Origin of the sequence: Chromobacterium sp. ATCC 53434, assembly GCF_002848345.1 — a bacterium.
In the GTDB taxonomy this organism is placed as follows: Bacteria; Pseudomonadota; Gammaproteobacteria; order Burkholderiales; family Chromobacteriaceae; genus Chromobacterium.
The window spans coordinates 895,879-951,312 of sequence record NZ_CP025429.1; the positions used below are offsets into that span (position 1 = coordinate 895,879).

The window sequence follows — 55,434 nt, forward strand, 5'->3', positions numbered from 1 at the left end:
TGCAGTTCCGGCGTGTATTTCCACGGCGTCACCTGACGGCGGAAAATGATGGTGTTTTCCGCCGCGCCGTCGCCCAGCTTGTCGCAGACGGTGTGCCAGCCGCGCGGCGTCTGGTAGCTGCCGCTGGTCTCGCCTACGCCGTTCTTCGCCGTCGATACCCGGTATTCCCGTTGCACCAGGCCCCAGCCGTCCAGCAGCCGCAGCGTCTGCGACTTGACGCCGACCCAGATCCACGGCCGGCCGTAGTGGCGGGCGTTGGCATGGGTCGCTTGCAGCGGCGCGTCGATTTCGGCGCGCAGCAGCATGGCGGCGGGGCCGTCGTCGGCGGCGTGGACCAGCAGCGGCAGGCAGGCCAGGAGCGCGGCGAGCAGGTTTCTCATCTCAATTCTCCCCGGCGACCAGGCGCCGCCGGCGGAAGAAGGCCGACAACTGCTCGGCGCAAAGCTCGGCCTCGACGCCGCCGAACACTGCGGCGTGGTGGTTGAGCCGGGCGTCGGCGAACAGGTCCACGGTGCTGCCGGCGGCGCCGGTCTTGGCGTCGCGCGCGCCGTAGACCACGCGGGCGATGCGGGCGTGCAGGATGGCGCCGCTGCACATCGGGCACGGTTCCAGCGTCACGTACAGATCGCAGCCGTCCAAGCGGTAGTTGCCCAGCCGCGCGGCGGCGTCGCGCAGCGCCAGCATTTCGGCGTGGGCCGACGGGTCGTGACGGCCTATCGGCTGATTGTAGCCACGGCCGACGACGACGCCGTCCTTGACCACCAGCGCCCCGACCGGCACTTCGCCCTCGTTTGCGGCCTGCTCGGCCAATTGGCGCGCCAGCTGCATGAAATGGCGGCTGCCGGCCTTGTCGGGCGGTGTCGCCACCGGCGGATGGCTGGCCAGGCGGCGCAGCAGCTCGGCCTTGTCGTCGTCCGGCAGCTGTTGCCAATGGATGCCGCGGGCGGCCGCCTCCAGCGCGAACAGCAGGCGGCGGGTCACGGTATGGCCGGCCGCCTTCAACTGCAGAAAGACGGTCGTCGCGCCGCGCGCCTGCAATTGCTGGCGGGTATGGATGTCCAGGCCGGCCAGCCAGACTATGGCGGCGGGGGGCAGCGGAGGGGAGGTGAGCGTCACGGGGTAGAAAGCGGGAAACCATGCGGCGATACGGTCATTATGACGCGTTTGGCGCGGCTGACAAAACTTCCGCCGCAGGCGCCGGCGGATTTTCCGGACCGCGCCGGGGAATATGCCGTATTTCGGCCGGAATGGCGCTGACGGGTGTAAATGGCATAAAGAAATCGGGCAGGCAGCCGATATTGTCAGAAAACACCAGAAAGCCCAATCATGTCCGTGATTTCCTCGCAGTCCGGCGCCAGCGCCTGGCGGCCCAGCCTGTTTCGACCGGCGGCATCCGGGGAGCAGAGCCAGGCGGCGTCCACCGCTGCCGACAGCGCGGCCGCCGGCGGCGCCTCCAGCGCGCAGACCGCCGCCCAGTCGTCATTGTCTGATCCGCGCGGCGCCTTGCAGCAGTCGCTGAACCAGGGGCTGCAGGACTATAAGCAGAAGCTGCGCGTCGATCTGAACCGCCCGGTCAGGCAGCAGAGCAGCGAGGTCGACTCGATGCAGAAAAAGGCGCTGAAGGAAAGGGTGGAGGCGCTGCGCCGGATGATGATGATGACGCATGACAAGTCCACGCTGCGCGCGCTGGCCTCCGAGCTGGCCCGGCTGGCGAAGGACTTGAAATCGCTGGTGAGCAGCATGACCCAGAACGCAGCGGACAGTCAGATGACGGTCAACGTCGATGGCCAGTCCGTCGATGGCGCGGCGGCATCCGGCAACGGGCAGGACGCGGCGGCATCGTCGGCGGGCGCGCAGTCGGACGGCGATGCCGGCGATGCGGCAACGGCCGATACGTCGGATGCCGCCGCGTCGGGCGGCACCCAGGCTCAGACCGATGCGGCTGCGACGCAGCAGGCGGCGAACGGCCAGAGCGATGGAAGTCAGGCGGCGGGTCAGGACGCGGCCAGCAACGGCGACGGGAAGGACAAGGCGGTCGATCCCCAGGCCGCCTTGCATTCGATGCTGTCCAGCGGCAATGGCAATCCGGTCGCCGGAGACCAGGATATCCAGGACATGCTGCGGACGCTGAAGATGATCAAGGAGTTCATCAAGCAGCAGGCCCAGCAATTACAGTCGCAGGCCAGGCGGGACGTGCAGGATCAGGTCAAGGACGCGGAAAAGGCGCTGGCCGACGTCGACAAGATCTTGAAAGGCGGCCCGGAGGCGGAGGCGGCGATGGGCGAGCAGATGAGCGTCAATGTCGTCGATGCCGCCGGCGGCGCCGACAGCGTCAATATCGGGGATGCCGCCTCCGGCGGCGGCGTCAATGTCTCGGCCTGAGCGAGGCTAGCGCGACCAGGCGCGGCGCAGCAACCGCCACACGACCCACAGGCGGGCGCCGCCCTGCATCCAGCGCCGCAGGCGGGCGTCGGCGGGCAGCAGCTTGCTTAGCGTGTCCAGCGTCGAGCCCAGCCATCCTTCCCGCCACATCGCGAAGCCGGAACCGGCCAGTCGCAGCGGTTGCAACAGCCTTTCCTGTTCCAGCCGCAGCTTGACGCGCAAGGCCTCGCCCTTCATCACCAGCAGCTGTTTCTTCAGCGCGCGGTCCTGCGGCGTCATCCGCGCTCACCGCCGGGCCCCAGCGCCGCCCAGTCCTTGCGGACTTCGTCCAGCGTGGTGGAGAACGGCGCCGGCTGTTGCCGCAGCCGCCGGCGCAGGCCCAGCAACAGCGCGAGGCCGCAGCCGCACAACAGCAGGGCCAGGCCGCTCATGACGGCGATGCGCCACGGCGGCGGCGTCAGCGCCCACAGCGCCAGCAGCGCGGCGATCAGGCCGCAGCCCAACAGCGTCACGCCCAGCATGCCTTGCAGCAGATTGCCGACGATCTCGTCCTTCAGGTCCTGGGCTTCCAGCGCCAGCAACTCCGCCCGGGTCAGCAGTAATGAAGCCAAGCCGCCCGCGAACGAGCGCAGTGTGCCGGGGCGGGGGGCTTGGGCGGGATCGGACATCGGGCTCAGCGGCGGGATACCAGCATGCCGAGCAGGAAGGCGACGCCGGCGGCGATGCCTATCGACTTCCATGGGTTGTCATGGACGTACTGGTCGGTGACCTTGGCGGCTTCCTTGGCCTTGCCGACCACGGCGTGTTCGGCGTCGCGCAGCTTGGCCTTGGCGGTGCCCAGCTTGTCGGTCAGCCGTTTGCGCAGCTCCTTGCTGTGCTGGGTGCCGTCGTCGACGGCCGAGTTGATCAATTCCTCGGTGCTGTTCAGCACCTGGCGCACATCATCCAGCAATTGCTCTTTTTCCTTGACGCTAGCGGCGGTGGGCATGGAGACCTCCTGGCGAATGTTGTAAAGGAAACCGGTTTGGCGCGGCGTCCGACCGTGCCAAACCAAGCTAGCAGGCCTGAGGGGCGGCGTCAAACTGCGGCTGCAACGGTTCGGGCGACCGGTGAATCGGGCCGCCGCAGCGCCGTCATCGGGACCGGGCGGCGGCATGACGTAGGGTCTTGCCAACCATTGCTATACCTGTTGGTAGAGTGCCTCGTCCAATGAAGGTTCCCGCGTCTGCAGCGGCGCTCGCGCGCAGGCCAGGCCCGCCAGCGCCATCAGCGCGCAGTAAAAAACGCAGACCCACGGGCTCTGGGGCATGGCGGCGATCAGCAGCAAGGGCGTGGCGCTGGCCCACAGCGAATAGGCGACGTTGTAGGTGAACGAGATGCCGGACACCCGCACATGGGCCGGGAACAGGCCGACCATGATGGACGGCACCACGCCGACGATGCCACAGCACAGGCCGGCGAAGGCGTAGGCCAGCCCCGGCCAGCCCCAGCCGACGATCAGGTCGGCGTACAGCGCGGCGATGCCGACCGGCAGCAGCAGGCTGTACAGGATCAGGCTGCGGCGCTGGCCGATGCGGTCGCAGACATGGCCGGCGATCACGCAGCCGATGTTGAGGAAGACGATGCCGACGCTGCTGAGCGCGAAGGCGCGGTCGGCGTGCATGCCGAAACGTTGTTGCAGCAGCGTCGGCGTCACCACCACCAGCACTACCACGGCCGAGGTCAGCACGCAGGTCAGCACCGTCGCCGGCAGCAGCACGCGGCGGTGCCGGCGCAGCACGTCCAGCAGCGGGTAGGGGGCCTGCTCCGACTGGCGTTGGCGCATCGCCAGGAACACCGGGGTCTCGCTGAGCCAGCGGCGCAGCCAGACGCCGAGGAGGCCGAACGGGCCGCCCAGCAGGAAGGGAATGCGCCAGCCGTAGTCCAGCATTTCCTGCGGCGTGAACACGCGCGCCAGCAGCGTGGCGGTCAGCGCGCCAAGCAGGTAGCCGAAGGTCAGTCCGGCCTGCAGCACGCCCAGCGCGTAGCCGCGGCGGCCGCGCGGCGCGTGTTCGGCGACGAAGGACCAGGCGCTGGGCACTTCGCCACCGACCGCCGCGCCCTGAAGGATGCGCAGCGACAGCAGCAACAGCGGCGCCAGGATGCCGATGTCGGCGTAGGTCGGCATCAGGCCGATCAGCAGACAGGGGCCGGCCATCATCAGTATGGTCAGGCTGAACACCCGCTTGCGGCCGAGCCGGTCGGCGAAGTGGGCCATCAGGATGCCGCCCAGCGGCCGCGCCAGATAGCCGGTGGCGAAGATGCCGAAAGTCTGCAGCAGCCGCAGCCATTCCGGCATGTCCGGCGGAAAGAACAGCTTGCTCAGCGTGGTGGCGAAGAAGGCGAAGATAATGAAATCGTAGATTTCCAGCGCGCCGCCCAGCGCGGCCAGACCCAGGGTCTGGTAGTCGGCGCGGGTCAGCGGGGTGGATCGGGAATCAGTCATGGATCAATCACGGAGTGCGTCGATGGCCGCCAGGCGGCGATCGCTTTGGTAAAGAGCGTGGCCGGTCCTGCGGCCCGCTCGCGCATGGCCGCCAGTTTAGCGCGGGAATCGCATCCTGCGGTAATAATCATATTCTGTTTGCATTTTCTGTCCGGGCGAGGTCAGCTTCATCCCGCTGGGCGGGCAGCAGGCGTTCCGCGATAAAGTCGATGAACACCCGCTGTTTGGGCGGCAGATGGCGACTGACGGGCCAGACGGCTGTGAACTTGCCCTGTTCGGTCGCGCAATCGTCCAGCACGGTCTGCAGGCGGCCATCCGCCAACTCGCGGCGGATCGCGAAGTCGGGCAGCCAGGCGATGCCCAGACCGTCGCAGGCGGCGGCGATCAGCGCTTCTATGCTGTTGCAGCTGAGAAAGGCGTTCGGCTGAGGCGGCGGCGATCCAGCGGGCGCGCGCAATATCCATGGCTGCAATTGCCCGCTGTAGGGAAAGCGGTAGCGCAGGCAGGAGTGGGCCTGCAAGTCGTCTGACCGCTGCGGCGCGCCGCGTTGGCGGAAATAGGCTGGCGAGCCGACCAGCGCGAATTGGAACGACCCCAGCAGCCGCGCCTGCAATCTGGAGTCGTTCAACTCGCCGCTGCGCACCGCCACGTCCACGCCTTCCGCCACCAGGTCCACCATGCGGTCGCTGAAGTCCAGTTCCAGCGAGATTTCCGGATAGCGGGCGTGGAATTCGGGCAGCCGCGGCGAGAGCATGCGGTGGCCGATCAGCGGCAGGCTGACTTTCAGGCGGCCGCGCGGCGCGGCGGCGCTGTGCGCCAGCTCGGCCGAGGCTTCGTCCAGTTCCGCCAGGATGCGGCGGCTGCGTTCGAACAGCAGCAACCCTTCCTGGGTCAGGTGGATGCGGCGGGTGCTGCGGTGAAACAGCCGCGCCGCGAGCTTGTCCTCCAGTCGGCTGACGCTTTTGCTGACAGCCGAGGCCGAAATGCCCAGGCGCTCGCCGGCGGCGACGAAGCTGCCCAGCTCCGCCGCGCGGACGAAAGCCAGCAAGCCGCTCAGACTGTCCATGCCGTTCATCGCAGACATCCTTTGATGATATTAAGTCATGAATGATATGACATTGTGCCTATTTTTTCAGGCAATTGCCTTGCCTATCCTCTCCGCATCGAAACCCGCGCCTGGCGAATGGCCGCGCGTGAATGAAAGGAGAGGCGAATGAACAGAACGCAGGCAGGCCGGCATGACGGGAGAGGGTCGACGCTGGCGGCGGTGTGCTTGGCCGCGCTAGCGTTGCCGTGGAGTTTTGTCGGCGGCGCAGTGGCGACGCCGGCTATTGGGCGGGCTTTGGATGGCAGTCCGCAGGCGCTGGGCTGGGTGACCAGCGCTTTCATGCTCAGCTTCGGCAGTTGCTTGATGGCCGCTGGCGCGCTAGCCGATCAATTCGGCCGCAAGCGCCTGTTCGGCATCGGCATCGGCCTGTTCGCGTCGTCGTCGCTGGCGATCAGTCTGGCTCCGGGCCTGTGGTGGCTGAACGGCCTGCGCGCGCTGCAAGGGCTGGCCGCCGCCGCCGCGATGGCTGGTGGTTCGGCGGCCTTGGCGCAGGAATATGAAGGCGCCGGGCGGGCGCGCGCTTTCAGTCTGCTGGGCACGACCTTCGGCCTGGGGCTGGCTTTCGGCCCCTTGCTGTCCGGCTGCTTGATCCAATGGCTGAGTTGGCGCGCCATCTTCGCCTGTGGCGCGGCGATCGGCGCGGCGGCGCTGTTGCTGGCGTTGCCGCGCATGCGCGAATCGCGCGATCCGGATGCGGCAGGGCTGGACTGGCCTGGCGCGGCCAGCTTCACCGCGATGCTGGCTTTGTTCACGACGGCGCTGCTGCAGGGGCCGCAGCTGGGATGGCGCAGCCTGCCGGTGCTGGCGTTGTTGGCCGGCTCGTTGGTCTTGCTGCTGGCTTTCATCCGGATTGAGCGGAGTGTGGCGCGGCCGATGCTGGATCTGTCGCTATTCCGCTATCCCGCCTTTGTCGGCGTGCAATGCCTGCCGCTGGCCACCAGCTACTGTTATGTGGCGCTGCTGGTGCTGCTGCCCTTGCGCTTCATCGGCATAGAAGGGCAAGGGGAGGCGGAGGCGGGCTTGTGGATGCTGGCGCTGTCGGCGCCGATGCTGGCGATGCCGTCTCTGGCCGTGTGGCTGACACGCTGGCGTTCCGCTGGATTCATTTCCGCAGTGGGCCTGCTGATCGCGGCGATCGGGCTGGCCTGCCTCAGCCAGGCCCCGGCCGGCTCGCCCTTCATGTTGCTGGCGCTGTTGTTGATTGGCGGCGGCAGCGGATTGCCCTGGGGGCTGATGGATGGTTTGTCGGTCAGCGTGGTGCCCAGGGAGCGCGCCGGCATGGCCAGCGGCATCTTTAGCACCACCCGGGTGGCGGGCGAGGGCATGGCGCTGGCGGTCGTCGGCGCATTGATGGCCGGTTTCGCCGGCAGAGCGCTGGCCGACGCGGGTCTGAGCGCGCCGCCGGCCGCCGCGCAGCGGCTGGCCTCCGGCAATCTGGCCCAGGCTCACGCCTTGCTGCCGACGGCGGATGTCGGCAAGCTGGCGCAAGCGTATGACTGGGCTTTCCAGCAACTGCTGTATCTATTGATCGCATTGACGCTGTTGTCGGCGTTGATGGTGTCGGTTTTGTTGAGGCGCGGGAGCGGAAAGGCGCGCTTGGCCTAGGGAGACGGGCAGCGAGGGCGGCTCTGGAGCGGGGAGCGCGACGCCCCTGCTTGCATGCGAAGCCGAGTTTTCTTCAAGCTCCGCTGACGATATCCGGGGCTTCCGAGCAGACCCTGTTGCGCCCGCTCTCCTTGGCCTGATACAAGGCTTCATCTGCCCGCTTCACCAAATCATCCGCCGTTTCTCCCTTGCGCAGAACCGCAACGCCGAAGCTGCTGGTCTTGCTGCCGATATCGGCAAAGGCATGCGCTTGCACACTGGCGCGCAAGTGTTCGGCCAGGCGCAAGGCCTGTTCCAGAGTGGTCTGAGGACAAAGAATCAGGAACTCTTCGCCACCCCAACGACCCATGATGTCGGTCGTTCGCACCGCGCGGCTCAAGATGCCGGTGAATTCTCGAAGCAGGGCGTCTCCAACCAGATGCCCGCGGCTGTCGTTGACGGACTTGAATTTGTCGATGTCGGTCAGGATCACCGCCAGCGGGCGGCTGTCAGGGTCGGCCAGCGCCATCACGCTGTTGAAAGCCTCGTCCAGGCCCCGGCGGTTGACCGCGCCGGTCAGCTTGTCGGTTACTGCCAGCTGGGCCAACTGCTGGTGCGCTTCGAGCAGCTCGGCCGTTCGCTGCGCGACCTCCTGGCTCAGGATCTCGTTGTGGCGCACCTGGAATTCGTGCGCCGTTTGGAGTCGGCCATAGGCATCGTTGAGCCTATCGACCAGCACGCTCAATTCATCGTACGGCCCCTGCGGGCCCCGGCGCAGCACAAAGGGCGTGAAACGCTTTCCCGGTTCGAAGGACTTGGCGAACTCCGCCATCTGCGTCAAATGCCGCGTGATCATCCATGAGATCAGCAAGAGGATGCTGATCGACGTCACCAGCGACTTGCCGCTTTGCGTCGCCAGCACGATGCCAATGCGATCAACGGTGCGGCTATAGAGCGTGTGCAGATTGGGCGCAATGTAGATCTTGCCAACGATCACCCCATTGCGCTGCAAGACGTACTCGAAGCGCCTTCCCGCATCAGTATCGACCTGCCCGGTTGTCAGCGTGGCCGACTGGTCGGGGCCGTAGTGGATCGTGGCGCCGGCGACCCAGGGGGAATGACCGATGCCATCGAGCTGCACCTGCATGCCGGCGACGTTGAAGTTCCAGGCCGCATCGGCAAGGCCGGGCAACTGGCTCTGCTCGATGTAGCGCATGCCCTGCTCAAGTTCGGACACATCGCGTCGATAGTCGAAGAACAACTGCACCGAGGTCGCGATCAGCGCCGCCGTCGTGCTGATGCAGAGGATCCAGACCAGCATGCGCCGCGCCAGTCCACGCGGCGCGATGAAAATCAAAAGGAGATTGCGCAATCGGGCGCTATCCCTGGCCTGGCGATTGGCATCCATGTTTACTTGGCCTGCCTGCGGAACGGCGAATAGCGGGCGTAGATGTCCTCGTAGCGTTTGGCGGCTTCCGGATCAAGCAGGCGGGCTTCCGCGTCGATCCACGGTGGACGTCTGCCCGCCTGGGCAACGATCTCATTGACCCGCGTGACGATCTTTCGTCCCCACGGCCCCTTGGTGCAAGCGGCATACCCGATCGTGTATTGAGGCTGACCGGCGATGGGCAAGTAAACGAACTTGACCGATGCCGGCAGTTTCAAATGCCTGGCGAACCAATAGACCTCGTCCGGATAGGCGATGATGTAGTCTACCCACCCGCTGGCCAGCTGGCTGAAAGGCGCCAGGTCGTCGGCGCTTGTCTGGAGGATGTTCTTTTGCCCGGCCGCCGTCGTGAAAGCCGAAAGAATGATGGGCGGGTATCCCCGCATCTCTTGGCGGACGGTGGTCAACGACAGGTCATGCATCAGCCGGGCGATGTCTATGGATCCGTCGGCATTGCGGTAGGCGCTCAGGCGGGCCGTCCTATCGGATCGCACGACGATGTAATACGGCAGCACGAATTCGACCGGCTTGCTGAATTCCATATACGCTTCGCGCTCGATCGTCTTGAGCAGGCTAGGCTGGCAAACGTGCTGGCCCTGCTTCATCAGGCCGGAGACGCGCGCCAGGCTGGCGCGTTCGATGACGCTGTTGTACTCGGGCGTGCGCTCAATGAAATATCGCAGAAACACGTCGGCGTACCCTTGGCCCTTGTCGGGGCCGTCGGAAATGGTGACCGGTGGATTGCCCGGCATTTGCCATCTGATGGTGTTGTCGTCGGCCCGAGCGTTGGCGCTCATCAGCAGATGGCACAGCGCCATCGCTGCGCCAATGAACGTCCAGGAAGAAGCGGTTCGCATCTTCCCGGCGGCGGCTTTCAACATTTCCGTATCCCTTCAAATACACTGGCGATCACGCCTATTGTCCGTGGCCGGCCGCGGCATCCGCCTGCCAACCCCGATGGGGAGCTCTTCAAGGAGCCAGCAAATTTGGGCAGTGCCCCCGCTGCGCCGGCGCATCGCTGATCGTGCCGCCGCGAGCGACGCACTGGTCGGGCGGCAGTGGCGTTTTCTGCTCGACAAAGCGGACAAGCAGGTCGAAGGCGTGCTGCGCGTGCGGCTCGATCAGCTCAAGCTGAGGGAATATGCTGGCGTAGCGCTCGACGTGATTGCCGTTCTGGATCTCATAGAGGCGATAGGCTTGGGCGTGTTCGCCCCCTTCCGCGGCGACCTGCCGCGCATAGGCTCGCGCATGGTGGTCGATGGGCAGCAGCGCATCCATCGTGCCGGCGACCGTGATCAGCGGGCGCTTGATCTTGCCGTCTGTGGCGATGGCCGCCACATTGCGGCCAACCGTCGAGGCGGACAGTCGCGCCAGGTAATTGTACCTGCCCGGCCCGGCGCCATAGGTGTCGTAGCTAGGATCCAGGCGCTTTTGCCATTGGCACTGCGTGGGTTCCCAGAACGAGTCGGCGTGGTTGCTCCATAGCGAGACCTGGCAGTTTTTCGTGCCTTTGACGAGATCGGGCGGATAGCCGGCCGCCAGGATGTTCAACGCGGCGGTGCTTGTCGGCGAGCGGTCGGAGGCGAGATAGTCGGGGTAGTTGAGGATCGCCGGGGGCAGATCGGTCAGCAGGCTCGGCCCATGGGGATCGACGAAAGTGCCCTCCCAATCCACACCGCCGTCGAAGTATTCCGGTGCGGTTTCGATCGCGCGGCGCACCTGATAGCCGCCGTTCGACGTGCCGACCGCATAGGTATAGCGTGGCTTGCGACCATACTGCGCCTCTACGCCGCGGCGCGCCAGCTCGGAGGCCATCACCATGAAGTCACGCCAGCGGGTGAAATCCTGGCCAGGGTCGTCGTCGTAGTAATGGACATAGCTAGGCTTGCCCGGCGGCCCGGTTCGGCAGGCCAGCGGATCCGCCGCCGTGCTTTCTCGCGCGCTGAGCACGCCCTTGTTCTGCGACGCATAGGCATAGCCTTTCTGCAGCACGTAGTCGCTCCAGGCGAAGTCGCCGTTGAATTCGCTGCGGGCGCCGGAAGCGCCGGCAACGACGAGGCGGCCGTTCCAGTCCTTGGGCAGCCGCAGCAGGAAACGCGCCTGTCCCAGCGGATCCTTGGCGAAGCGAGCCTGAATCTGCAGGCCGGGAACCGCCTTCTTGATCGGCGGCCTGTTGGCGGCATCCGCCACGAGTATGGCGCGGTCGGCCTGCGGCATAAACGCCAAGTGGGGCAGGCCAGGCAGCGAGTCATCGGCCGGCGTGGTGTTGGGGTTGCGGGTCGTCAGATCGGGGCTTTCGACGCAGCTGGCGTCGGCGAGTTGCGAGTCCAATTCCCGGAGCAGGCGTTCGCAGGAACGCTGCGCGCCAGCAGTGGCCGCGCCGGCGAGGATCAGCAGGGCAAGGGCGGCAGCCGTCGATTTCCACATTGCTCGTTTCCTTGGTTTGATGTTTCAGTAGCCGGCTCAGCCGTAGTCGCTCGGCAACCCAACAGGTACGCAATGCCAGCGGTGATGCAGAATAACTGAATCGTTTGTCCTTTCCTAGACATCCCAAGCGCCTCACGCCAGCTCCAGCAAGGAGGCGTCATCAGCAAGCCGCGTCTAACCAGACTCAAGCGTGTCTGGAGACGCGGGGGCGACCCGGATGTCGCCAGACGGAAAAGCAAAAAGCCCGCAATGATGCGGGCTTGCATGTGTTTTGGCGCCTGTCGGCGCCAGGCGTCAGATCATTCCCACTCGATGGTCGCCGGCGGCTTGCCGCTGACATCGTAGACCACGCGGTTGATGCCGCGCACTTCATTGATGATGCGGTTGGACGCGCGGCCCAGCAGGCTGTACGGCAGCTCGGCCCAGTGCGCGGTCATGAAGTCGCTGGTCACCACGGCGCGCAGCGCGACGACGTAGTCGTAGGTCCGGCCGTCGCCCATCACGCCGACGGACTTCACCGGCAGGAAGACGGCGAAGGCCTGGCTGGTCAGCTCGTACCAGTTCTTGCCGGTTTTCTCGTCGACGGTGTTGCGCAATTCTTCGATGAAGATGGCGTCGGCCTGGCGCAGCAGGTCGGCGTACTCCTGCTTCACTTCGCCGAGGATGCGCACGCCCAGGCCCGGGCCCGGGAACGGGTGGCGGTAAACCATGTCGTGCGGCAGGCCGAGCGCCACGCCCAGCTGGCGCACTTCGTCCTTGAACAGCTCGCGCAGCGGCTCCAGCAGCTTCAGGTTCATGTCTTCCGGCAGGCCGCCGACATTGTGGTGGCTCTTGATGGTGTGCGCCTTCTTGGTCTTGGCGCCGGCCGATTCGATCACGTCCGGGTAGATGGTGCCCTGGGCCAGCCACTTGGCGTTGGAGAGCTTGCCGGATTCGCGGTCGAAGACTTCGATGAATTCCGCGCCGATGATCTTGCGCTTCTTCTCCGGATCGCTTTCGCCGGCCAGCTTGGCCATGAAGTCGGCCTCCGCCTGCACGTGGACAACCTTGACGCCCAGGTTCTGGGCGAACATTTCCATCACCATCTTGCCTTCGTTCAGGCGCAAGAGGCCGTGATCGACGAAGACGCAGGTCAGTTGCTGGCCGATGGCGCGGTGGATCAGCGCGGCGGCCACGGAGGAGTCGACGCCGCCGGACAGGCCGAGGATCACTTCTTCGTCGCCGACTTGCTCGCGGATTTTCTTCACCGCCTCGTCGATGTAGTTGGGCATGGTCCAGCTGGGCTTGCAGCCGGCCACGTGCAGCACGAAGCGGTGGATCATCTCGGTGCCGCGCTTGGTGTGGGTCACTTCCGGGTGGAACTGCACGCCGTAGAAGCCGCGGGCCTCGTCGGCCATCGCCGCGTACGGGCAGGACGGCGTTTCGGCGATAACCTGGAAGCCGGCCGGCAGCGCGGTCACCTTGTCGCCGTGGCTCATCCACACATCGAGGAAGCCGTTGCCGGCGTCGTCGATCTGGTCCTGCAGGCCTTCCAGCAGCTTGGAGTGGTGGCGCGCCTTGATCTGGGCGTAGCCGAACTCGCGCTTGTCGCCGCTTTCCACCTTGCCGCCCAGCGTCTGGGCCATGAACTGCATGCCGTAGCAGATGCCCAGCACCGGCACGCCCAGCTCGAACAGCTTGGGATCGGCCTGGTAGTCGGACTCGTACACCGAGTTCGGACCGCCGGACAGGATGATGGCCTTCGGCGCGAAGGCCCGGATATCTTCGATGGACATGTCGAAAGAATGAAGCTCACAGTAAACGTGAGCTTCGCGTACGCGTCGGGCGATCAGTTGGGTGACCTGGGAGCCGAAGTCGAGAATGAGGATCTTGTCCATGCCTATCCTTGAAAAGTAATGCAGGCCGTTAAGGCCATTATCGTCAATGCTGAAAATTATTCTGTGGTTTCCGGACGCTCAGTCTTCGCCGGGTGGCAGTCGGCGCGGCGGCTCGGTGCGTTCCGGCACCCGGTCGCTGCGCGCGATCAGCAGCAGCACGCCCATCAGCACCATGCCCAAGGCCACGAAGTGGGTGGCGCGCAGGGCCAGCTGGTCTATCGCGTAGACGCTGGCGCCGGCGTAGGCCAGCATCGGGCTGGTGACCAGCGTCGATTTGTTGAAACCGTCCAGCGCGAATAGCAACACGCCCGCGGCGAACAGCAGCAGGGCGAGCAGGGTGGAGGTATTGGGCAACAGGGCGGTGCTTTTCAGCAGCCAGACGCAGCCGATGCAGATCAGCGCGATGGGGAGGGCGGCGCCGCGCTTCATGCCGCGCCCCGCTGGTTCTTCATCACGCGCTGTTTTTCGCGCTGCCATTCGCGATCCTTCTCGGTGTCGCGCTTGTCGTGCAGTTTCTTGCCCTTGGCCAGGCCCACTTCGACTTTGACGTTGCCCTTGCTGTAGTGCAGGTCCAGCGCCATCATCGTGTAGCCGGCGCGTTCGACCTTGCCGATGAAGCGATTGATCTGCTCCTGCGACATCAACAGCTTGCGCGGGCGCACCGGATCGGGGTTGACGTGGGTGGAGGCGGACTGCAGCGGGGTGATATGGCAGCCGATCAGCCAGAAGGCGCCGTTCTTCCAGTCGACATAGCTTTCCTTCAACTGGACGCGGCCGGCGCGGATGGCCTTGACCTCCCACCCTTCCAGCACAAGCCCGGCCTCGAGTTGTTCCTCGATGAAGTAGTCGTGGAAAGCCTTGCGGTTCTGGATGATGCTCATCTGTGGCGGGTTCCTTTGAATCCGACATTGTAGCAGAAGCCGGCGCGCAACCAAAATCGTGTCTTTTCAGTGGCTTGATGTGAAGACAGCTTGCGACGGCGGCCGGAGGCGGGCGGCCGACGGCGCTTTTTGCTAGAATTGCGGCTTGATTGTCAGTTCCGAGACCCCGGCGGCGCCGGGTTTTGCCGATGCAGCTTGTCGAAAAGAGCGTCCTGGTGGCGCATACGCCGGCGCAGATGTATGCGCTGGTGGACGATATCGAACACTACAGCCGCTTCCTGCCGTGGTGCGGCAAGGCCGAGGTGCTGTCGCGCGATGAGGCGCAGGTGGTGGCCAGCCTGCATATCGATTACCTGAAGGTGCGCCAGCACTTCACCACCCGCAATCACAATGTCGAGAACGAATCGATCCGGATGGAACTGGTGGACGGGCCGTTCGAGTCGCTGGAAGGCCTGTGGCACTTCAAGCCGCTGGGCGACTTCGGCTGCAGGATAGAATTCAGCCTGCGCTACCAGTTCTCCAGCCGCATTCTGGAGAAGCTGATCGGTCCGGTGTTCGGCCATATCTCCGGCTCGTTGGTGGACGCCTTCATCAAGGAAGCGGACAGGAAGTACGGCGATGACTGAGCGGTTGAGCGTGGAGGTGGCCTATGCCCGGCCGGAGCGGCAGTGGCTGGTGGCCTTGAGCCTGCCGTCCGGCGCCTGCGCGCTGGACGCGGTGCGCGCGTCCGGCATTCTGGCCCAGTGCCCGGAGCTGGACGAGGCGGCGCTGAAGCTGGGCGTGTTCGGCAAGGCGGTCAAGCCCGAGGCCGCGCTGCGCGAGCATGACCGGGTGGAGATCTACCGTCCGCTGCTGGCCGATCCGAAGGAAGTGCGCCGCCAGCGCGCCGAAGCCGGCAAGAGGACGAAGAAGGGCGGGTGAGTCCGGCGCTTCGATAAAAAAAGGATGGCTTGCCGCCATCCTTTTTTGATTGGCGCCCGGCGGTTCAGCTAGGCATGTCCTCGGCCGAGCAGACGCGGTTCTTGCCGTTGATCTTGGCCTGATACATCGCGTGGTCGGCGCGCTCCAGCACGTCGGATTCCTGCTCGCCCAGATGCCAGCGCGCGACGCCGGCGCTGAAGGTGATCAATAGCTTGTCGTTATTGGCCAGGAAGAAGGTCTTGGTCAGCTCGCGCTGCAGGCGCTGCACGGTCTGGATCGCCTCGGTTTCCGGCGTGTCCGGCATCAGAATCACGAACTCCTCGCCGCCGAAGCGGGCGACGATGTCGGCCGGGCGCAGGCTGTGCTTGATGGTGTCGACCAGGTATTTCAGCGCGTCGTCGCCGGCCAGGTGGCCGTAGCGGTCGTTCAGCTGCTTGAAATTGTCGACGTCGATCAGCGCCACCGACAGCGGCGCGGCGGTGCGCTCGGCGCGGCCGATCTCGCGCTGGAAATATTCGGCCAGGCCGCGGCGGTTGTAGGCGCCGGTCAGCTGGTCTTCCTTGACCTTGTTGCTGGCCGCCTCCAGCGCGCTTTCCAGCTCGCTGATGCGGTGCTCGGCCGCTTCCACCTGCTCCTTGGCCGAGACCAGTTCGTCGCGCGAGCGGGTCAGGTCCAGCTGCATCACCGAGGTGTCTTCCATCAGCGCGCCTATGATGCCGCTCAGCTCGTCGACATTCGGCGTCTGCTTCAGTTTCTCGCTGTGGGCCTGTATCTTGCTGTGGAATTCGTCGGTGCTGTCGGTCATCATCGCCAGCCGGCTGACGAAGCGGTCCAGCAGCGCGCGCAGCGAGCTGGCGGCCTCGTCCAGCGAGCTCTTCAGCATGCCCTGCTTGCGGATCACTTCCTTCAGGCTGGTTTCCAGCTGGTAGATGTGCTGCATCGACAGCGGCTCGTGGGCCAGCAGTTCCTGCAGCGAGTCGACCTGGCCCAGCAGGTATTCGTCGGAGCGGTTCAGCTCGGCGACATTGTCCAGCATCAGCCGGAGCAGGCTGGTCAGGCCGGAAGTCAGACGGCCTTCTTGCTGCGACTGCAGCTCCAGCTTGATCATGAAGGCCCTGAGCTTGGGCATGAAGGCGTTCAGCCCGGCATCGTCGGTGATGCCGTCCAGCTCCTTCAGCAGGCCTTCCAGGCCGTCGACCAAGTCCGGGTAGCTGGCGAGCCGCGGCTCCAGGCCGTGCTTCAACGCGAAGGCCAGCGTGCGTTGCCAGGATTGCCAGCTGCCGGACGTGTCGGCGGGAGTGGAGGCCGCGGGGGCCGGGGCTTCAGGCTCCGGGCTGGTCTCGCGGGCCGACGGCGCCGCGTTCCAGTTCTGCAGCAACGCGACCAGTTTCTGGTTCAGTTCTTCCGGCTGATTGCCGTAATTGATCAAAACGCGCTCGAGCGCGCTTTGCTTGTGATGTTGAGGCAGGTCGGGCTGGCGGATTTCCCAGCTCTTGATCAGGTTCTGCAGCAGCAGGCCCCAGCTCTGCGCCAGCTGCTGGGTGGCGAAAGTGCTGCGCAGGAAATCAATGATCAGCTGCGGCGCCTGCTCCCAGCGGTTCTCGTCCAGCACCTGTTTCAGCCGGGTCAGCGTGACCTTGGACTGGACGTTTTCCAGCGGCAGGGTTTCCAGGGCGCGCAGCAACAGCACGGCCAACTTGTTGTCGCGCGCCATCGGGGTCTGCGTCAACTCGTGGTAGACCCGCTCGAAGTTCTCCGGCGTCGGCAGCAGCTTGCGTAAGGACAGCTGCTTCAGGGTTTCTCTTGCCACTTCGATGGGGTTCTGTGTCGTCATTGCCCAAACCTTGGTGCTTTTAAGGCGGCCTGCCATCATAGGGTATCAGCGGGAGTGAGTGTCCGTCGGGTGCCTGTCCAGCGGCGTGTTCTTGCTGGAGTCCAGCAGCTGGAAAAACACCTCGCCGTTGCGGATCATGCCAAGTTCGTTCCTAGCTCTTTCCTCTATTGCGTCGCTGCCCTGTTTCAGGTCGCGGACTTCTGCGTCCAGGGCGGCGTTGCGGGCGACCAGCTTTTGGGTGGTCGCCCGTTGTTCCTGCAGCTGCTTGTCCAGCTGCCAGACCCTGAGCCAACTGCCCTTGCCGAACCAGAGCGGCCATTGCAAGGCGAGGATCACGGATACCAGGGTCACGGTCAGCCAGCGCATGCAATCACTTCAGATGGTAAAACGCCGCGCGGCCCGGATAGTGGGCGGCGTCGCCCAGCTCTTCCTCGATGCGCAGCAATTGGTTGTACTTGGCCATGCGGTCGGAGCGCGACAGCGAACCGGTCTTGATCTGCATGCAGTTGGTGGAGACTGCCAGATCGGCGATGGTGCTGTCCTCGGTCTCGCCCGAGCGGTGACTCATAACGCAGGTATAGCGGGAACGCTTGGCCAGATCAACTGCTTTCAGGGTTTCCGACAGCGTGCCGATCTGGTTGACCTTCACCAGCAAGGAGTTGGCGACGCCCTTGGCGATGCCTTCGGCCAGGATTTTCGGATTGGTGACGAAGACGTCGTCGCCGACGATCTGCACCTTCTGGCCCAGGCGGTCGGTCAGCAGGCTCCAGCCGGCCCAGTCCTGCTCGGCCATGCCGTCCTCGATCGAGATGATCGGGTATTTGTTGACCAGGTTTTCCAGGTAGTCGGCGAACTCTTCCGAGCTCAGCGACAGTTTCTCGGCGGTCAGGTGGTAGCGGCCTTCGCGGAAGAACTCGGAGGCGGCGCAGTCCAGCGCGATCATCACGTCCTGGCCGGCGACGTAGCCGGCGGCGTCGACCGCTTCCAGGATCAGCTTGATCGCGTCTTCGTGGCTTTCCAGGTTCGGCGCGAAGCCGCCCTCGTCGCCGACGGTGGTGGCGTAGCCGTGGCGGTCGCAGATCTTCTTCAGGTGATGGAAGATCTCGGCGCCCATGCGCAGCGCTTCGCGGAAGGTCTGCGCGCCGACCGGGATGATCATGAATTCCTGGATGTCCAGGGTGTTGTTGGCGTGTTCGCCGCCGTTGATGACATTCATCATCGGCACCGGCAGCGCCATCGGACCGGCGCCGCCCAGGTAGCGGTACAGCGGCAGACCGGCGTCTTCGGCCGCGGCGCGGGCCACGGCCATCGAAACGGCCAGCATGGCGTTGGCGCCGAGGCGGGACTTGGTCTCGGTGCCGTCGAGTTCGATCAGCGTCTTGTCGATGAAGGTCTGGTCGGAGGCGTCCAGGCCGATGATGGCCTCGCAGATTTCGGTGTTGATGTTGTCAACGGCCTTCAGCACGCCCTTGCCCAGGTAGCGGCTCTTGTCGCCGTCGCGCAGCTCCAGCGCCTCGCGGGTGCCGGTGGAGGCGCCGGACGGCACGGCGGCGCGGCCCATCACGCCGGATTCCAGCAATACGTCGGCTTCCACCGTCGGATTGCCGCGGGAGTCCAGGATTTCACGAGCGACTACGTCAACGATCGAACTCATTGTCTTTCCCTTCATAGCTTTCGGTTGAACTTGCAGAGGCGGTCCGCCGGGATGACCCGGCGGACTCTACCGGCTGTGTATTACAGCGAGTGCTCAGGCCATGGATTCTGCTTGACCAGCCCGTCCAGCGCCTTGAGCGTGGTCAGCAGCTCCTCGACGCGGCTCAACGGCCAGGCGTTGGCGCCGTCGCACGGGGCGCTGTCGGGGGCGGGGTGCGTCTCCAGGAAGATGCCCGCCACGCCGGCTGCCACGGCGGCGCGCGCCAGCACCGGCACGAATTGGCGCTGTTGGCCGCCGCTGTCGCTGCGGCCGCCGGGCAGCTCCACCGAGTGGGTGGCGTCGAACACCACCGGGCAGTCGGCTTCGCGCATGATGGCCAGCGCCCGCATATCGGATACCAGGTTGTTGTAGCCGAAGGTGACGCCGCGCTCGCAGGCGAGGAAGCTGTCCTCCTCCAGACCGGCTTCGCGGGCGGCCTGGCGCGCCTGGACGATGACCTGCCGCATTTCGCCGGGCGCCATGAACTGGCCCTTCTTGATGTTGACCGGCTTGCCGCATTGGGCGACCGCGCGGATGAAGTCGGCCTGGTGGGCCAGGAAGGCCGGCGTCTGCACGACGTCGACGACGCTGGCCACCTGCACCACCTCGTTCTCGGTGTGGACGTCGGTCAGCACCGGCACGCCGATCTGGCGCCTGACCTCGTCCAGGATGCGCAGTCCCTGGTCTATGCCGAAGCCGCGGAAGGCGCCGGCCGCCGGGCGGCTGGCCTTGTCGTAGCTCGACTTGTAGATGAAGGGAATGCCCAGTCCGGAGGCGATTTCCTGCAGCCGGCCGGCGGTGTCCAGCGCCATCTGCTCGCTTTCCACCACGCTGGGACCGGCGATCAGGAACAGGGGCCGGTCAAGGCCGACTTCAAACCCGCACAGTTTCATCGACTTCAGCTTCCCTGCTTGTCCGCCTGGTATGCCAGCGCCGCCTTGACGTAGGCGATGAACAGCGGGTGGCCATCGCGCGGGGTCGACGTGAATTCCGGATGGAACTGACAGGCGAAGAACCAGCGGTGGCCGGCCAGCTCGATGGTCTCGACCAGCTTCTCGTGGCCGGACGAACGGCCGCTGATGGTCAGGCCGGCCGCTTCCAGACGCGGGATGTAGTAGTTGTTGACTTCGTAGCGGTGGCGATGGCGCTCGACGATCTCGGCATTGCCGTAGACGCGCGCCGCCAGCGAGCCGGGAGCCAGATCGCATTGCTGGCCGCCCAGGCGCATCGTGCCGCCCAGATTGGAGTTCTCGTCGCGCTTCTCGATCTTGCCGTCGTGGTTGACCCACTCGTCGATCAGCGCCACCACCGGGAAGTTGGTGTCGAGGTCGAACTCGGTGGAGTTGGCGCCGGCCATGCCGGCCACGTCGCGCGCGTATTCGATCAGCGCGATCTGCATGCCCAGGCAGATGCCGAGGTAGGGGATGTTGTTGTCGCGGGCGAACTTGACCGCCTTGATCTTGCCCTCGACGCCGCGCTTGCCGAAGCCGCCCGGCACCAGGATGGCGTCCATGTCGCGCAGCGACTCGGCGCCGTCGCGGTCGATTTCTTCCGAGTCGACGTAGACGATGTTGACGTTGGTGCGGGTGTGGATGCCGGCGTGCTTCAGCGCCTCGGTCAGCGACTTGTACGATTCGGTCAGATCGACGTATTTGCCGACCATCGCGATATTGATGCTGTGGTCCGGATGCTGGATCGCGTCGATGATGCCGTTCCACACCGACAGGTCGGCCTTGGGCAGGTCGAGTTGCAGTTGCTCGGCGATGATCTCATCTATGCCCTGGGCATGCAGCATGCCCGGCACCTTGTAGATGGAGTCGGAATCGTAGCAGCCGATCACCGCGTTCTCTTCGACGTTGCAGAACAGCGCGATCTTGCGCTTCTCGTCTTCCGGCAGCTCGCGGTCCATCCGGCACAGCAGGATGTCCGGCTGGATGCCGATCTCGCGCAGTTCCTTGACCGAGTGCTGGGTCGGCTTGGTCTTGATCTCGCCGGCGGTGGCGATATAAGGCACGTAGGACAGGTGCACGTACAGCGTGTTCTTGCGGCCGTGGTTGGAGCGCATCTGACGGATGGCTTCCAGGAAGGGCAGCGACTCGATGTCGCCGACGGTGCCGCCGATCTCGACGATGGCGACATCGGCTTCGGCCGCGCCTTCGCTCATCTTCAGCTTGATTTCGTCGGTAATGTGCGGGATCACCTGCACGGTGCCGCCCAGGTAGTCGCCGCGACGTTCCTTGGTGATGACCGATTCGTACACCTGGCCGGTGGTGAAGTTGTTGCTCTTCTTCATCTTGGCGTGGATGAAGCGCTCGTAGTGGCCGAGGTCGAGGTCGGTCTCCGCGCCGTCTTCGGTGACGAACACTTCGCCGTGCTGGAACGGGCTCATCGTGCCCGGGTCGACGTTGATGTAGGGGTCGAGCTTCAGCATGGTGACTTTCAGCCCGCGGGATTCCAGGATTGCGGCGATCGACGCGGCGGCAATGCCCTTGCCCAGGGAGGACACCACGCCACCGGTTACGAAGATGTACTTGGTCATGAGATTACGGCTCTGTGGGAATCCGGGATTTTACCCTGAAATCGGCGGGAGTTGAATCACCTGATACCATCTTGTTGCAGGAAAGAATGCAACACTCTGCGATAAAGAGTGCCGATAGTGCTCGCGTCGTTGTGGCGAATCCGTTACAATGTTCGCCGACTGTTTCATTAGAGCGCGCCCGGCAGCTTTGGGTGCGTGTCCTGCTTGAATTTCTGGCTTTTTCTATGTTATAAAGCCAGCTTTTACCGGTTTTGGGAGTTTAACCATGGCGCGAGTTTGCAAAGTCACCGGCAAGCGTCCGATGACCGGGAACAATGTTTCCCACGCCAATAACAAGACGAAACGTCGTTTCCTGCCGAACCTGCAATACCGCAAGTTCTGGGTGGAAAGCGAAAACCGCTGGGTGCGCCTGCGCGTGTCCAACGCCGCACTGCGTACCATCGACAAGGTGGGCATCGATGTCGTGCTGGCTGATCTGCGCGCTCGCGGCGAGATCTAAGCGGTCAACCAGATAAAGCACTGAGGTATACATCATGCGCGATAAGATCAAGCTGGAATCCACTGCTGGTACCGGCCACTTCTACACCACCACCAAGAACAAGCGCACCATGCCGGAAAAAATGGAGATCAAGAAGTTCGATCCCGTTGTCCGCAAGCACGTTCTGTACAAGGAAACCAAGCTGAAATAAGCTGGTTGCCTGTGGTAGGAAGAGCCCTTCTCTGGTGCACGGAGAAGGGTTTTTTGTTTGGCCGGCGGTTTTCGCCGGCAAGTGCGCGAAGCAAAAGGCCAGTCACTCGACTGGCCTTTTGTTTTGCCGATGGCGGTTTCGTCAGTTTGCGGCCTGGCGGAACACCTTGTGCGCCAGCAGCAGGTCCTGCCAGGCCTTGGCCTTGTCCGGCTGATTGCGCAGCAGGTAGGCGGGGTGGTAGCTGACCACCAGCGGCACGCCCTGATAGCGGTGCACCTTGCCGCGCAGCCGGCCTATCGAATCCTCGGTTTCCAGCAGCGTCTGGGCGGCGAAGCGGCCCAGCGCGACGATCAGCGTCGGCTGGATATGGCGGATCTGCTGCAGCAGGTAGCCGTTGCAGGCGGCGATTTCGTCCGGGGCGGGATTGCGGTTGCCCGGCGGGCGGCATTTGAGGACGTTGGCGATATAGACGTCCTTCTCCCGGTCCAGTCCGGCGGCCTGCAACATATTGTCCAGCAACTGGCCGGCGCGGCCGACGAAGGGCAGGCCCTGCCTGTCCTCGTTCTCGCCGGGCGCTTCGCCTATCAGCATCCAGCGCGCCTGCGGATTGCCGCGGCCGAACACCGTCTGGGTGCGGGTTTCGCACAGCCGGCAATCCTGACAGCCGGCCACCTGGCTTTGCAGTTGCGGCCAGTCCAGCTGGGCGGACTCGACGCGGACCTCGGCGCGCAACGGCTCGGGCGCGAAGGCCGGTTCCGGCTGCGCCGTAGCAGCGGCCGCGATCTCGGCCGGAGGTGGGACGGCCGGCGCGGTTTCCCGTGGCATCGCCATTATCGCGTCGCCGGTGTGCGGCGGCTCGGGCTCGGCCGGCGCGGCGGCCATCGCCGCTTGTTCGGTACCGGCCTCTGGCGCGTGGCTCGGCAGCTGCGCCGGGTGTTGTTCGAACCAGCCGGCGCGCGGCCGCCAGGCCGGTCCCAGGCCCATTTCCTGTTGCAGCAGGTCGGCGCGGCTCATAGTGACGCCTCCATCAGGATCGCGTGTTCGCGGCCGTGGGCGGCCGGGTAATAGTTCTTGCGCAGGCCGCACTGGTGAAAGCCGCAGCGCTGGTACAGACGGCGCGCCGGCGTATTGCTTTCGCGCACCTCCAGGAACAGCCGGCGGCAGCAGTCGTCGCGCAGATCGCCGAGCACCGCCTGCAGCAGGGCGAGGCCATTGCCGCGGCCCTGGTATTCCTTGGCGATGACGATGTTGAGAACTTCCGCCTCGTCCAGCACGCGCATGATCAGCGCGAAGCCCAGCAGCGCGTCGGCGTCGTCGAACAGGCCGTAGCACGGATAGCCGGCGGCCAGGCTGTCGCGGTATTGTCCGACGCGCCAGCCATGCGGCGTGGCCTGCTGTTCCATGTCGGCCAGTAGTTGCGGATCGTCGGGCTGGAAGCGGCGGACGGCGCTCATCGGCTGCGGGCCTGCTGCTGCTCGACCGAGGTCAGCGCCACCTTGTTGCGCACATAGAGCAGTTCGGCCTCGCGCGGGTGGACGGCGGCGTAGCGGCCGCTTTCGGCCAGCCGGATATAGGCCGCGGCGTGCGGACGAGGGTGGGGCGACAGCGGCAGGCGTTCGCGGGCGTCGGCCAGCAGCTGCGGGTAGCTGTCGAAGCCATCGCCGGCCAGCATGGTGGCGCCTTCGGCCAGCGACAGGTCTTCCGGCGAGACGACGGCGATAGCACCCAGTCTCTGCCAGTCCGCGCCGGTGCGGTACAGCGCGCTGTAGACCTGTTTCATCCGGGCGTCGAAACAGACTTGCACCAGGCCGTCGCCGGCCTGCCAGGCCAGATTGTCCAGCGTCGGGATGGCGATGACGGGCAGGTCGGCGGAGTAGGCGAGGCCCTGGGCGACGCCGCAGGCGATGCGCAGCCCGGTGAACGAGCCCGGTCCCTGGCCGAAGGCGATGCCGTCCAGAGACGACAGCGAGACGCCGGCCTCGGCCAGCAGGCGCGACACTTCGGGCAGCGTGCGTTCCGCATGCTTCTGTTCCACGCACTGGTGGAAGACGAGCGTGTCGTCGCCGTGGCTCAGTGCCAGCGACAGATAGGTGGTGGAGGTGTCCAGGGCTAACAGTTTCATTGGGCTTGATGCAACCTTGCGAGGTTGGGAATTATAAGCCCAGTTCCTCTACCCAGGCGAGCGCCGATATGTGAGCCTGATTCAACTGTTCGCTGGACAGGCCGAGTTGCTGGCACAACTGCGGCACGCCGTCGAGCGAGCCGTCCTCGCAGGCGCGGGCCAGTTCCAGGTAATGGCTCATCTCGCCGCGCTGGTGAAGCAGCGCGTCGGTGATCGGCGCCGGCAGCTGCAGATGCTCGATGATCTTGTCCATGGTCATGTCGAACAGCACGTCCAGCAGGCTGAACAGGCCGACGATGAACAGATTGTCGTTGACGTCGTGGCGCTCTCCGAGCGCGACGCCCAGCAGCTCCATGAAGCGGCCGCGGGTGACGGCGGTCTTCTGCAGCGCCGGCGGCGCGTTGTTGTCGTCGGAGGCGGTGACCAGCAGCAGCGTCAGCCAGCGATACAGCTTCTGATAGCCCAGCACGGTGACGGCGTGGGAGAAGGAGCTGATCGTGGTGTTCAGACCGGCGGCGGCCGAGTTGACGTAGCGCAGCAGCTTGTACGACAGCGCCACGTCGCGTTTCAGCACCTGCTCGATGTCGCGGATGTCGGCATCCATGCGCAGCAGGTTCAGCAATTCCAGCGTGTTGTTGAAGGCCGGGTGTATCACCTTGGCCGCCAGCGTTTCCGGTTTGGCGAAGTAGTAGCCCTGGAAGCCGTCCATGCCCAACTCCTTGCACAGATGGAATTGGGCGTGGGTTTCCACCCGCTCGGCGATGCGGATCAGCGGATAGCTGCGCAGCCTGGCGGCCAGCATCTGGAAGCGGGTGGTGTCCTGATTCTGTATGTCCAGCTTGACGTAGTTGGCTAGCTCGAGAAAGGCGGCGGCCGGCGATTCGAAACTGAAGTCGTCCAGCGCGATGCCGAAGCCCATCGAACGCAGATGGCGGGCGCGGGACAGCAATTCGTTGCTGGGCACGATGCGGGGAGACAAGTCGAGGATGATGCGGCGCGGCGGCAACAGCTCGAGAAAGTCGCTGTTCAGCATCGTTTCGCCGACGTTGATGAAGGCGAGCTTGTTGCCGATCAGCCAGCTGGTGCCCATATTGTTCAGCGTGTTTACCAGCACGTCGGTGTCGGCTTGCAGCTCGGTGTGCTTGCCGACGCCGACGGCGTCGCTGCTGGGACGAAAAAGCAGCTCATAACCTATGAGCTGCTGATTGCGGTTCAGTACCGGCTGCCGGCCGATGAAGGCGGTGTTCGAGGTCATAACTGCACCGTAGTGATGATCAGGTGGCAATCACATCCGTTGTTCGTATCGCCGGGGCGTTGCTGTTTTCGCTGGAAGCGAGCAGATCTTCCATATCGAGCACCAGCACGACGGAGCCGTCGCCGGACAGCGTGGCGCCGGCGACGCCTTTCGGGCGGATGTTCTGCAACGGTTTGATCACCACGTCGTCGCGGCCGACGAAGGAGTCGATCGCCAGGATGAACGATTTTTCCGCCGACTGCATCAGCACGCCGAAATGCGGTTTCTGCGTCGGGGCCCAGCCCAACAGGCCGGCCAGGGTCTTCAGCGGCAGGATTTCGTCGCGCACGACGATGGTCGGCTTGCCGGAAACCTCCTGGATGGCGCTGTTGTCGATGGTGATGATCTCGCGAACCATCGCCAGCGGCACCGCGAACGGCTGGTTGCAGGCGCGAACCACCAGCACCGGAAGAATGGCGAGGGTCAGCGGCAGCGAGATGCTGATGCGGGTGCCTTCGCCGCCGACCGAATTGATGTCGATGCGGCCGTTCAGCTTCTGGATGTTGGTGCGGACCACGTCCATGCCGACGCCGCGGCCGGACACGCTGGAAATCTGGTCCTTGGTCGAGAAGCCGGGCAGGAAGATCAGCTGCAGGCACTGCTTCTCGTCCAGCGAGTTGGCGGTTTCCTGGTCGATCAGGCCCTTTTCGATGGCCTTGCGGCGCAGCGCGTCGGGATTCATGCCCTTGCCGTCGTCGGTGATCTCGATCAGGATGTGGTCGCCGACCTGTTCTGCGGTCAGCTGCACCAGCGCCTGAGGCTTCTTGCCGGCGGCGACGCGGTCTTCCGGCGACTCGATGCCGTGGTCGACGGCGTTGCGCACCAAGTGGACCAGCGGATCGTTCAGATCCTCGATCATGGTCTTGTCGAGTTCGGTTTCCTCGCCGGACAACACCAGTTCCACTTCCTTGCCCAGCTGGCGAGCCAGATCGCGCGCCAAGCGCGGATACTTCTGGAACAGGCGGCCGATAGGCTGCATGCGGGTCTTCATCACCGCGTTCTGCAGGTCGCTGACCAACAGGTCGAGCTGGCTGATCGCCTCGTCGAGCGAGCGCAGCGTGTTGGTGTCGCGGTTGCCTTGCAGGATCTCGGTACGCAGCGTGGTCAGGCGGTTCTTGGTCAGGCCGATTTCGCCGGACAGGTTCAACACCATGTCGAGACGCACGGTGTCGATGCGGATGGTGTTTTCCTGCGGGCCGCTGGCCGCCGGCGCGCCGCCGCCGGACGGTTTCGACGGCGCCGGTTTCGGCGCCGGGGGCTTGGCGGCGGGCGCCGCTACCGCGGTCGGAGCGGGGGCCGGAGCCGCTTGGGCTGCGGGGGCCGGCGCGGCGGCAGGCGCCGCTGCCGGCGCGACCGCCTGATACAGCTGGTTCCAGTCGGGGCCATTGCCTGCGGCGGCGGGGGCCGCTTCGGCCGCGGGAGCGGCAGGCGCCGCTGCCGGCGCGGCGGCGGGTTCGGCTACAAGCGGCTCGCCGGCCAGCGCGGCATCCAGCGCGGCCAGCACGCGGGCATCGGCATCGCCGGGCATCCGTCCCTGGCCCAGGGTGCCGAACATGTCGCGGACGATGCCGGTCGCGTCGAGAATGACGTCCATCACTTCCGACGTGATGTGCATTTCACCGTTGCGCAGCTTGTCGAACAGATTTTCGGTGCGGTGGCACAGATTGACCATGGGGATGACGTTGAGGAAGCCGGCGCCGCCCTTGATCGTATGGAAGCCGCGGAAGATGTCATTGAGCAGAGCCTTGTCTTCCGGGCGCTTTTCCAGCTCGACCAGCTTGTTGTCCACATCGGACAGGAGGTCGGTAGACTCCATCAGGAAGTCCCCCAGCAACTCTTCCATGCCGCCAAATTCGCTCATATCTCACCCCACGCGTTCTGCGTTGTATTGCTTGCGTTGCTTTAGAAGCCCAGGCTTTCCAGCAGGTCGTCCACTTGCTGCTGGCTGTTGACCACATCGGTCCGGCCTTCCGGATTGATGACCGGGCCGTTGAGCAGGCTGGTATTCAGCTCTCCCTTTTTCTCATCGGGGGAGAACTCGATCAGGAAACTGACCAACTCGGTTTCCAGAATCTTGACCATGCCCATCATTTTCTTGATCACTTGACCCGTCAGATCCTGGAAATCCTGGGCCATGACGATTTCAAGCAGCTGGGCATTGGTTGCCTGGGTTTGATTGGGCACGTCTTTCAAATACTGCTGGGTTTCCGCCGCCAGGTTTTTGAACTCTTCGATGCTCAGCAGATTGGCGAACAACTTTTCCCAGCGCTGGCTCAGCGCGATGGCCTGGCTTTCCAGATTGTCCTGGAACGGCTTGGCGATGTCGGTGGCGTTCAGCACCCGCTCGGCGGAGTTTTCGGTCAGCGTGGCGATATAGGCCAGCCTGTCCTTGGCGTCCGGAATGGTTTCAGCCACTTTTTCCAGCGACTTGTCGTAGCCCAGATCGCGCAGGGCGTCGTGCATCTTGCGGGTCATCTGTCCGATATGTTCATACATCGTCGAAGGACTGGTCTCGCTCGAGAACAATTTTGCGCCAGCCTCTTGGTCTGCGGAGGCGGCTGCGGCGGGCGGTTCGGGTTCGCTATTTTGCTGTTGGGCGATGCTGTTGAACAGCTCCTCCAGCTCCGGCGAGTCTCCGCTGTCCATAATATGGTCCGGCACGTTCAATCCTCCTCAATGCAAATGCGGGCAACCTTGCGCGATGCTCAGGCTGGCTTGTTCATGTTCTGGAAGATTTTGCTCATTTTCTCTTCCATGGTGGCAGCGGTGAACGGTTTCACGATGTAGCCGCTGGCACCCGCCATGGCCGCCTCGATGATGTTTTCTCTTTTGGCCTCGGCGGTGATCATCATGAACGGCAGATGCTTCAGCTGGGGATCCGCCCGCACTGCTTTGAGGAGCTCGATGCCCGTCATATTGGGCATGTTCCAGTCGGAGACGACGAAGTCGAAGCTTTGGGTTTTTAGCTTATGCAGCGCGACCTGGCCGTCTTCGGCCTCGTCGACGTTGGTAAAACCCAACTCTTTCAGCAGGTTGCGGACGATTCTGCGCATGGTGGAGAAGTCGTCCACGACCAGGAATCGCATATTCTTGTCTGACATCGAGGTATATCCTGAATTATCTATGTTCCATCAAGGCGCACATTGTAGCGACTACCTTTGCAGGAATGGAATCAAAGTTTCTGCCAGTACGCCCGGGTCGAACTTGGCAACGTAGGAATCCACCCCGACACTGGAGCCCATCGCGCGATTGGCGTTGGACGACAGCGACGAGTGCATGATCACCGGAATGCCCTTGAAGCGCTGATCGGATTTGATCAGCTTGGTCAGTACATAGCCGTCCATTTCCGGCATCTCGGCGTCGACCAAAATGATTTTCAGGTAGTCGTGCAGGCATTCTCCCTCGGCCCAATTCCGGCCGGCCAGCACCTGCAGCCTGTCCCAGGCCTCGCGGCCATTGGTCGCCTGCTGGAACTTGATGCCCATCTTTTCCAGCACGCCGGTGATTTCCTTGCGAGCCACCACCGAATCGTCGACGAAGAAAATGTACTGGTCGCTTTCCATCTGCGCGGTCGGCACGTCCGGCAGCCGCGGCTCGCCGACGACGCTGGCCAGGATCTGCTCGACGTCCAGGATGGAGACCAGTTTGCCGTTTTCCAGCTCGGTGACGGCGGTGATCAGGTTCTGGTTGGTGCCGGCCGCCGCCATGATGTTCTCGGGCGCGCGCACCTTGTCCCAGTCGACGCGGATGATGCGGTCCACCGAGTCCACCAGGAAGGCCTGGGTACTCTTGTTGAACTCGGTGACGATCATCGTGTCGAATTTGCTCTCGTTGTGATCATGGCCGATGAACTTGGCCAGCGAGATCACCGGAATGATGTTGCCGCGCAACGACAGCACGCCTTCGACGCCGAACGGCATATTGGGCGTCTTGGTGATGGCCGGCGTCTGCGAGACTTCACGCACCTTGAACACATTGATGCCGAATGTCTCACGCGTTCCCAGCGAGAACAGCAGAATCTCCATCTTGTTGGAGCCGGCAAGCTTGGTCCTGGCGTCAACACTGGCAAGCAAGGAGGCGTCGGTGCTAGGCATGTCGTAATCCCTATCCCTTGAAAATCTTGGTGAAGACCGTGGTTAGCTGCTGGGTTCCAGTTTCAGCATCTGGCGCAGTTTGCTGGCTAGCTTCTGCGGTTCGAACTTGGAGACGTAGGAGTCTACGCCGACTGATTCGCCTAGTTTCTGGTTGGACGAGCCGGACAGCGACGAGTGCATCAGCACCGGAATGCCGGCGAAGCGCGGATCGCTCTTGATCATTTTGGTCAGCATATAACCGTCCATTTCCGGCATTTCCACGTCGGTCAGCACCAGATGCAGATCGTCGGACAGTTTGCGTCCGGCCGCTTCCGCCTGCTGCGCCATCTTCTGCAAGTCTTCCCAGCCGCGCATGCCGTTGATGGCTGAGGTATAGCGGATGTTCATCACTTCCAGCGTGCGTTCGATCTGCTTGCGCGCCACCGCGCTGTCGTCGGCGAAGAAGATGCGGCGCTCCTCCTTGACCGGTTCGATATTGATGAAGCTGTGGCCGTCGTCGATGATGCTGGTTTCCGCCAGCACTTTTTCCACGTCCATCATCATCACCAGCGTGCCGTTGTCGAGCTCGGTGACGGCTGTCACCAGGCCCGCCATGCGGTTGGTGATCATGTCGGGCGGCACCCGCATCGCCGACCAGTCCAGCCGCAAAATCGTATCCACCGCTTCCACCAGGAAACCCTGGGTGTGACCGTTGTATTCGGTGACGATCATGATTTCGGGCCGGCTGCTGGTCACGATGCCGGCGTATTTGGCCAAGTCGATCACCGGTACCAGCGCGCCCCGCAGACTGACCATGCCTTCCACCGACGATGGCATTTCCGGCGCCGAGGTGATTTCCGGCGTGCGCATCACTTCACGCACTTTGAACACATTGATACCGAAAACTTCTTTACGACCGGTACGCTGATCATGCCCCAATGAGAACAGCAGGATTTCCAGCTTGTTGGTGCCCGCCAGTTTGGTTCTGGCGTCGATTTTTTTGAGAAGCTCTGACACAGAAACCTCCGCAGCATCTTTTGGAATGGCGCACTACTTCCCTTTATACGCCACGTATGAGTTTTTCCCGGTTTTTTTTGCTTGCCGCCCGGCAGGCTGCAAGTTGGCTGACCGTCAGCTGATCATTATCATACCGTTTAAGTGGTTTTTACAAATGACAGTGAAGCGGTGACGACTATGGTTTCAAGCCTGAAGGATCAGCAGCAACTGGCGGCGGCATTCGAGCAATTCAATGTCGTGTCCAGTCAACTCATTGATGCGTATAGGCAACTTGAGGTCCAGGTCAATGTCTTGAACGCCCAGCTGGACGAGGCCAACAATCAGTTGCGAAAACAGCGCGACGAGAACGCGGCGCTGGCCGAGCGCCTGGGCCTGCTGCTCAAGGTTTTGCCGGCCGGGGTCGTGGAGTTGGGGCCGGAAGGACGGGTGATCGCCGAGAATCTGGCCGCCGAATCGTTGTTAAATGGCTGTTATATAGGTGAAATGTGGTCCGATTTGCTGAGCCGGCTGCAGCGTTCCGAGCTGGACGACACCTATGAACTGGAGCATGCGGACGGCATTAGCCGGCTGACGCTGCAGTATCAGGAGCTGCCAGCCTCCGGTGGCCGCATTGTGCTTATTCACGACGTGACCCGCTTGCACCAGCTGACCGGCGAACTGGCGCAGCAGCAGAAACTGGCGTCGATGGGCAGCATGGCGGCGGCGCTGGCCCATCAGCTGCGCACGCCGCTGGCCAGCGCGATGTTGTATACGGCCAACTTGAAGCAGGACATTCCCAGGCCGGAAGACCGGGCGCGTTTCGTCGACAAGAGTCTGGCGCGGATGCGGGCGCTGGAGGGGCTGATCCAGAACATGCTGGCTTATGTGCGCGGCCAGGTGTCCTCGCTGGAGATGGTGGAGGTGGCGGCCCTGCTGGATGACGTTTGTCCTGCGCTGGCGCCGCAATGCCATGACAAAGGTGTGTTTTTTGATTGCAATCTGCCGGATATTTCTGCCATAACGGTCTTGGTGGACCGCAAGGTTTTGCAGGGCGCGTTGATCAATTTGCTGGAGAACGCGCTGCAGTTCACGCCGGCCGGCGGCCGGATCGGACTGGCGGTCGTCGAACAGGCGGACGGGGTGGTGTTCCGGGTCGACGACAGCGGGCCCGGAGTGGACGCCGCCGCCATGGACCGGATTTTCGAACCGTTCTTCACTCAGCGCCCAGGCGGAACGGGGCTGGGGTTGGCGATCGTGAAGAAGGTGGCGGAGGAGCTGGGAGGCGATGTACGTTGTTACAACAAGGTGACGGGCGGCGCCTGCTTCGAGTTGCGATTGCCGGCGTGTCCGCGTTAGCGCCGGGCGCTGCGCGTTGTCCGTTCGATTTGTCTGCGAGTCTATTGGAAAGCCGAGGATTGCGATGAGACCGATCGTGAAAGTCGAGGGGAATGTCGGGAAGATGATTCTGATTGGGCAGTTCGACTTCAACCTGCACCGGGATTTCCGCCAGGCCAGCCAGGAGCTGCTGGACAACGGGACTGTGCAGGAGATTCATGTCGACTTCGACCAGGTGCCTTTTCTGGACAGCTCGGCGCTGGGCATGCTGCTGTTGCTGAAGGAGCGCGCCGCGGGACAGAAAAAGTCGATGATTCTGGTGAACTGCCACGAGGCGGTGATGCAGGTATTCGAGATCGCCTGCTTCAACAAGATGTTCACCATCCGCTCGGCCGGCTGAGGCGCGGGCGGTCCGCTCTCCATCCGCGGCCGGAACCGGCGCGGAGTCCCTGTCACGGCGCCTGCCGGGCTGCGGTCGGCGCGGCGGCAGCCTGGGCGCGCGCCGCGTTTCCACTAGCAGACCGGTCATGGCGGCCGGCCTGCGGACGCCTGAGGGTACGCGATGAAACCGACTATCCAGTTTGACGGCGATATTGGAATCATGATGCTGATCGGCCCGTTCGATTTCAATTTGCACCGCGAGTTTCGCCAAGCCAGCCAGGAGTTGCTGGAAAACGAGGTGGTGAAGGATGTCCGCATCGATTTCGAGCAGGTGCCCTCGCTGGACAGTTCGGCGCTGGGCATGCTGCTGCTGTTCCGCGAGCGGCTGGTCGGCGCGAAGAAGACCTCGCTGACGCTGACCAACTGCAAGCCGGAGGTGAAACAGGCTTTCGAGGCCGTCGGCTTGTTCCGGGAGTTCAATTTCCAACCGATTTGATGGCCTGGGCGAGGTTTTCCGACTTTGCGCGCAGAGGATCGAATGCCGGGGCGCGCTGTGTCGATAGGCTTGTCGGCGGACCGGCACAGTAAAAAGGCAAGGGATGGGCGGGGCTTGCAGTGGCAGTGGTCGTGACAACGGGAAGCACTGATAGCGGGAATGCCATGGCTAAGAAAATCCTCACGGTGGACGATTCGGCGTCGATTCGTCAGATGGTCAGTTTTACCTTGAAGAGCGCCGGCTACGAGGTGGCCGAGGCGGTGGACGGCAATGCCGGCCTGAGCAAGGCGCAGGGGATGCAGTTCGATCTGGTGCTGACCGACCAGAACATGCCGGGCATGGACGGCCTGACGCTGATCCGTTCGCTGCGCAAGCAGCCGTCGTACAACGCCACTCCCATCCTGATGTTGACCACCGAGTCCAGCGACCAGATGAAGGCGCTGGGCCGCGCCGCCGGCGCCACCGGCTGGCTGGTCAAGCCATTCGACCCCCAGAAGCTGCTCGATGTCGTGAAGCGTCTGGTCGGCTGAGCGCCTTCACCGCTACCGGGGGACGATTGTGGCAATCGATATGTCGCAGTTCCACCAGGTGTTCTTCGACGAGGCCGACGAGCATCTGGCAAGCATGGAGTCGCTGCTGCTGGCGATGGACGTGTCCTGTCCGGAGTCCGAGGACTTGCATGCGATATTCCGCGCCGCCCACTCGATCAAGGGCGGTGCCGCCACGTTCGGCTTCTCCGACATGGCCGATCTGACCCATGTGCTGGAAAACCTGCTCGACTGGGTGCGCAAGGGCAGCATGGCGCTGACCGCGCCGATGGTGGACGTGTTCCTGCAGTCCAAGGATGTGCTGCTGGACATGCTGTCGGCGCACAAGGGCGGCGGCGAGGCCGATCCCGCCGTGGCCGAGGAGGTGAAGCGGCGGCTGATCGAGATCGAGAACGGCGCCGCTCCGGCCGGCGGCGGCGGGGACGCCGAGCCGGTCGCGGCGACAGAGGGCGAACCGGACGGCGACGGCCGGCTGTGGACGCTGTTCATCGAGTTGATGCCGGTCGACGGCGTCGACGCGCGCAAGGTGTTCGACGCGCTGGAGGTCCATGGCGATCTGACCGTGGTGCAGGATGGCGTGGCCGCCGAGGAGTTGCCGTGGGTGGCGGTGTTCACCTCGGCGCTGGTGGCGTCCGAAGTGGCCGAGTCGCTGGCCTTCATGCTGGCGCCGGGACAATACCGCATCAGCGTCGACCAGGGCGTCGAGGACAGCGGCGCCTTCGGTTTTTTCCAGCCCGGCGACAGCGCCGAGGCCGGCCGCGCGGCGCCGGTCCTGGAGGAGGACGCCGATGGCGGCTTCGGCCTGTTCGAGCCGCTGGCGCCGTCCGGCGCCGCGCCATCGGGCGGCCCGGATCAGGATATAGAGGGGGACGGCTTCGGCCTGTTCGCCCAGGCGCCGGGCCTCGCCAAGTCCGCCGAGGAGCCGGTCAAGCCGGCGGTTTCCGCCCAGCCCGCCGCCGCGGCGCGCCAGCCGGACAAGGCGGCCGCCGGCGCCGAGAACTCAATCCGCGTCAATATCGAGAAAGTCGACCTGCTGTTGAACCTGGTCGGGGAATTGGTGATCACCCAGTCGATGCTGATGCAGTCCGGCAGCCAGCTCGATCCGGTGGAGCACGAGCGCCTGTTGAACGGCATCAGCGCCTTGCAGCGCAATTCGCGCGAACTGCAGGAGGCGGTGATGTCGATCCGGATGACGCCGATCGCCTTCGTGTTCAACCGTTTTCCGCGCGTGGTGCGCGATCTGGCCGGCCGGCTCGGCAAGAAGGTCGAGCTGAAGATGGTCGGCGAGAACACCGAGCTGGACAAGGGCTTCATCGAGAAGCTGTCCGATCCGCTGACCCACTTGGTGCGCAACAGCCTGGACCATGGCATCGAATCCCCCGAGGAGCGGCAGGGCAAGGGCAAGTCGCCGACCGGCAGGCTGACGCTGCGGGCCTTCCACCAGGGCGGCAGCATCGTGATCGAGGTCAGCGACGACGGCGCCGGCCTGAACCGCGACCGCATCCTGGCCAAGGCGCGCGAGCGCGGCATGGCGGTGCCGGACGGCATTTCCGATCCTGAGGTGTGGGGACTGATCTTCGAGGCGGGCTTTTCCACCGCGGCCGAGGTCACCGACGTGTCCGGCCGCGGCGTCGGCATGGACGTGGTCAAGCGCAACATCCAGGACATGGGCGGCCGCATCGAGATCGATTCGATGCCGGACGTCGGCACCACGATGAGCATAAGGCTGCCGTTGACGCTGGCCATCATGGACGGCATGTCGGTGCGGGTCGGCGGCGAGATCTACGTGCTGCCGCTGGGTTTCATCCTGGAGTCGCTGCAGCCGGCCCGGCGCGAGATCAAGACGGTGGCCGGCCGCGGCGAGGTGGTGCACATCCGCGGCGAATACCTGCCCATCGTCACGCTGGCGCGCTATTTCGGCGTGACGGGCGCCAAGTCGGCGGCCGACGAGGGCATCCTGGTCATCGTCGAGGCCTCCGACGCCCGGGTGGCGCTGCTGGTCGACGATCTGATCGGCCAGCAGCAGTTCGTCGTCAAGAATCTGGAGACCAATTACCGCAAGGTGGACGGCTTGTCCGGCGCCACGATACTGGGAGACGGCCAGGTGGCGCTGATCCTGGACATATCAACCATCGCCCGCGCCAGTGGCGGCCAGCGGGCCGCGCAGCAGGCCGCCCAGCAGGCGGCCGGAGTAGTCGAGTGAGCCGCCCCGAAGGGAGAGGCATGCAAGGCGACAACCTGAACGACGTGCAGGCGAGGGGCGCGGCTGCGCGCGAGTTGCTGGTGTTCACGCTGGGCAGCGAAGAGTACGGCATCGACATCCTGAAGGTGCAGGAAATCCGCGGCTACGACACGGTGACCCGCATCGCCAACGCGCCGGAGTTCATCAAGGGGGTGATCAATCTGCGCGGCAGCATCGTGCCGATTGTCGATTTGCGGCTGAAGTTCGGGCTGGGCGAGCCGCAGTACAACGAATTCACCGTGGTGATCATTCTCAACGTCAGCCAGCGGACGGTCGGTATCGTGGTGGACGGCGTGTCCGACGTGATCCAGCTGGACAAGGATTCGATGCGGGCGCCGCCGGAGTTCGGCGCCAGCGTCGACACCGCTTACATCGAGGGGCTGGGTACGGTGGAGGAGCAGATGATCATCATCGTCGATATCGAGCGGCTGATGAGCAGCGACGAGATGGCTTTGACCGATGTGGCAGCCCGGGTGTGACGGCCGGTTCACGATCTTGTCGTGAACCGGCCCTGAGTCCCGGACCGGAATGGGGAGACGCAAGATGAGCGAGATGAAGTTCAGGCATCAGCTGGCCCTGGGGTTCGGGTTGCTGGCGGCGGCGATGGCGGCAGTCCTGTTCCTCGCGCAATCGCAGCAGCGCCGGATGCAGGGCGCCGCCGACGATTTTGTCGCCGGACAGGCGGTGCAGGTCGGCCAGCTGGCGCAGGCCAGCCGCGCCCAGGAAGCCGCCGGCCAGTTGCTGGGGCTGTTGGCCGCGCTGCAGAGCGGCAACGATCTGGCGCAGCAGCGGGCGAAGCAGCCGCAGATGGAGAACGCGCTGGACGCGGTGACCGGCCGCTTGAACGGCTTGTCGGCCCATGTGTCCAGCGACGGCAAGCCGCTGCTGGACGCCGCGCGCAATCACGACGCCGCGCTGCGCAATCAGCTGGCGGGCTATCGCCAGCTGCTGGCCGGCGGGCGCGTCGACGAAGTGCATGGTTTCGTCGCCGCGACGCTGCTGCCGGCGGCGTTCAAATACCAGGACGCCGTCAACCAGTACGCCCGCTTCGAGGGCGAGCAGGCATTGAAGCTGACGCAGGCCGGATTCGGCGGCGCCGGCTCGGCCGGCGGCGAGCTGTGGACGGCCGGCGGCGTGCTGCTGGCCTTGGCGTTGTCCTTGCTGTGGCTGCTGGCGCGCGCGTCCGAGCGACAGTTCGGTGGCGATCCGCAGGTGCTGGCGGCGGTGCTGCGCGAGCTGGCGGACGGCGAGGTGCGCACCGAGTTCCGCGTCCGCGAAGGCGACCGGGGCAGCCCGTTCGCGCTATTGCGCGACGTGGTGGAGCGCACGCTGGAAAATCTGAGGGTGCGCAGCGCGCTGGACGTGTGCACCACCAATGTGATGATCGCCGACGCCGAGCACCGGGTGGTGTACGCCAACCGGGCGGTGCTGGACATGTTCCAGCAGGCCGAGGCCGACATCCGCCGCGATCTGCCGCAGTTTTCCGCCAGGGGGATTCTGGGCAGCAGCATAGACGATTTCCACCGCAACCCGGCGTATCAGCGCGGCCTGTTGCAACAGGTGAGGAGCACCCACCGCAGCGCCATCCAGGTCGGCGGCCGCACGTTCAGCCTGGTGCTGACGCCCATCGTCGACCGGCAGAATCGCTCGCTGGGCGCGGTGGTCGAGTGGGTGGACGCCACCGGCGAGCTGGAGCAGAAGGCTGCCGAGGAGGCGAGGCTGGCCGAGGACAGGCGCGCGGCGGCGGAGAACGCGCGGATACGCAGCGCGCTGGACGTGTGCACCACCAATGTGATGATCGCCGACGAGGACCATCGCATCATCTACACCAACCAGGCGGTGCTGGAAATGTTCCGTCAGGCCGAGGCCGACATTCGCCGCGACATCCCGCGTTTTTCCTCGTCCAGCCTGCTGGGCGCCAGCATAGACGATTTCCATCGCAATCCGACCTACCAGCACGGCCTGCTGCGGCAGGTGCGCGGCACGCACCGCTCGGCCATCAATGTCGGCGGCCGCACCTTCGGCCTGATCCTGACGCCGATACTCGGCGCCAAGGGCGATCGGCTCGGCGACGTGGTCGAATGGCAGGACAATACCGAGATGCTGCGGCTGCAGGGCGAGGCGGAGCAGCGCGCCGAGCAGGAACGCCGGCTGGCGGCGGAGAACGCGCGGATACGCAGCGCGCTCGACGTGTGCACCACCAATGTGATGATCGCCGACGAAAGCCACCACATCATCTACGCCAACCAGTCGGTGCTGAGGATGTTCCAGCGCGCCGAGGCCGACATCCGCCGCGACATCCCGCGCTTTTCCTCGTCCAGTCTGCTGGGCAGCAAGATCGACGATTTCCACCAGAATCCGTCCTACCAGCACGGCGTGCTGCAGCAGGTCAGGGAAACCCACCGCTCGACGATAGGCGTGGGCGGCCGCACCTTCGGCCTGATCCTGTCGCCTATCATCAACGCCCAGGGCGAGCGGCTGGGGGCGGTGGTGGAGTGGCAGGACAATACCGAGGCGCTGCGGCAGCAGAGCGAAAACGAGGCCCGCGCGGCCGAGGAGCGCCGCGTCGCCGGCGAGAACGCGCGGATACGCAGCGCGCTGGACAATTGCACCACCAATGTGATGATCGCCGACAACGATCGCACCATCATTTATATGAACCACAGCGTCACCGACATGCTGCGCGGCGTGGAGCTGGACCTGCGCAAGGAACTGCCCAACTTCGACGTGCGCCGGCTGATCGGCGCAACCATAGACGACTTCCATAAGAACCCGGCGCATCAGCGCGAGCTGCTGGCGAACCTGCGCTCCACCTATCGTACCGAGATCTCGGTCGGCGGACGCATCTTCGCGCTGGTGGCCAATCCGGTGTTCGATTCCGACGGCGGCCGGCTGGGCTCGGTGGTGGAGTGGAAGGACCGCACCGGCGAGGTGCAGATCGAGCACGAGGTGGCCGAGATCGTCCGCGCCGCTTCCGCCGGCGAGTTCGGCAAGCGCATCGAGGTGGACGGCAAGCAGGGCTTCTTCAAGCTGCTCGGCGACGGCGTCAACCAGTTGCTGGGCGTGACCAGCCGGGGGCTGGGCGATATCGCCGGCGTGCTCGGCGCGCTGGCCAAGGGCGATTTGACCAAGACCATCAGCGCCGACTACGAAGGCCTGTTCGGCCAATTGAAGACCGACAGCAACGCCACGGTGGAGCGGCTGAAGGAGATCGTCGCCAATATCAAGGACTCCACCGACGCGATCAACACCGCGGCCAAGGAGATCGCCGCCGGCAACGCCAATCTGTCCGGCCGCACCGAGCAGCAGGCGGCCAGTCTGGAGGAGACGGCGTCCAGCATGGAGGAGATCACCAGCACGGTGAAGCAGAACGCCGAAAACGCCAAGAAGGCCAATTCGCTGGCCACCGGCGCGTCGGACATCGCCGCCCGCGGCGGCAAGGTGGTCGGCGATGTGGTGTCGACGATGAACGAGATCAACGAGAGCGCCAAGAAGATCGTCGACATCATCAGCGTGATCGACGGCATCGCCTTCCAGACCAATATCCTGGCGCTGAACGCCGCGGTGGAGGCGGCGCGCGCCGGTGAGCAGGGCCGGGGCTTCGCGGTGGTGGCCAGCGAGGTGCGCAATCTGGCGCAACGCTCGGCGGCGGCGGCCAAGGAGATCAAGTCGCTGATCGGCAACTCGGTGGACAAGGTGGAGTCGGGCAGCCGGCTGGTCGACGAGGCCGGCCGCACGATGAACGAGATCGTGGTGTCGATTCGCCGCGTCGCCGACATCATGAGCGATATCTCGGCGGCCTCGGCCGAGCAGAGCTCCGGCATCGAGCAGGTGAATCTGGCGGTGACCCAGATGGACGAGGGCACCCAGAAGAACGCGGCGCTGGTCGAGGAAGCCGCGGCCGCGGCCGAGTCGCTGGAGGAACAGGCCCGCTATCTGGCCGACGCGGTGGCCGTGTTCAAGCTGGACGAAAAGCTGCTGCACGGCAAGCCGCCGACGCACCGGGGCGCGCCGGCGGTCCACGCGCCGGCCGGCCATGGCGCGGCCAGCGCGCTGGCGCAGGCGTCCCGGAGCGGCGACCATGCCGGCAGCTACCAGATCAAGCCGAAGGCGATAGAGCCCATCCGTCCGCAGGGCGATTCCGGCGACGGGGCGTGGGAGGAGTTCTGACGGAAAGGGCGGCGGGAGTCGGATATGGCGGAAGAGGCGGGGCTCAGCTTCACCAAGAGCGATTTCAAGCGCGTCAGGGACATGTTGTACCAGCGGGTAGGCATATCGCTGAACGACTCCAAGACCCACATGGCCTACGCCAGGCTGGCCAAGCGGGTGCGTTCGCGCGGACTGCGCAGTTTTTCCGATTATCTGGATCTGCTGCAGCATGGCGGCGAGGTCGAGGAGTGGCAGAACTTCATCAATGCGCTGACCACCAATCTGACCTCCTTCTTCCGCGAGTCGCACCATTTCGACCTGCTGCGCGACCATGCCGGCCGGCATCGCCGCGCCGGCGAAACGTTCCGGGTATGGAGTTCCGCCTCCTCCACCGGCGAGGAGCCGTACTCGATCGCGATCACGTTGCTGGAGGTCTGGAACGAACCCGGCGGCGGCGATTTCGAACTGGCGGCGTCCGATATCGACACCAATGTGCTGCAGCACGCGGCGCGCGGCGTCTACGGCCTCGAGCGGGTCGAAAAAGTGCCGGCTCCGCTGCTGCGGCGTTATTTCGACCGCGGAACCGGCGGCAACGAGGGCAAGGTCAGGCTGAAGGCCAAGGTGCGCAACGCCTTGTCGTTCTTCCAGTTCAATCTGGTGGCGCCGGTCTGGCCCGACATCGGCGTGTTCGACGTGATCTTCTGCCGCAATGTGCTGATCTATTTCGATCGCGCCACCCAGGCGGAAATACTGGCCAAGATGGAAACGCGCCTGAAGCCTGACGGGATGCTGCTGCTCGGGCATTCGGAGAACATCATGCATTTGACCGACGCCTTCGCCGCCTGCGGCCGGACGGCCTACCGCCTGGCCCGCGACGGCGGCGGGGAGTAGTGGCGATGGCGGAGCAGAGGAAGATCCGGGTGGTGGTGGTCGACGATTCGGCGCTGATACGCAATCTGCTGACCACCATCGTCAACGAGGCGCCGGACATGGAGGTGGTGGCGACCGCCTCCGATCCGCTGATCGCCCGCGAGCGCATACGCGAGACCAGCCCGGACGTGGTGACGCTGGATGTCGAGATGCCGCGGATGGACGGCCTGGAATTTCTGCGCCGGTTGATGAGGCTGAAACCGACCCCGGTGCTGATGATCTCGTCGCTGACCGAGACCGGTTCCGAGACCGCGCTGGCGGCGCTGGAGATCGGCGCGGTCGATTTCGTGCACAAGCCCAGCGAGGACGTGTCGCGGCGCATGCAGGAATATGCCGACGAGATCCGCGACAAGCTGAGAATGGCGGCGGCGGCCCGACTGCGCCAGCCGCAGCGTTTCCGCCAGCCGCCACCGGCCGGGCGCGTCGTCGTCAGCGCGGGCTGGCGGCGCAACGCGATGGTGTTCGTCGGCGCCTCCACCGGCGGCACCGAGGCGATCAAGGACTTCCTGTCCGGCATGCCGGCCGACGGCCCGCCTATCCTGATCGTCCAGCACATGCCGGAGCATTTCACCTTCACCTTCGCCGCGCGGCTGGACAAGCTGTGTCCGATGCGGGTGAAGGAGGCGGAAGACGGCGAGCCGGTCCGGGCCGGGGTCGCCTATATCGCGCCGGGGCATTCGCATATGCGGGTCAGGCCGGGAAGCGCCGGCGCCTATCTGATCGCGCTGGACCAGGGAGAGCCGGTCAACCGCCATCGCCCGGCGGTGGACCCCTTGTTCGACTCCGCCGCCGACCATCTGGGCAAGGACGCCATCGGCGTGATCCTGACCGGAATGGGACGGGACGGCGCCGAGGGCATGCTGAGGATGCGCAATGCCGGGGCGCTGACCTTTGGCCAGGACGAGGCCAGCTGCGTGGTGTACGGCATGCCTCGCGAGGCGTTCCGGCTGGGCGCGGTGATGCATGTCCATCCGCTGGGCAGATTGGCGGCCAAGGTGGTCGAATGCCTGCAGAGCCAGGCGGAAAGGGTGGGCCCATGAGCGATGCAGGCATGCCGAACAGCCACCAGTATTTCGACAAGCATTTCCAGATGACGGCGGTCAAGGTGTTTCCCGGCGAGTTCCACGCGACTGATCAGCCACGCTTGTTGGTGACGCTGCTGGGTTCGTGCGTGGCGGTCTGCCTGAGCGACCGGCTGTCCGGCGTGGCCGGCATGAATCATTTCCTGCTGCCGGAAGGCTCGCTCGACCTGGGCTCCGGCGCTTCCGCCGCCCGCTTTGGCGTCAACGCGATGGAGTTGCTGATCACCGACATGCAGAAGCTCGGCGCGATGCGGCATAGACTGGAGGCCAAGATCTTCGGCGCCGGCAATGTGCTGGACGGCATGACGGTGGTCAACGTTGGCGAGCGCAACACCCACTTCATTCGCGGCTATCTGGCCAACGAACAGATTCCCGTCCTGGCCGAGGACCTGTTGGGCGATTGCGCGCGCAAGGTCTATTTTTTCACCAACACCGGCAAGGTGCTGATCAAGAAGCTCAAGCGCAGCAGCGGCGCGATCAAGGAGGAGATGCCTTATCGCGGCCGCATCCTGGAGCAGAACGAGGGCGCCAAGACCGGTGATATCGATTTGTTTATTTAGCCAAGGCGCGCTGGCGCCGGAGGAGGGGGCAATGGCGGGATTTTCCGCGTCGAAGCGCCGCGCGCTGGCGGGCCTGGCGGCCGGCTGCATCGGCGGCTGCGCCATGCACGGCGTCGCTTTCGTCACGCCGGGCGAGACGGTGCGGCCGGTCGAGGTTTCCGAGCAGCGGCTGGTGTACGAATATGCCCACGTCTACGGCGGCGAGCTGTCCGAAGCCGGCAAGCGCGCCGATGTCGCGTGCGGCGTCTCCGGCAGGCACGCCGTCTTGCTGCAGGTGGAAAAACGGGACGCCGAGCGCAGCCGGGCGGTGTTCCGCTGCCAATGAGGGCCGCGAACGCCGAGCCAGGGCGCGCCGACGCCGACCGGACGGAGGCGCGGCCGCTAGCGCTCCAGATACTTCAGCTTGTCCTTGACCTCGGCCCAGTCGGCGTGGTCCGGCAGCGGATCAACGCGCTCGACGATGCTGGGCCAGTTCTTCGCCAACTCGGCGTTGAGCTCGAGGAAGCCTTCCTGTCCCTTGGGCACGTCGTCTTCGGAATAGATGGCGCCTATCGGGCATTCCGGCACGCACAAGGAGCAGTCTATGCACTCGTCCGGGTCTATCACCAGGAAGTTCGGGCCTTCCCGGAAGCAATCCACCGGGCAGACTTCCACGCAGTCGGTGTATTTGCATTTGATACAGGCATCGGTTACAACGTACGTCATTCGTCTACCCTTCTAAAGCTGGATCGTGGTTCGGGATTACCGTCATTTTAGCGGCAATTCGCCGATTCCGTCGGATTCGGCAGCCTTGAACCCGATGTCTTATCCCTCGTACCGGGGCCGTTTCGCGCCCAGTCCCACCGGCCTGTTGCACGCAGGCTCGCTCAGCACCGCCGTCGGCAGCTATCTGGAAGCGCGCAGCCGCGGGGGCCAGTGGCTGCTGCGGATGGAGGACCTGGATCCGCCGCGCGAAGTGCCCGGCGCAGCCGCCGACATCCTGCGCACGCTGGAGGCCTTCGGCTTCGAGTGGGATGGCGAGGTGGTTTACCAGAGCCGGCGCCATCCACTGTACCGCGAAGCGTTGAACCGTTTGATCGATGCCGGCCATGCCTATGGCTGTTGCTGCACCCGCAAGGAGATCGCCGAGCGCGCTCGGCGCGGGCTGGACGGCCATGTCTATCCGGGAACCTGCCGCAACGGCTGCCCGGATGGCCGCGCAGGCCGGGCCTGGCGCTTGCGGGTCGGGGAGGGGGAGCGCGTGCTGCGCGACCGGCTGCAGGGCGAGTATGGCCAGAACCTGGCGCGCGACATCGGCGATTTCGTGCTGCTGCGCGCCGACGGCTTCTGGGCCTATCAGCTGGCGGTGGTGGTCGACGACGCCGAGCAGGGCGTCACCGACATCGTCCGCGGCGCCGACCTTCTGGTGTCGACGCCGAGGCAGCTCGCCGTCTACGACGCGCTGGGCCGGGAAGCGCCGGGCTATTGCCATCTGCCGGTGCTGACCAATGCCGCCGGCGAAAAACTGTCCAAGCAGACGCTGGCGCCGGCGATAGGCGTAGACGACGCCGCGCGCTGCCTGCGCGGCGCGCTGGCGCGGCTGGGGCACGCGCCGCCGGCCGAGTGCGGCGATCTGGCCGAGCTGTGGCGCTGGGCCGTCGCCAACTGGTCGCTGTCCCGCGTGCCGCGCGGTCCGCTGCTGGCGGCGTCCGATTGATTCCATCCGCAAGCTGAATGGCATAAGTTGCTGGCGCCGCACGATTTTTTTTAAAAAAAATCGCCGATGCGACATGTTTTTACGTCAAAACTGTGTTTTAATGCGCCCTTTTTTTCGACGCGGCAGCAGGCGCCAAGCGCCGCCGGCCGGCCGGATGTTCCGGTTTCGTCTATCGTGAAGCCAGCGGCGCGAGCCGGCTGGCGCTGTTTGCCACTTCCCGCATGTTTGACGCCAGGCCCGGCCGCCTGGCGCGCGATGCTTTCGTTCGCGACGGAGAATCAGGTTTGAGCGAAAACCGTTCCACCCACAATAAAGGCTCGCTCGGAGTCTGGATGTGCACCGCCCTGGTAGTGGGCAATATGATAGGTTCCGGCGTGTTTTTGCTGCCGGCTTCGCTGGCGCCGTTCGGCGGCGTATCGATGCTGGGCTGGCTCTTGACCTCCGGCGGCGCCATCTGCCTGGCGCTGGTGTTTGCCCGCCTGTCGGCCATCCTGCCGCGCGAAGGCGGTCCGTACGCCTACATTCACGCCGGCTTCGGCGATTTCGCCGGTTTCTGGATAGCCTGGGGCTACTGGATCGCGCTGTGGGCCGGCAATGCCGCGCTGGCCGTGGCCGCCACCAGTTATATGCAGGTCTTCTTTCCGGCGCTGGGCCATGACGAGCCGCTGGCCGGCGCCGTCGCCATCGGCCTGATCTGGATCGTCACCTGGATCAACAGCCGCGGCGCGCGCAGCTCCGGCATGGTCGCGGTGGTGACCACATTGCTGAAATTGCTGCCGCTGGCGGCGGTCACCTTTATCGGCTTCTTCCATTTCCAGCCGGACAATCTGGCGTTCAATCCGCACCACAAGCCGCTGCTGTCCTCGCTGTCGGCGACGATGGCGCTGACGCTGTGGGCCTTCCTGGGACTGGAGTCGGCCTCGGTGCCGGCCGGCGACGTGGTGGAACCGGAGAAGACCATCCCGCGCGCCACCGTGATCGGCACGCTGCTGGCCACCGTGCTCTACATCCTGTCCACGGTATCGTTGATGGGCTTGATGCCGGCCGACGTGCTGGCGGCCTCCCAGGCACCGTTCGCCGACGCCGCGCGGCTGATGTGGGGCGACTGGGGCTATTGGGCGGTCGGCTTCGGCGCGGTGGTGTCCTGCTTCGGCGCGCTGAACGGCTGGAGCCTGATGCAGGCGCATGTGCCGGCGGCGGCGGCCAAGGACGGCCTGTTCCCCAGCCGTTTCGGCCAGCGCAACGCGGCCGGCGTGCCCATCTTCGGCCTCTTGCTGTCCAGCGGCCTGGTCACCGTGCTGATGGCGATGAAGTACGCCGGCGGCGACAGCGGCGTCAAGATCTTCGAATTCATCATCCTGTTGGCCACCGCCACCACGCTGCTGCCGTACGCCTTCTGCTCGATGGCGCTGATCGCCATCATGCTGATGCGCGGCAAGGAGTTCTCCGCGCGCGATTTCGTGGCGCCCGGTTTCTTCGCCGGCATCGGCTTCGTCTACTCGCTGTGGGCGCTGTACGGCTCCGGCGCCGACATCGTGATGTGGGGCATGCTGCTCTTGCTGCTGGGCCTGCCTATCTATGTCTGGCAGTTGAAGGAGCGGCACGCGGCGGGCTAGCCGTGGTAGCGAGCCAAAAAAAGCACAGCTTTTATGCTGTGCTTTTTTCGTTTTCGAATGATTTCGAATGTAAATTTTGAGCGTATTTTTTCCTTGAAAAACATTTTCTCATATCGTTTTAAGTAGAAATAATAACGGCTTGCCAAGCCTGCGCGACTGCCACCATAATCGCCGAATCATACAGGAGAGAGCGGCTTGCTGGCCGCCGCCGAAGGCGCAAGCGCACCCGCAATCGCTCAGGCAAAAGGACTGTATCATCGGGCCGGCGGCAGCCGGTTCGCGCAATCTGGAGAGCGGCGCCGCCACGGCGCCCACCGAAGGGGCTAACGGCTTATACGGCCGGAAAATCTCAGGTGCCGGGACAGAGGGGTGTGGTTGATGAGGCTATCCACACTTTTCTCGAAGGACGCGCGCCATGACGGCTCCGAAACGTACTCCGCTGTTTGAAGCCCACCTCGCCGCCGGCGCCAAGATGGTTGATTTCGCCGGTTGGGAAATGCCCATCCACTACGGTTCCCAGCTGAAAGAACACGAAATCGTCCGCAGCGACGCCGGCATGTTCGACGTTTCCCATATGACGGTGGTCGACATCACCGGCTCCGACGCCAAATCCTGGCTGCAAAAACTGATCTCCAACGACGTGGCCAAGCTCGGCTTCGAGGGCAAGGCGCTGTATTCCGGCATGCTGACCCCGGAAGGTACCGTCGTCGACGACCTGATCGTTTATCTGACGTCCTATGGCTACCGCATGGTGGTCAACGCCGGCACCACCGACAAGGACCTGGCCTGGATGGAGGGCCAGAAGGCCGGCCTCGACGTGGCGCTGAAAGTGCGCCGCGATCTGGCGATGCTGGCGGTGCAGGGTCCCCGGGCCATTGAAAAAGTCTGTGCCGTCAAACCGGAACTGGCCGACGCCATCGGCGCGCTGAAAGTGTTCCAGGGCCTGCCGCAGGGCGAATGGTTCTATGCCCGCACCGGCTACACCGGCGAGGACGGCCTGGAAATCATGGTGCCGGCCGATCAGGCCATTTCCTTCTTCAATCAATTGCAAGCCGCCGGCGTCGCGCCCATCGGCCTGGGCGCGCGCGACACGCTGCGCCTGGAGGCCGGCATGAATCTGTACGGCCACGACATGGACGAGACCGTGTCGCCGCTGGAAGCCGGCATGGGCTGGACCATCGCCTGGGAGCCGGCCGAGCGCAAGTTCAACGGCCGAGAGGCGCTGGAAGCTCAGAAGGCCGCCGGCGTGAAGATGAAGCAGGTGGGCCTGGTGCTGGAAGGCCGCGGCGTGCTGCGCGAGGGCCTGAAGGTGGTGGTGGATGGCGTGGGCGAAGGCGTGATCACCAGCGGCACCTTCTCGCCGACGCTGAAACACTCGATCGCCATCGCCCGCGTGCCGGCCGCCACCGGCGCCACCGCCCAGGTGGACCTGCGCGGCGCGCTGACCGATGTCCGCGTGGTCAAGATGCCTTTCGTGCGCAACGGCAAGAAAGTATTCGAATAAACCGGCCGGCGCCGAGGCGCCGCCATCCCGATCATAGCTAGGACTGGAGAAAACCGAGATGAGCAATATCCCCGCCGAACTGAAATACGTCGACAGCCACGAATGGCTGCGCCTGGAAGCCGACGGCTCCGTCACCGTCGGCATCACCGAGCACGCGCAGCAGCTGCTGGGCGACATCGTCTTCGTCGAGCTGCCCAAGGTCGGCGCCGTGCTGGCCCGCGATGAGCAGGCCGGCGTGGTGGAGTCGGTGAAGGCCGCTTCCGACGTCTACTGTCCGATCGCAGGCGAAGTGCTGGCCGTCAACGAGGAGCTGGAAGGCGAGCCGGAACTGGCCAACACCGACCCGTACGGCGACGGCTGGTTCTTCAGGATCAAGCCGGCCAAGGCCGCGGATCTCGACGGCCTGATGGACGCCGCCGCCTACGCCAAGGAAATCGGCGCCTGATAGCCTGACCGCCCCGCCGTCGCAAGACGCCGGGGCGTTGTTTTTTCCGGCGCGGCCTCGTCTAGGCCGCCGCAACGAAGAAAGTCCCAAGCATGTCGCTCTCCGAACTCTTCAATCGCCACGAATTCATCGCCCGCCACATCGGGCCGTCAGACGCCGAGCGCGCCGAGATGCTGGCCGCCGTCGGCGTGCCGTCGATAGACGCGCTGGTCGACCAGACGCTGCCGGCCGACATCCGCCTGAACCGCCGGCTGGACCTGCCGGCGCCGCAGCCGGAAGCCGAGGCGCTGGCCGCGCTGAAGGCCGTGGCGTCCAAGAACATCGTCAACAAATCCTTTATCGGCCTGGGTTACTACCCGGTGCTGACGCCCACCGTCATCCTGCGCAATGTGCTGGAAAACCCGGGCTGGTATACCGCTTACACGCCGTACCAGGCTGAGATCGCCCAGGGCCGGCTGGAGGCGTTGTTGAACTTCCAGCAGATGGTGATAGACCTGACCGGCCTGGAAATGGCCAACGCGTCCTTGCTGGACGAGGCCACCGCCGCCGCCGAGGCGATGGCGATGGCGAAACGCGTGTCCAAGTCCAAATCCGTCAGCTTCTTCGTCGACAGCCGCGTGCTGCCGCAGACGCTGGACGTGATGAAGACCCGCGCCAAGTACTTCGGTTTCGAGCTGGTGTCGGGCCACCCGGAGGAGGCCGGCAACGGCGACTATTTCGGCGCGCTGTTCCAGTATCCGGGCGAGGCCGGCGACCTGATCGATCTGACTCCGCACATCGCCGCGATCAAGGCCAAGGGCGGCGTCGTCGCCGTCGCCGCCGACGTGATGGCGCTGGTGGCGCTGAAGTCGCCGGCCGAGATGGGCGCCGACATCGCGCTGGGCAATACCCAGCGCTTCGGCGTGCCGATGGGCTTCGGCGGTCCGCACGCCGCCTACTTCGCGTTCCGCGACGAGATGAAGCGCTCGGCGCCGGGCCGCATCATCGGCGTGTCCATCGACGCCAAGGGCAAGACCGCGCTGCGGATGGCGCTGCAGACCCGCGAACAGCACATCCGCCGCGAGAAGGCCAACTCCAACATCTGTACCAGCCAGGTATTGTTGGCGAATATCGCCGGCCTGTACGCCGTCTACCACGGCGCAGAGGGCGTCAAGCGCATCGCCGCCCGCATCCACCGTCTGGCGGCGATCTTCGCCCACGCGGTGAAGGAAGCAGGCGGCAAGCTGGTCTTCGACCGCTTCTTCGACACCGTGCAGGTGGACGCGGCCAAGGCCGACGCCATCTACGCCGCCGCGCTGGCCGCCGGCTACAATCTGCGCCGCGCCGGCAAGACCGTGTTGGGCGTGGCCTTCCACGAAGCGGCCACCGAAGCCGACCTGTCCCGGCTGATCGAGCTGTTCACCGGCAAGCCGGCCGACCTGGCCCAGCTTGACGCCGCCGCCCAGGACGCGATTCCGGCAGCGCTCAAGCGCGAATCGGCCATCCTGAGCCACCCGGTGTTCAACACCCACCATAGCGAGCACGAGATGCTGCGCTATATGAAGAAGCTGGAAAACCGCGATCTGGCGATGAACCACTCGATGATCTCGCTGGGCAGCTGCACGATGAAGCTGAACGCCACCAGCGAGATGATTCCGATCACCTGGCCGGAATTCGCCAATATGCACCCGTTCGCGCCGCGCGAGCAGACGGTCGGCTATCTGCAGCTGATCGAGGGTCTGCAGACGCAGTTGAAGGCGATCACCGGCTTCGATGCGATCTCGATGCAGCCGAACTCCGGCGCCCAGGGCGAGTACGCCGGCCTGCTGGCGATCAGCCGTTACCACGAGTCGCGCGGAGAGGGGCACCGCGACATCTGCCTGATCCCGCAATCGGCGCACGGCACCAATCCGGCCACCGCGCAGATGATGAATATGCAGGTGGTGGTGGTGAAGTGCGACGACGCCGGCAACGTCGACGTCGCCGATCTGAAGGCCAAGGCCGAGCAGCACGCCGCCAATCTGGCGGCGCTGATGATCACCTATCCATCCACCCACGGCGTGTTCGAGCAGGGCATCAAAGAGATCTGCGAGATCGTCCACGCGCACGGCGGCCAGGTCTACATGGACGGCGCCAACCTGAACGCCCAGGTGGGCCTGACCCGTCCGGCCGACATCGGCGCCGACGTGTCGCACATGAATCTGCACAAGACCTTCTGCATCCCGCACGGCGGCGGCGGCCCCGGCATGGGCCCGATCGGCCTGAAGGCCCATTTGGCGCCGTTCATCGCCAACCATGTGGTGGCGCCGGTGCCGGGCGCGGTGGAAGGCCAGACCGCGGTGTCCGCCGCGCCGTTCGGCTCCGCATCCATCCTGCCGATCTCCTATATGTATATCGCGATGATGGGCGCCGAGGGCATGAAGCAGGCCACCGAGAACGCGCTGTTGTCGGCCAACTACCTGGCCACCCGTCTGGCCGAGCACTTCCCGGTGCTGTACACCGGCGCCAATGGCCGCGTCGCGCATGAGTGCATCATCGATCTGCGCCCGCTGAAGGCGGCTTCCGGCGTGACCGAAGTCGATGTGGCCAAGCGTCTGATGGACTATGGCTTCCACGCGCCGACGATGAGCTTCCCGGTGCCGGGCACGCTGATGATAGAGCCGACCGAATCGGAGCCCAAGGCCGAGCTGGACCGCTTCATCGCCGCGATGGCGGCCATTCGCGCCGAGATCGCCCAGGTGCAGGACGGCGCGTGGCCGGCGGACAACAACCCGCTCTGCAACGCGCCGCACAGCAAGGCCGACATCGCTGGCGACTGGAGTCGTCCGTACAGCCGCGAGCAGGGTCTGTTCCCGCTGCCCTATGTGCTGGAGAACAAGTTCTGGCCGAGCGTGAACCGCATCGACGATGTCTATGGCGACCGCAACGTGGTGTGCAGTTGCCCCGGCATGGACGCTTACCAGTAAGCTGTGTCGGCGACACCGCGCCCCGCATAGCCTGCGGGGCGTTTTTTTTGCCGCAGGCGCCGGCCATCGATAGCGGGGCCGATGCCGGGCGTGACGGCATATTGTTATTTCCAAATTGGATAAGTATTAATACTTAACTCCCTATCGAGATAGGTATTAATACTTAGCCTCTTTCCCGCATTTGGCAGCCTGGATAGCCAGCATCTGCATAAATTTGGCCTTCTTAAAAATATCAACATTGTCACAATGTCCTAAGCTGACTACTACTTAGATAAGTGGTGGTACTTAGTCGGCTCGGCATCATCGTCGGCGGGTACCGGTTTTGGCAGGCAGGCAAAGCAGGGGCAAGCGAGATGGGTGCTGCAGATTTTGACGGATACTATCGCAATAACGGTTCTTTCTATGGAGACAAGCCGTCTCCGTTCCTGGTGCATTATCTGGAGAAGTATGGTGTGAAGGGCACCGGACCCGGGCTGGACCTGGGTTGCGGGCAGGGACGCAATGCGCTGTACCTGGCTTCCTGCGGTTTCTCGATGTGCGGCGTCGACGAATCTTCGGAGGCGGTGGAGCGGCTGAGCGCGCAGGCGGGCGAACGCCGGCTCGACGTCAGCGCCAAGGTGGTCAATCTGGCCAATCTGGAAATCGAGCCGCGGCGCTATCAGGTCATTGTCGCCAATACCTCGCTCGATCATCTGGACGAGGCGTCCGGCCATCGGCTGGCGCAGGCGATGATGGATGGGCTGGTGCCGGGCGGTTATCTGTTCGTGTCGGTTTTCATGGTCAATGACCCCGGTTGCATCGTCGACGGCGGACAAGCCAGCGAGACCGCCGCCTACGTCCGCCATTACTACCGGCCGGACGAATTGCGCCAGCAATTCTCGTCGTTGGCGCTGCTGGCCTACCAGGAAGAGTATGCGCTGGATGTCGGGCACGGCCTGCCGCACTATCACGGCATCGCCAGGTTGTTTGGCCGCAACGACCAGTTGCGGGCCGTCTGAGACAGTCCGACACAGGAAAAGGCGGGGCGCGGGGCGCTCCGCTTTTTTTATTGCCGAATGCGATAGCCGACGCTTTAAACGGTCTAAACGGTTCGTAAGCGAACTATTTCGATGGACCGCCGCCGCGGCGCCTATGCGTCGAAATCCACTGGCGGACGCGATTTGCTTGCTACAATGGCCGCTGCCGCCGAAAAGCGACGATCAGCATTTTTTGATGGATAAATAAAAGGTTAGCGGCAAGCATGCCGAACAATAAAGTGATCTCCTGGCAGGGAGACAAACTGGAAATGCTGGAAGCCCTCAGCTTGCCGGTATGGGTGTTCGATATCGATCACAAGCGAGTGTTCTGGGCCAATGGCGCCGCGCTGCAGCTGTGGGGTGCGGACAGTCTGGCCGAGCTGCGCACCCGCGACATGGCGGCGGACATGTCGGTGTCGGTGGCTCAGCGGCTGGGTCAGTACCAGCAGGATTTCGAGCGCGACAACGCCGTGTTCACCGAAAGCTGGACATTGTATCCCAATGGATTGCCGCAACTGCTGAAAGTGGCGTTCCGCGGCATCCGCGTTGATGGCCGGATGATGATGTTCTGCGAGGCGCAGAACACGCTGAGCGCCGATCCGGCCACGCTGCGCAGCGCCGAGGCGCTGATGCACACCTCGACGCTGATCACCTTGTACGACGGCGCCGGACGGGCGCTATACCGCAATCCGTCGGCGCGGGCCAAGGTGGCGCACGCGGCGGAGGATTGGCGCGGCCGTTTTCTTCACGACGCCGACTGGCAGGCGTTGAAACAGGGCGTGGTCGCCGCCGGAGAGGCGCGCCGTCTGGCCCAGGTGCAGACCCGGCTGGGCACGCGCTGGCACGAGATCGCCGCGCGCGCCTGCCGCGACGCGATTTCGGGCCAGGACGCGCTCTTGGTCAGCGAGGTGGACATCACCGATCTGAAGCATGCCGAGGCGCGCGCCAGCTTCCTGGCCAACCACGATGTGCTGACCGGCCTGCCCAATCGCAACGGCATCCGCAGCGAATGCCTGCCTTATCTGCAGCAGGCCCGGCGCAATGGCCGCGAAGTGGCGCTGATGTTCATCGACCTGGATCGCTTCAAGAACGTCAACGATTCGCTGGGCCACGCCAGCGGCGACGAATTGCTGATCCGCATGAGCGGCCGGCTGACGCAGCTGCTCGGTCACGACGACAAGGTGGCGCGACTGGGCGGCGACGAATTCCTGGTGATGCTGGCGGCGCCTCAAGCCGAGGCCCGGGCCCAGGAGTTGGGGCGCCGAATCCTGCAAAGCCTGGGCATGCCTGTGCGGCTGGGCGGCATGGATGTCAGCGTGTCGGCGTCGATAGGCGTCAGCCTGTGCGGCGATGGCGCGCTCGATATCGAGCAGATGATGCGGCACGCCGATCTGGCGATGTATGCCGCCAAGGATGCCGGACGCAACAACCTGGTGTTCTTCACGCCGGCGCTGGAGGCGCGCAGCCAGGCGCAGCTGGCGCTGGAGCACGACATCCGCCGCGGCCTGGAGCGGGGGGAGTTCATCGCCCATTTCCAGCCCAGGGTCAATGTCGCCAGCGGCCAGGTGGTCGGGGCGGAGGCGCTGGCGCGCTGGCAGCATCCGCAGCGCGGCTTGCTGATGCCGGATACCTTCGTGTCCTTGTGCGAAGACTGCGGCATGATTCTGGAGCTGGGGCGGCAGATTCTGCTGCAGGCGGCGCGACAGCAGCGATCGTGGCGGGAGCGCGGCCTGGACCTGACGGTGTCGGTCAATCTGTCTGCCTGCCAGTTCGTCGATCCGGCGCTGCCGGCGCTGGTGGCCCAGGTCATCGCCGACAGCGGCTGCCAGCCCGAGCGGCTGGAACTGGAGATCACCGAGTCGGTGTTGCTGGGTCACGACGAGCAGACCATGCGCACGCTGCAGGCCTTGCGCGACCAGGGCGTGCGCATCGCGGTCGACGACTTCGGCACAGGCTATTCCAACCTGGCCTATCTGCAGCGCTACCCGCTGACCTCCTTGAAGATAGACCGATCGTTCATCGCCGATCTCGACGAGAAACCGGCGATCGCCGAGCTGATCACCACGCTGTGCCGGATGATGGGTCTGAACATGGTGGCGGAAGGCGTGGAGACGCCGCGGCAGCTGCAGTGGCTGGCCGCGCGAGGCTGCCAGGAATATCAGGGCTTCCTGTGCAGCCCGGCCCTGCCGGCGGCGGCGTTTGCGCAATTATTGCTGTGAGAGCGCGATCCGGCGGCGGCCTCGGAAGGGGCTGCTTTCCGCGCCCGGCAACCGGCAGAAGACCGCCGATGCCGCAAAAGGATCGTGAACAGGCTCTTATATCAATATGTGGATTAAGTCGTGGTTTTTATCCCGCTGTTGGCTTACCCTAGGGCGGTTCATGCGCACGGCATCGCCGCCGCGCGCCGCAAGGAGAAAACCATGAAGATTCCGCGTCTCGCCCTGCTGGCGGCCTTGCTGCCGCTGGCCGCCGTCGCCAGGCCGCTGACCGTCTGCACCGACGCCAATCCGGAAGGCTTCGACGTGGTGCAGTACAACTCGCTGGTCACCACCAATGCCTCGGCCGACGTGCTGATGAACCGGCTGGTCGAGTACGATGCCGCCAGCGGCAAGCTGCGGCCCAGCCTGGCGCGCAGCTGGGATGTCGGCGCCGACGGCTTGAGCTATACCTTCCATCTGCGCGCCGACGCCGCTTTTCACAATACCGATTATTTCAAGCCGACGCGCAAGCTGAACGCCGACGACGTGGTGTTCAGCTTCGAGCGCATGCTGAATCCCGAGCATCCCTGGTACAAGACGGCGCCCTCCGGTTATCCGCATGCGCAGGCGATGCAGTTTCCGAAGCTGATCAAGGCGGTGCGCAAGCTGGACGCGCAGACGGTGCGCTTCGAGCTCAATTATCCGGAAGCCACTTTCCTGTCCAGCCTGACGATGGGCTTTGCCTCGATCTATTCCGCCGAATACGCGGCGCAGCTGCTGGCGGCGGGCAGGACGGCCGACCTCAACAGCAAGCCCATCGGCACCGGTCCCTTCGTGTTCAAGAGCTTCGCCAAGGACGCGCTGGTGCGCTACCTGCCCAATGCCTCATATTTCGGCGGCAAGCCCAAGGTGTCCGGGTTGATTTACGCGATCACGCCGGACTCCAGCGTCAGATTGCAGAAGCTGCGGGCCGGCGAATGCCAGATCGCGCTGTCGCCTAAGCCGCAGGACGTGCAGGCCGCCAAGTCCGATGCCAGGCTGCAGCTGTTGAGCACGCCGGCCTTCATGACTGCCTTTGTCGCGCTGAACAGCCAGAAGAAGCCGCTGGACAATCCGCTGGTGAGACAGGCGATCAATCTCGCCTTCGACAAAAGCCATTACTTGAAGGTGGTGTTCGACAACACCGCGACGCCGGCCAATCTGATCTATCCGCCGAATACCTGGAGCTACGACAAGACCGTCAAGCCCTACCCGCACGATCCGGCACAGGCGAAGAGGTTGCTGGCGCAGGCCGGCTATCCAAACGGTTTCGACATCTCGGTGTGGGTGCGGCCGGGCGGCAGCACGCTCAACCCGAATCCGAAGGCCGGTGCCGAACTGCTGCAGGCCGACCTGGCCAAGATCGGCATCCGTCTGCAGATCAAGGTGCTGGAGTGGGGCGAGTTGATCAGGCGCGGCAAGGCCGGCGAGCATGAGATGCTGTTCATGGGCTGGGCCGGCGACAACGGCGATCCGGACAACTTCCTGACGCCGCAGTTTTCCTGCTCCGCCGTCCAGTCCGGCACCAACTTCGCGCGCTATTGCGAGCCCAAGCTGGACAAGCTGATCGCCGACGGCAAGCGGACCAGCGACTTCAAGGCCAGGACCAAGCTCTACCAGGCGGCGCAACGCATCGTCCACGATCAGGCTTTGTGGCTGCCGCTGGCCCATCCGACCGCCTTCGCGCTGGCGCGGAAGGAAGTGGCGGGCTTCGCGGCCAATCCCTATGGGCGCGTCAGTTTCGCCGGCGCCAGTCTGAAATGACAGTTGGCAAAATAAAAACCGATTAGTCCCTCTCTTTTTGCGGTATGCTTGTTCTAGCGCAAGCGGCGGCGCCGGCGGCCGGCCAATAATCGGCAATGCCTTCCGGCGCGGCCCGCGCTGTTGTCGCCGCGAAGCA

The 55,434-nt window shown here is 64.6% G+C and carries 53 protein-coding genes and 2 riboswitches (1 of these 55 only partly in view); of the genes, 25 read left to right on the plus strand and 28 right to left on the minus strand.

All coding sequences use genetic code 11. The features are described 5' to 3' along the window. Nucleotides 1-380, minus strand: the 5' portion of a protein-coding gene (locus tag CXB49_RS04180; RefSeq protein WP_101707215.1) for a L,D-transpeptidase. Its footprint begins 250 nt before the window's first position; 380 of the gene's 630 nt are visible here — the first part of the coding sequence; its start codon is at nt 378-380; its stop codon lies off the left edge, out of view. 1 nt (nt 381) lies between these two features. Next, the gene (gene tadA / locus CXB49_RS04185; RefSeq protein ID WP_101707216.1) at nt 382-1,116 is read right to left on the minus strand and encodes a tRNA adenosine(34) deaminase TadA; all 735 of its coding nucleotides are present in this window, start codon (nt 1,114-1,116) and stop codon (nt 382-384) included. 210 nt (nt 1,117-1,326) lie between these two features. On the opposite strand from tadA, the gene CXB49_RS04190 reads away from it, so the two are divergent. Further along, entirely contained in the window at nt 1,327-2,382 is a 1,056-nt protein-coding gene (locus tag CXB49_RS04190; RefSeq protein ID WP_101707217.1) for a hypothetical protein, read from the plus strand. Nucleotides 2,383-2,388: 6 nt separating this feature from the next. On the opposite strand, the gene CXB49_RS04195 is transcribed toward CXB49_RS04190, so the two are convergent. The 5 genes from CXB49_RS04195 to CXB49_RS04215 all read right to left on the minus strand — a co-directional run bounded on the left by CXB49_RS04195 (nt 2,389) and on the right by CXB49_RS04215 (nt 5,942). Next, nucleotides 2,389-2,661, minus strand: a complete 273-nt coding sequence (locus CXB49_RS04195; protein WP_101707218.1) for a hypothetical protein — start codon at nt 2,659-2,661, stop codon at nt 2,389-2,391. After that, a complete protein-coding gene (locus CXB49_RS04200) occupies nt 2,658-3,050 on the minus strand; it encodes a phage holin family protein (RefSeq protein ID WP_101707219.1) in 393 nt (130 codons plus the stop codon). The genes CXB49_RS04195 and CXB49_RS04200 overlap by 4 nt, the downstream gene beginning before the upstream one ends. A gap of 5 nt (nt 3,051-3,055) precedes the next feature. Then, on the minus strand, nt 3,056-3,370 hold the full coding sequence (locus CXB49_RS04205) for a YqjD family protein (RefSeq protein ID WP_101707220.1): 315 nt from the start codon (nt 3,368-3,370) through the stop codon (nt 3,056-3,058). 192 nt (nt 3,371-3,562) lie between these two features. Then, entirely contained in the window at nt 3,563-4,867 is a 1,305-nt protein-coding gene (locus CXB49_RS04210) for an MFS transporter (RefSeq protein ID WP_101707221.1), read from the minus strand. 127 nt (nt 4,868-4,994) lie between these two features. Beyond that, nucleotides 4,995-5,942, minus strand: coding sequence for a LysR substrate-binding domain-containing protein (locus tag CXB49_RS04215; protein WP_233492932.1), 948 nt, complete (start codon nt 5,940-5,942; stop codon nt 4,995-4,997). Between the two features lie 138 nt (nt 5,943-6,080). On the opposite strand from CXB49_RS04215, the gene CXB49_RS04220 reads away from it, so the two are divergent. After that, nucleotides 6,081-7,580: an MFS transporter gene (locus tag CXB49_RS04220; RefSeq protein WP_101707222.1), complete on the plus strand. Its 1,500-nt coding sequence runs from the start codon at nt 6,081-6,083 to the stop codon at nt 7,578-7,580. Between the two features lie 73 nt (nt 7,581-7,653). On the opposite strand, the gene CXB49_RS04225 is transcribed toward CXB49_RS04220, so the two are convergent. The 6 genes from CXB49_RS04225 to smpB form a co-directional block, all read right to left on the minus strand. Continuing rightward, nucleotides 7,654-8,967, minus strand: a complete 1,314-nt coding sequence (locus CXB49_RS04225) for a GGDEF domain-containing protein (RefSeq protein ID WP_101707223.1) — start codon at nt 8,965-8,967, stop codon at nt 7,654-7,656. A 2-nt stretch (nt 8,968-8,969) separates the two neighbouring features. After that, nucleotides 8,970-9,887: a TIGR02285 family protein gene (locus tag CXB49_RS04230; protein ID WP_101707224.1), complete on the minus strand. Its 918-nt coding sequence runs from the start codon at nt 9,885-9,887 to the stop codon at nt 8,970-8,972. A gap of 88 nt (nt 9,888-9,975) precedes the next feature. Further along, a complete protein-coding gene (locus CXB49_RS04235; RefSeq protein WP_101707225.1) occupies nt 9,976-11,433 on the minus strand; it encodes a 3-hydroxybutyrate oligomer hydrolase family protein in 1,458 nt (485 codons plus the stop codon). A gap of 299 nt (nt 11,434-11,732) precedes the next feature. After that, nucleotides 11,733-13,316, minus strand: coding sequence for a glutamine-hydrolyzing GMP synthase (gene guaA, locus CXB49_RS04240; RefSeq protein WP_101707226.1), 1,584 nt, complete (start codon nt 13,314-13,316; stop codon nt 11,733-11,735). Between the two features lie 72 nt (nt 13,317-13,388). After that, nucleotides 13,389-13,739, minus strand: coding sequence for a hypothetical protein (locus CXB49_RS04245; protein WP_101707227.1), 351 nt, complete (start codon nt 13,737-13,739; stop codon nt 13,389-13,391). Beyond that, on the minus strand, nt 13,736-14,212 hold the full coding sequence (gene smpB, locus CXB49_RS04250; protein WP_255409605.1) for an SsrA-binding protein SmpB: 477 nt from the start codon (nt 14,210-14,212) through the stop codon (nt 13,736-13,738). The genes CXB49_RS04245 and smpB overlap by 4 nt, the downstream gene beginning before the upstream one ends. 167 nt (nt 14,213-14,379) lie before the next feature. Here smpB and CXB49_RS04255 point away from each other — a divergent pair, with 167 nt between their 5' ends. Together CXB49_RS04255 and CXB49_RS04260 are read left to right on the plus strand one after the other, a co-directional pair. Beyond that, on the plus strand, nt 14,380-14,817 hold the full coding sequence (locus CXB49_RS04255; RefSeq protein WP_101710599.1) for a type II toxin-antitoxin system RatA family toxin: 438 nt from the start codon (nt 14,380-14,382) through the stop codon (nt 14,815-14,817). Continuing rightward, nucleotides 14,810-15,112: an RnfH family protein gene (locus CXB49_RS04260; protein WP_101707229.1), complete on the plus strand. Its 303-nt coding sequence runs from the start codon at nt 14,810-14,812 to the stop codon at nt 15,110-15,112. The genes CXB49_RS04255 and CXB49_RS04260 overlap by 8 nt, the downstream gene beginning before the upstream one ends. A gap of 64 nt (nt 15,113-15,176) precedes the next feature. On the opposite strand, the gene CXB49_RS04265 is transcribed toward CXB49_RS04260, so the two are convergent. The 5 genes from CXB49_RS04265 to CXB49_RS04285 form a co-directional block, all read right to left on the minus strand. Continuing rightward, nucleotides 15,177-16,946, minus strand: coding sequence for a GGDEF domain-containing protein (locus CXB49_RS04265; protein ID WP_101707230.1), 1,770 nt, complete (start codon nt 16,944-16,946; stop codon nt 15,177-15,179). Nucleotides 16,947-16,991: 45 nt separating this feature from the next. After that, nucleotides 16,992-17,312: a cell division protein FtsB gene (ftsB, locus tag CXB49_RS04270; protein ID WP_101707231.1), complete on the minus strand. Its 321-nt coding sequence runs from the start codon at nt 17,310-17,312 to the stop codon at nt 16,992-16,994. A 4-nt stretch (nt 17,313-17,316) separates the two neighbouring features. Beyond that, nucleotides 17,317-18,600 carry a phosphopyruvate hydratase gene (gene eno / locus CXB49_RS04275; protein ID WP_101707232.1) on the minus strand — a complete coding sequence of 428 codons (1,284 nt, stop codon included), beginning with the start codon at nt 18,598-18,600 and terminating at the stop codon, nt 17,317-17,319. Between the two features lie 80 nt (nt 18,601-18,680). Next, on the minus strand, nt 18,681-19,532 hold the full coding sequence (gene kdsA / locus CXB49_RS04280; protein WP_101707233.1) for a 3-deoxy-8-phosphooctulonate synthase: 852 nt from the start codon (nt 19,530-19,532) through the stop codon (nt 18,681-18,683). A 5-nt stretch (nt 19,533-19,537) separates the two neighbouring features. After that, complete coding sequence (locus tag CXB49_RS04285) at nt 19,538-21,178, minus strand: CTP synthase (protein WP_101707234.1); 1,641 nt, start codon at nt 21,176-21,178, stop codon at nt 19,538-19,540. Nucleotides 21,179-21,443: 265 nt separating this feature from the next. Here CXB49_RS04285 and rpmB point away from each other — a divergent pair, with 265 nt between their 5' ends. Together rpmB and rpmG are read left to right on the plus strand one after the other, a co-directional pair. Further along, nucleotides 21,444-21,677 (plus strand): 50S ribosomal protein L28, encoded by a 234-nt coding sequence (gene rpmB, locus CXB49_RS04290; RefSeq protein WP_011137003.1) that lies wholly within the window; start codon nt 21,444-21,446, stop codon nt 21,675-21,677. Nucleotides 21,678-21,711: 34 nt separating this feature from the next. Beyond that, nucleotides 21,712-21,867, plus strand: a complete 156-nt coding sequence (gene rpmG, locus CXB49_RS04295; protein ID WP_101707235.1) for a 50S ribosomal protein L33 — start codon at nt 21,712-21,714, stop codon at nt 21,865-21,867. Between the two features lie 141 nt (nt 21,868-22,008). On the opposite strand, the gene CXB49_RS04300 is transcribed toward rpmG, so the two are convergent. The 9 genes from CXB49_RS04300 to CXB49_RS04340 form a co-directional block, all read right to left on the minus strand. Further along, nucleotides 22,009-22,881, minus strand: a complete 873-nt coding sequence (locus CXB49_RS04300) for a uracil-DNA glycosylase family protein (protein ID WP_101707236.1) — start codon at nt 22,879-22,881, stop codon at nt 22,009-22,011. Then, nucleotides 22,878-23,321: a ribosomal protein S18-alanine N-acetyltransferase gene (gene rimI, locus CXB49_RS04305; RefSeq protein WP_101707237.1), complete on the minus strand. Its 444-nt coding sequence runs from the start codon at nt 23,319-23,321 to the stop codon at nt 22,878-22,880. Before rimI ends, CXB49_RS04300 begins: the two co-directional genes overlap by 4 nt. After that, a complete protein-coding gene (gene tsaB, locus CXB49_RS04310) occupies nt 23,318-23,989 on the minus strand; it encodes a tRNA (adenosine(37)-N6)-threonylcarbamoyltransferase complex dimerization subunit type 1 TsaB (protein ID WP_101707238.1) in 672 nt (223 codons plus the stop codon). The genes rimI and tsaB overlap by 4 nt, the downstream gene beginning before the upstream one ends. A gap of 31 nt (nt 23,990-24,020) precedes the next feature. After that, complete coding sequence (locus CXB49_RS04315; protein ID WP_101707239.1) at nt 24,021-25,244, minus strand: EAL and HDOD domain-containing protein; 1,224 nt, start codon at nt 25,242-25,244, stop codon at nt 24,021-24,023. A 19-nt stretch (nt 25,245-25,263) separates the two neighbouring features. Next, nucleotides 25,264-27,144 carry a chemotaxis protein CheA gene (locus tag CXB49_RS04320; RefSeq protein WP_101707240.1) on the minus strand — a complete coding sequence of 627 codons (1,881 nt, stop codon included), beginning with the start codon at nt 27,142-27,144 and terminating at the stop codon, nt 25,264-25,266. A 41-nt stretch (nt 27,145-27,185) separates the two neighbouring features. Next, the gene (cheZ, locus tag CXB49_RS04325; RefSeq protein WP_255409606.1) at nt 27,186-27,809 is read right to left on the minus strand and encodes a protein phosphatase CheZ; all 624 of its coding nucleotides are present in this window, start codon (nt 27,807-27,809) and stop codon (nt 27,186-27,188) included. Between the two features lie 179 nt (nt 27,810-27,988). Continuing rightward, complete coding sequence (cheY, locus tag CXB49_RS04330; protein WP_021478560.1) at nt 27,989-28,384, minus strand: chemotaxis response regulator CheY; 396 nt, start codon at nt 28,382-28,384, stop codon at nt 27,989-27,991. Nucleotides 28,385-28,435: 51 nt separating this feature from the next. Then, nucleotides 28,436-29,377 carry a chemotaxis protein gene (locus CXB49_RS04335; protein ID WP_101707241.1) on the minus strand — a complete coding sequence of 314 codons (942 nt, stop codon included), beginning with the start codon at nt 29,375-29,377 and terminating at the stop codon, nt 28,436-28,438. Nucleotides 29,378-29,419: 42 nt separating this feature from the next. Beyond that, nucleotides 29,420-30,373: a chemotaxis protein gene (locus CXB49_RS04340; protein ID WP_101707242.1), complete on the minus strand. Its 954-nt coding sequence runs from the start codon at nt 30,371-30,373 to the stop codon at nt 29,420-29,422. A 141-nt stretch (nt 30,374-30,514) separates the two neighbouring features. Between CXB49_RS04340 and CXB49_RS04345 the strand changes: the two genes are divergently transcribed. The 11 genes from CXB49_RS04345 (at nt 30,515) to CXB49_RS04395 (ending at nt 42,400) form a co-directional block, all read left to right on the plus strand. Beyond that, a complete protein-coding gene (locus CXB49_RS04345) occupies nt 30,515-31,708 on the plus strand; it encodes a PAS domain-containing sensor histidine kinase (protein ID WP_233492934.1) in 1,194 nt (397 codons plus the stop codon). Between the two features lie 64 nt (nt 31,709-31,772). After that, entirely contained in the window at nt 31,773-32,087 is a 315-nt protein-coding gene (locus CXB49_RS04350) for an STAS domain-containing protein (RefSeq protein WP_369826544.1), read from the plus strand. 162 nt (nt 32,088-32,249) lie between these two features. Beyond that, nucleotides 32,250-32,564 (plus strand): STAS domain-containing protein, encoded by a 315-nt coding sequence (locus CXB49_RS04355; protein ID WP_101707244.1) that lies wholly within the window; start codon nt 32,250-32,252, stop codon nt 32,562-32,564. Nucleotides 32,565-32,728: 164 nt separating this feature from the next. Beyond that, nucleotides 32,729-33,094: a response regulator gene (locus CXB49_RS04360; protein WP_101707245.1), complete on the plus strand. Its 366-nt coding sequence runs from the start codon at nt 32,729-32,731 to the stop codon at nt 33,092-33,094. A gap of 40 nt (nt 33,095-33,134) precedes the next feature. Next, a complete protein-coding gene (locus CXB49_RS04365; RefSeq protein ID WP_233492936.1) occupies nt 33,135-35,315 on the plus strand; it encodes a chemotaxis protein CheW in 2,181 nt (726 codons plus the stop codon). Nucleotides 35,316-35,335: 20 nt separating this feature from the next. After that, the gene (locus CXB49_RS04370; RefSeq protein WP_101707247.1) at nt 35,336-35,833 is read left to right on the plus strand and encodes a chemotaxis protein CheW; all 498 of its coding nucleotides are present in this window, start codon (nt 35,336-35,338) and stop codon (nt 35,831-35,833) included. A gap of 64 nt (nt 35,834-35,897) precedes the next feature. Then, entirely contained in the window at nt 35,898-39,524 is a 3,627-nt protein-coding gene (locus CXB49_RS24405) for a methyl-accepting chemotaxis protein (RefSeq protein WP_369826545.1), read from the plus strand. A 24-nt stretch (nt 39,525-39,548) separates the two neighbouring features. Continuing rightward, nucleotides 39,549-40,394 (plus strand): protein-glutamate O-methyltransferase CheR, encoded by an 846-nt coding sequence (locus tag CXB49_RS04380; protein ID WP_101707248.1) that lies wholly within the window; start codon nt 39,549-39,551, stop codon nt 40,392-40,394. A 5-nt stretch (nt 40,395-40,399) separates the two neighbouring features. Continuing rightward, complete coding sequence (locus tag CXB49_RS04385) at nt 40,400-41,473, plus strand: chemotaxis response regulator protein-glutamate methylesterase (protein WP_101707249.1); 1,074 nt, start codon at nt 40,400-40,402, stop codon at nt 41,471-41,473. Beyond that, complete coding sequence (gene cheD, locus CXB49_RS04390; RefSeq protein WP_101707250.1) at nt 41,470-42,075, plus strand: chemoreceptor glutamine deamidase CheD; 606 nt, start codon at nt 41,470-41,472, stop codon at nt 42,073-42,075. Before CXB49_RS04385 ends, cheD begins: the two co-directional genes overlap by 4 nt. 31 nt (nt 42,076-42,106) lie before the next feature. Then, the gene (locus CXB49_RS04395; RefSeq protein ID WP_101707251.1) at nt 42,107-42,400 is read left to right on the plus strand and encodes a hypothetical protein; all 294 of its coding nucleotides are present in this window, start codon (nt 42,107-42,109) and stop codon (nt 42,398-42,400) included. A 56-nt stretch (nt 42,401-42,456) separates the two neighbouring features. Here the strand turns inward: CXB49_RS04395 and fdxA are convergent, their stop codons facing one another. After that, nucleotides 42,457-42,780 (minus strand): ferredoxin FdxA, encoded by a 324-nt coding sequence (gene fdxA / locus CXB49_RS04400; RefSeq protein ID WP_101707252.1) that lies wholly within the window; start codon nt 42,778-42,780, stop codon nt 42,457-42,459. Between the two features lie 94 nt (nt 42,781-42,874). Between fdxA and gluQRS the strand changes: the two genes are divergently transcribed. The 8 genes from gluQRS to CXB49_RS04440 all read left to right on the plus strand — a co-directional run bounded on the left by gluQRS (nt 42,875) and on the right by CXB49_RS04440 (nt 55,298). After that, on the plus strand, nt 42,875-43,771 hold the full coding sequence (gene gluQRS, locus CXB49_RS04405; RefSeq protein ID WP_101707253.1) for a tRNA glutamyl-Q(34) synthetase GluQRS: 897 nt from the start codon (nt 42,875-42,877) through the stop codon (nt 43,769-43,771). Between the two features lie 332 nt (nt 43,772-44,103). Continuing rightward, nucleotides 44,104-45,387, plus strand: coding sequence for an amino acid permease (locus tag CXB49_RS04410; RefSeq protein ID WP_233492937.1), 1,284 nt, complete (start codon nt 44,104-44,106; stop codon nt 45,385-45,387). 171 nt (nt 45,388-45,558) lie between these two features. Next, nucleotides 45,559-45,649, plus strand: a riboswitch (glycine riboswitch). 14 nt (nt 45,650-45,663) lie between these two features. Then, nucleotides 45,664-45,762, plus strand: a riboswitch (glycine riboswitch). A gap of 40 nt (nt 45,763-45,802) precedes the next feature. Further along, complete coding sequence (gcvT, locus tag CXB49_RS04415; RefSeq protein ID WP_101707255.1) at nt 45,803-46,891, plus strand: glycine cleavage system aminomethyltransferase GcvT; 1,089 nt, start codon at nt 45,803-45,805, stop codon at nt 46,889-46,891. A gap of 58 nt (nt 46,892-46,949) precedes the next feature. Next, nucleotides 46,950-47,336, plus strand: a complete 387-nt coding sequence (gene gcvH, locus CXB49_RS04420; RefSeq protein WP_101707256.1) for a glycine cleavage system protein GcvH — start codon at nt 46,950-46,952, stop codon at nt 47,334-47,336. Between the two features lie 92 nt (nt 47,337-47,428). Continuing rightward, on the plus strand, nt 47,429-50,281 hold the full coding sequence (gcvP, locus tag CXB49_RS04425; protein ID WP_101707257.1) for an aminomethyl-transferring glycine dehydrogenase: 2,853 nt from the start codon (nt 47,429-47,431) through the stop codon (nt 50,279-50,281). A 353-nt stretch (nt 50,282-50,634) separates the two neighbouring features. Beyond that, the gene (locus CXB49_RS04430) at nt 50,635-51,279 is read left to right on the plus strand and encodes a bifunctional 2-polyprenyl-6-hydroxyphenol methylase/3-demethylubiquinol 3-O-methyltransferase UbiG (RefSeq protein ID WP_101707258.1); all 645 of its coding nucleotides are present in this window, start codon (nt 50,635-50,637) and stop codon (nt 51,277-51,279) included. A gap of 242 nt (nt 51,280-51,521) precedes the next feature. Further along, nucleotides 51,522-53,516 carry a bifunctional diguanylate cyclase/phosphodiesterase gene (locus tag CXB49_RS04435; protein ID WP_101707259.1) on the plus strand — a complete coding sequence of 665 codons (1,995 nt, stop codon included), beginning with the start codon at nt 51,522-51,524 and terminating at the stop codon, nt 53,514-53,516. Nucleotides 53,517-53,717: 201 nt separating this feature from the next. Continuing rightward, on the plus strand, nt 53,718-55,298 hold the full coding sequence (locus tag CXB49_RS04440; RefSeq protein ID WP_101707260.1) for an ABC transporter substrate-binding protein: 1,581 nt from the start codon (nt 53,718-53,720) through the stop codon (nt 55,296-55,298). Nucleotides 55,299-55,434: the final 136 nt, after the last annotated feature.

What these genes read in the sequence shown, in the direction of transcription:
- CXB49_RS04190 (WP_101707217.1), top strand. Translation starts at nt 1,327, where the DNA reads ATGTCCGTGATTTCCTCGCAGTCCGGCGCCAGCGCCTGGCGGCCCAGC.
- CXB49_RS04195 (WP_101707218.1), bottom strand. Translation starts at nt 2,661, where the DNA reads ATGACGCCGCAGGACCGCGCGCTGAAGAAACAGCTGCTGGTGATGAAG.
- CXB49_RS04200 (WP_101707219.1), bottom strand. Translation starts at nt 3,050, where the DNA reads ATGTCCGATCCCGCCCAAGCCCCCCGCCCCGGCACACTGCGCTCGTTC.
- CXB49_RS04205 (WP_101707220.1), bottom strand. Translation starts at nt 3,370, where the DNA reads ATGCCCACCGCCGCTAGCGTCAAGGAAAAAGAGCAATTGCTGGATGAT.
- CXB49_RS04210 (WP_101707221.1), bottom strand. Translation starts at nt 4,867, where the DNA reads ATGACTGATTCCCGATCCACCCCGCTGACCCGCGCCGACTACCAGACC.
- CXB49_RS04215 (WP_233492932.1), bottom strand. Translation starts at nt 5,942, where the DNA reads ATGAACGGCATGGACAGTCTGAGCGGCTTGCTGGCTTTCGTCCGCGCG.
- CXB49_RS04220 (WP_101707222.1), top strand. Translation starts at nt 6,081, where the DNA reads ATGAACAGAACGCAGGCAGGCCGGCATGACGGGAGAGGGTCGACGCTG.
- CXB49_RS04225 (WP_101707223.1), bottom strand. Translation starts at nt 8,967, where the DNA reads ATGGATGCCAATCGCCAGGCCAGGGATAGCGCCCGATTGCGCAATCTC.
- CXB49_RS04230 (WP_101707224.1), bottom strand. Translation starts at nt 9,887, where the DNA reads ATGTTGAAAGCCGCCGCCGGGAAGATGCGAACCGCTTCTTCCTGGACG.
- CXB49_RS04235 (WP_101707225.1), bottom strand. Translation starts at nt 11,433, where the DNA reads ATGTGGAAATCGACGGCTGCCGCCCTTGCCCTGCTGATCCTCGCCGGC.
- CXB49_RS04245 (WP_101707227.1), bottom strand. Translation starts at nt 13,739, where the DNA reads ATGAAGCGCGGCGCCGCCCTCCCCATCGCGCTGATCTGCATCGGCTGC.
- CXB49_RS04255 (WP_101710599.1), top strand. Translation starts at nt 14,380, where the DNA reads ATGCAGCTTGTCGAAAAGAGCGTCCTGGTGGCGCATACGCCGGCGCAG.
- CXB49_RS04260 (WP_101707229.1), top strand. Translation starts at nt 14,810, where the DNA reads ATGACTGAGCGGTTGAGCGTGGAGGTGGCCTATGCCCGGCCGGAGCGG.
- CXB49_RS04265 (WP_101707230.1), bottom strand. Translation starts at nt 16,946, where the DNA reads ATGACGACACAGAACCCCATCGAAGTGGCAAGAGAAACCCTGAAGCAG.
- ftsB (WP_101707231.1), bottom strand. Translation starts at nt 17,312, where the DNA reads ATGCGCTGGCTGACCGTGACCCTGGTATCCGTGATCCTCGCCTTGCAA.
- eno (WP_101707232.1), bottom strand. Translation starts at nt 18,600, where the DNA reads ATGAGTTCGATCGTTGACGTAGTCGCTCGTGAAATCCTGGACTCCCGC.
- kdsA (WP_101707233.1), bottom strand. Translation starts at nt 19,532, where the DNA reads ATGAAACTGTGCGGGTTTGAAGTCGGCCTTGACCGGCCCCTGTTCCTG.
- CXB49_RS04285 (WP_101707234.1), bottom strand. Translation starts at nt 21,178, where the DNA reads ATGACCAAGTACATCTTCGTAACCGGTGGCGTGGTGTCCTCCCTGGGC.
- rpmB (WP_011137003.1), top strand. Translation starts at nt 21,444, where the DNA reads ATGGCGCGAGTTTGCAAAGTCACCGGCAAGCGTCCGATGACCGGGAAC.
- rpmG (WP_101707235.1), top strand. Translation starts at nt 21,712, where the DNA reads ATGCGCGATAAGATCAAGCTGGAATCCACTGCTGGTACCGGCCACTTC.
- CXB49_RS04300 (WP_101707236.1), bottom strand. Translation starts at nt 22,881, where the DNA reads ATGAGCCGCGCCGACCTGCTGCAACAGGAAATGGGCCTGGGACCGGCC.
- rimI (WP_101707237.1), bottom strand. Translation starts at nt 23,321, where the DNA reads ATGAGCGCCGTCCGCCGCTTCCAGCCCGACGATCCGCAACTACTGGCC.
- tsaB (WP_101707238.1), bottom strand. Translation starts at nt 23,989, where the DNA reads ATGAAACTGTTAGCCCTGGACACCTCCACCACCTATCTGTCGCTGGCA.
- CXB49_RS04315 (WP_101707239.1), bottom strand. Translation starts at nt 25,244, where the DNA reads ATGACCTCGAACACCGCCTTCATCGGCCGGCAGCCGGTACTGAACCGC.
- CXB49_RS04320 (WP_101707240.1), bottom strand. Translation starts at nt 27,144, where the DNA reads ATGAGCGAATTTGGCGGCATGGAAGAGTTGCTGGGGGACTTCCTGATG.
- cheY (WP_021478560.1), bottom strand. Translation starts at nt 28,384, where the DNA reads ATGTCAGACAAGAATATGCGATTCCTGGTCGTGGACGACTTCTCCACC.
- CXB49_RS04335 (WP_101707241.1), bottom strand. Translation starts at nt 29,377, where the DNA reads ATGCCTAGCACCGACGCCTCCTTGCTTGCCAGTGTTGACGCCAGGACC.
- CXB49_RS04350 (WP_369826544.1), top strand. Translation starts at nt 31,773, where the DNA reads ATGAGACCGATCGTGAAAGTCGAGGGGAATGTCGGGAAGATGATTCTG.
- CXB49_RS04355 (WP_101707244.1), top strand. Translation starts at nt 32,250, where the DNA reads ATGAAACCGACTATCCAGTTTGACGGCGATATTGGAATCATGATGCTG.
- CXB49_RS04360 (WP_101707245.1), top strand. Translation starts at nt 32,729, where the DNA reads ATGGCTAAGAAAATCCTCACGGTGGACGATTCGGCGTCGATTCGTCAG.
- CXB49_RS04365 (WP_233492936.1), top strand. Translation starts at nt 33,135, where the DNA reads ATGTCGCAGTTCCACCAGGTGTTCTTCGACGAGGCCGACGAGCATCTG.
- CXB49_RS04370 (WP_101707247.1), top strand. Translation starts at nt 35,336, where the DNA reads ATGCAAGGCGACAACCTGAACGACGTGCAGGCGAGGGGCGCGGCTGCG.
- CXB49_RS24405 (WP_369826545.1), top strand. Translation starts at nt 35,898, where the DNA reads ATGAGCGAGATGAAGTTCAGGCATCAGCTGGCCCTGGGGTTCGGGTTG.
- CXB49_RS04380 (WP_101707248.1), top strand. Translation starts at nt 39,549, where the DNA reads ATGGCGGAAGAGGCGGGGCTCAGCTTCACCAAGAGCGATTTCAAGCGC.
- CXB49_RS04385 (WP_101707249.1), top strand. Translation starts at nt 40,400, where the DNA reads ATGGCGGAGCAGAGGAAGATCCGGGTGGTGGTGGTCGACGATTCGGCG.
- cheD (WP_101707250.1), top strand. Translation starts at nt 41,470, where the DNA reads ATGAGCGATGCAGGCATGCCGAACAGCCACCAGTATTTCGACAAGCAT.
- CXB49_RS04395 (WP_101707251.1), top strand. Translation starts at nt 42,107, where the DNA reads ATGGCGGGATTTTCCGCGTCGAAGCGCCGCGCGCTGGCGGGCCTGGCG.
- fdxA (WP_101707252.1), bottom strand. Translation starts at nt 42,780, where the DNA reads ATGACGTACGTTGTAACCGATGCCTGTATCAAATGCAAATACACCGAC.
- gluQRS (WP_101707253.1), top strand. Translation starts at nt 42,875, where the DNA reads ATGTCTTATCCCTCGTACCGGGGCCGTTTCGCGCCCAGTCCCACCGGC.
- CXB49_RS04410 (WP_233492937.1), top strand. Translation starts at nt 44,104, where the DNA reads ATGTGCACCGCCCTGGTAGTGGGCAATATGATAGGTTCCGGCGTGTTT.
- gcvT (WP_101707255.1), top strand. Translation starts at nt 45,803, where the DNA reads ATGACGGCTCCGAAACGTACTCCGCTGTTTGAAGCCCACCTCGCCGCC.
- gcvH (WP_101707256.1), top strand. Translation starts at nt 46,950, where the DNA reads ATGAGCAATATCCCCGCCGAACTGAAATACGTCGACAGCCACGAATGG.
- gcvP (WP_101707257.1), top strand. Translation starts at nt 47,429, where the DNA reads ATGTCGCTCTCCGAACTCTTCAATCGCCACGAATTCATCGCCCGCCAC.
- CXB49_RS04430 (WP_101707258.1), top strand. Translation starts at nt 50,635, where the DNA reads ATGGGTGCTGCAGATTTTGACGGATACTATCGCAATAACGGTTCTTTC.
- CXB49_RS04435 (WP_101707259.1), top strand. Translation starts at nt 51,522, where the DNA reads ATGCCGAACAATAAAGTGATCTCCTGGCAGGGAGACAAACTGGAAATG.
- CXB49_RS04440 (WP_101707260.1), top strand. Translation starts at nt 53,718, where the DNA reads ATGAAGATTCCGCGTCTCGCCCTGCTGGCGGCCTTGCTGCCGCTGGCC.